Annotated in this window: 36 protein-coding genes and 2 pseudogenes; 23 read left to right on the top strand and 15 right to left on the bottom strand. The window is 72.3% G+C overall.

The annotated features are described in order from the left end of the window. A pseudogene (locus tag DKL51_RS21100) lies at positions 1-3352 on the bottom strand (SCO7613 C-terminal domain-containing membrane protein); the annotation flags it as partial. A 160-nt stretch (positions 3353-3512) separates the two neighbouring features. Then, positions 3513-4940, bottom strand: a complete 1428-nt coding sequence (locus DKL51_RS21105; RefSeq protein ID WP_109964689.1) for a UDP-glucose dehydrogenase family protein — start codon at positions 4938-4940, stop codon at positions 3513-3515. Between the two features lie 242 nt (positions 4941-5182). Between DKL51_RS21105 and DKL51_RS21110 the strand changes: the two genes are divergently transcribed. Further along, positions 5183-6346, top strand: a complete 1164-nt coding sequence (locus DKL51_RS21110; protein ID WP_109943147.1) for an acyl-CoA dehydrogenase family protein — start codon at positions 5183-5185, stop codon at positions 6344-6346. Positions 6347-6401: 55 nt separating this feature from the next. On the opposite strand, the gene DKL51_RS21115 is transcribed toward DKL51_RS21110, so the two are convergent. Next, positions 6402-7061 (bottom strand): hypothetical protein, encoded by a 660-nt coding sequence (locus DKL51_RS21115; protein ID WP_109943148.1) that lies wholly within the window; start codon positions 7059-7061, stop codon positions 6402-6404. A 23-nt stretch (positions 7062-7084) separates the two neighbouring features. On the opposite strand from DKL51_RS21115, the gene DKL51_RS21120 reads away from it, so the two are divergent. Next, positions 7085-7603 carry an acyl-CoA thioesterase gene (locus DKL51_RS21120; protein ID WP_109943149.1) on the top strand — a complete coding sequence of 173 codons (519 nt, stop codon included), beginning with the start codon at positions 7085-7087 and terminating at the stop codon, positions 7601-7603. 150 nt (positions 7604-7753) lie between these two features. Then, entirely contained in the window at positions 7754-9799 is a 2046-nt protein-coding gene (locus DKL51_RS21125; protein WP_109943150.1) for an acetoacetate--CoA ligase, read from the top strand. A gap of 29 nt (positions 9800-9828) precedes the next feature. Here DKL51_RS21125 and DKL51_RS21130 read toward each other — a convergent pair whose 3' ends face one another. Continuing rightward, positions 9829-10518 (bottom strand): TIGR03089 family protein, encoded by a 690-nt coding sequence (locus DKL51_RS21130; protein WP_109943151.1) that lies wholly within the window; start codon positions 10516-10518, stop codon positions 9829-9831. A 148-nt stretch (positions 10519-10666) separates the two neighbouring features. On the opposite strand from DKL51_RS21130, the gene DKL51_RS21135 reads away from it, so the two are divergent. Together DKL51_RS21135 and DKL51_RS21140 are read left to right on the top strand one after the other, a co-directional pair. Beyond that, positions 10667-11812: a glycosyltransferase family 4 protein gene (locus DKL51_RS21135; protein WP_109943152.1), complete on the top strand. Its 1146-nt coding sequence runs from the start codon at positions 10667-10669 to the stop codon at positions 11810-11812. Between the two features lie 64 nt (positions 11813-11876). Beyond that, positions 11877-12968 carry a mannose-1-phosphate guanylyltransferase gene (locus tag DKL51_RS21140; protein ID WP_109943153.1) on the top strand — a complete coding sequence of 364 codons (1092 nt, stop codon included), beginning with the start codon at positions 11877-11879 and terminating at the stop codon, positions 12966-12968. Here the strand turns inward: DKL51_RS21140 and DKL51_RS21145 are convergent. Further along, positions 12959-13564 carry an NUDIX hydrolase gene (locus tag DKL51_RS21145; RefSeq protein ID WP_109943154.1) on the bottom strand — a complete coding sequence of 202 codons (606 nt, stop codon included), beginning with the start codon at positions 13562-13564 and terminating at the stop codon, positions 12959-12961. The two genes, DKL51_RS21140 and DKL51_RS21145, sit on opposite strands and share 10 nt — an antisense overlap. Before the next feature lie 39 nt (positions 13565-13603). Between DKL51_RS21145 and DKL51_RS21150 the strand changes: the two genes are divergently transcribed. Beyond that, positions 13604-14641 (top strand): hypothetical protein, encoded by a 1038-nt coding sequence (locus DKL51_RS21150; protein ID WP_109943155.1) that lies wholly within the window; start codon positions 13604-13606, stop codon positions 14639-14641. Positions 14642-14922: 281 nt separating this feature from the next. Next, positions 14923-15924 carry an ArsR/SmtB family transcription factor gene (locus DKL51_RS21155; protein WP_109943156.1) on the top strand — a complete coding sequence of 334 codons (1002 nt, stop codon included), beginning with the start codon at positions 14923-14925 and terminating at the stop codon, positions 15922-15924. 89 nt (positions 15925-16013) lie between these two features. Here the strand turns inward: DKL51_RS21155 and DKL51_RS21160 are convergent, their stop codons facing one another. After that, complete coding sequence (locus tag DKL51_RS21160) at positions 16014-17102, bottom strand: coenzyme F420-0:L-glutamate ligase (RefSeq protein ID WP_109943157.1); 1089 nt, start codon at positions 17100-17102, stop codon at positions 16014-16016. Then, a complete protein-coding gene (gene cofD, locus DKL51_RS21165; protein ID WP_109943158.1) occupies positions 17099-18046 on the bottom strand; it encodes a 2-phospho-L-lactate transferase in 948 nt (315 codons plus the stop codon). Before cofD ends, DKL51_RS21160 begins: the two co-directional genes overlap by 4 nt. A gap of 100 nt (positions 18047-18146) precedes the next feature. Here cofD and DKL51_RS21170 point away from each other — a divergent pair, with 100 nt between their 5' ends. The 6 genes from DKL51_RS21170 to DKL51_RS21195 all read left to right on the top strand — a co-directional run bounded on the left by DKL51_RS21170 (position 18147) and on the right by DKL51_RS21195 (position 24664). Beyond that, positions 18147-18983 (top strand): hypothetical protein, encoded by an 837-nt coding sequence (locus DKL51_RS21170; protein WP_124812409.1) that lies wholly within the window; start codon positions 18147-18149, stop codon positions 18981-18983. Positions 18984-19106: 123 nt separating this feature from the next. Further along, on the top strand, positions 19107-21617 hold the full coding sequence (locus tag DKL51_RS21175; protein WP_109945487.1) for a bifunctional FO biosynthesis protein CofGH: 2511 nt from the start codon (positions 19107-19109) through the stop codon (positions 21615-21617). A gap of 171 nt (positions 21618-21788) precedes the next feature. Next, positions 21789-22067: a hypothetical protein gene (locus DKL51_RS21180; protein WP_109945488.1), complete on the top strand. Its 279-nt coding sequence runs from the start codon at positions 21789-21791 to the stop codon at positions 22065-22067. Between the two features lie 97 nt (positions 22068-22164). Continuing rightward, positions 22165-23562 carry a DUF4331 domain-containing protein gene (locus DKL51_RS21185; RefSeq protein WP_109945489.1) on the top strand — a complete coding sequence of 466 codons (1398 nt, stop codon included), beginning with the start codon at positions 22165-22167 and terminating at the stop codon, positions 23560-23562. Between the two features lie 10 nt (positions 23563-23572). Next, complete coding sequence (locus DKL51_RS21190) at positions 23573-23911, top strand: phospholipase (protein WP_109945491.1); 339 nt, start codon at positions 23573-23575, stop codon at positions 23909-23911. A 492-nt stretch (positions 23912-24403) separates the two neighbouring features. After that, the gene (locus DKL51_RS21195; RefSeq protein WP_013284161.1) at positions 24404-24664 is read left to right on the top strand and encodes a WhiB family transcriptional regulator; all 261 of its coding nucleotides are present in this window, start codon (positions 24404-24406) and stop codon (positions 24662-24664) included. 122 nt (positions 24665-24786) lie between these two features. On the opposite strand, the gene DKL51_RS21200 is transcribed toward DKL51_RS21195, so the two are convergent. Then, the gene (locus tag DKL51_RS21200; RefSeq protein ID WP_091260118.1) at positions 24787-25236 is read right to left on the bottom strand and encodes a metallopeptidase family protein; all 450 of its coding nucleotides are present in this window, start codon (positions 25234-25236) and stop codon (positions 24787-24789) included. Positions 25237-25390: 154 nt separating this feature from the next. On the opposite strand from DKL51_RS21200, the gene DKL51_RS21205 reads away from it, so the two are divergent. Then, complete coding sequence (locus tag DKL51_RS21205; RefSeq protein ID WP_109945490.1) at positions 25391-25759, top strand: DUF3499 domain-containing protein; 369 nt, start codon at positions 25391-25393, stop codon at positions 25757-25759. Between the two features lie 125 nt (positions 25760-25884). Here DKL51_RS21205 and DKL51_RS21210 read toward each other — a convergent pair whose 3' ends face one another. From DKL51_RS21210 to DKL51_RS21220, 3 genes are read right to left on the bottom strand one after another with little or no spacing between them, the layout of a single operon-like run. After that, positions 25885-27261 (bottom strand): NAD(P)/FAD-dependent oxidoreductase, encoded by a 1377-nt coding sequence (locus DKL51_RS21210; RefSeq protein ID WP_185734869.1) that lies wholly within the window; start codon positions 27259-27261, stop codon positions 25885-25887. Next, entirely contained in the window at positions 27261-27956 is a 696-nt protein-coding gene (locus DKL51_RS21215; RefSeq protein WP_109943019.1) for a pyridoxamine 5'-phosphate oxidase family protein, read from the bottom strand. The genes DKL51_RS21210 and DKL51_RS21215 overlap by 1 nt, the downstream gene beginning before the upstream one ends. Further along, positions 27941-29287, bottom strand: a complete 1347-nt coding sequence (locus DKL51_RS21220) for an aspartate aminotransferase family protein (protein WP_109943018.1) — start codon at positions 29285-29287, stop codon at positions 27941-27943. The genes DKL51_RS21215 and DKL51_RS21220 overlap by 16 nt, the downstream gene beginning before the upstream one ends. Positions 29288-29813: 526 nt before the next feature. Here DKL51_RS21220 and DKL51_RS21230 point away from each other — a divergent pair. Beyond that, positions 29814-30004: pseudogene (locus DKL51_RS21230) on the top strand (DUF397 domain-containing protein). 10 nt (positions 30005-30014) lie between these two features. Here the strand turns inward: DKL51_RS21230 and DKL51_RS21235 are convergent. Continuing rightward, positions 30015-30527, bottom strand: a complete 513-nt coding sequence (locus tag DKL51_RS21235) for an Lrp/AsnC family transcriptional regulator (protein ID WP_109943017.1) — start codon at positions 30525-30527, stop codon at positions 30015-30017. A gap of 211 nt (positions 30528-30738) precedes the next feature. Between DKL51_RS21235 and DKL51_RS21240 the strand changes: the two genes are divergently transcribed. From DKL51_RS21240 to DKL51_RS21275, 8 genes are all read left to right on the top strand, one after another. After that, positions 30739-31923 carry an ABC transporter substrate-binding protein gene (locus DKL51_RS21240; RefSeq protein WP_109943016.1) on the top strand — a complete coding sequence of 395 codons (1185 nt, stop codon included), beginning with the start codon at positions 30739-30741 and terminating at the stop codon, positions 31921-31923. A gap of 5 nt (positions 31924-31928) precedes the next feature. After that, positions 31929-33083, top strand: coding sequence for an ABC transporter ATP-binding protein (locus DKL51_RS21245; protein WP_109943015.1), 1155 nt, complete (start codon positions 31929-31931; stop codon positions 33081-33083). After that, a complete protein-coding gene (locus tag DKL51_RS21250) occupies positions 33080-33991 on the top strand; it encodes an ABC transporter permease (RefSeq protein ID WP_109943014.1) in 912 nt (303 codons plus the stop codon). Before DKL51_RS21245 ends, DKL51_RS21250 begins: the two co-directional genes overlap by 4 nt. Beyond that, positions 33991-34827, top strand: a complete 837-nt coding sequence (locus tag DKL51_RS21255) for an ABC transporter permease (protein ID WP_109943013.1) — start codon at positions 33991-33993, stop codon at positions 34825-34827. Before DKL51_RS21250 ends, DKL51_RS21255 begins: the two co-directional genes overlap by 1 nt. Beyond that, complete coding sequence (locus DKL51_RS21260; protein WP_109943012.1) at positions 34824-36245, top strand: NAD(P)/FAD-dependent oxidoreductase; 1422 nt, start codon at positions 34824-34826, stop codon at positions 36243-36245. Before DKL51_RS21255 ends, DKL51_RS21260 begins: the two co-directional genes overlap by 4 nt. Next, positions 36245-37447 (top strand): saccharopine dehydrogenase family protein, encoded by a 1203-nt coding sequence (locus DKL51_RS21265; RefSeq protein ID WP_109943011.1) that lies wholly within the window; start codon positions 36245-36247, stop codon positions 37445-37447. Before DKL51_RS21260 ends, DKL51_RS21265 begins: the two co-directional genes overlap by 1 nt. After that, entirely contained in the window at positions 37444-38457 is a 1014-nt protein-coding gene (gene speB / locus DKL51_RS21270) for an agmatinase (RefSeq protein WP_124812410.1), read from the top strand. Before DKL51_RS21265 ends, speB begins: the two co-directional genes overlap by 4 nt. Before the next feature lie 86 nt (positions 38458-38543). Then, positions 38544-38855 (top strand): helix-turn-helix domain-containing protein, encoded by a 312-nt coding sequence (locus DKL51_RS21275; RefSeq protein WP_109943009.1) that lies wholly within the window; start codon positions 38544-38546, stop codon positions 38853-38855. Here DKL51_RS21275 and DKL51_RS21280 read toward each other — a convergent pair. Genes DKL51_RS21280 through adh form a run of 3 tightly spaced genes read right to left on the bottom strand, consistent with a single transcriptional unit; the run spans position 38843 to position 40989 of the window. Beyond that, the gene (locus DKL51_RS21280; RefSeq protein ID WP_109943008.1) at positions 38843-39049 is read right to left on the bottom strand and encodes a DUF433 domain-containing protein; all 207 of its coding nucleotides are present in this window, start codon (positions 39047-39049) and stop codon (positions 38843-38845) included. The two genes, DKL51_RS21275 and DKL51_RS21280, sit on opposite strands and share 13 nt — an antisense overlap. 45 nt (positions 39050-39094) lie before the next feature. Further along, a complete protein-coding gene (locus tag DKL51_RS21285) occupies positions 39095-39484 on the bottom strand; it encodes a DUF779 domain-containing protein (RefSeq protein ID WP_109943007.1) in 390 nt (129 codons plus the stop codon). Then, positions 39484-40989 carry an aldehyde dehydrogenase gene (adh, locus tag DKL51_RS21290; protein ID WP_109943006.1) on the bottom strand — a complete coding sequence of 502 codons (1506 nt, stop codon included), beginning with the start codon at positions 40987-40989 and terminating at the stop codon, positions 39484-39486. The genes DKL51_RS21285 and adh overlap by 1 nt, the downstream gene beginning before the upstream one ends. Positions 40990-41134 lie beyond the last annotated feature (145 nt).

The following is a 41134-nucleotide window of genomic DNA, read 5'->3' on the forward strand; positions in this document are numbered from 1 at the left end:
GAGCAGGACCGCCCAGCGCCGGACCGGCTGGGCGGAACCGACCGGCGGGATGGTGGCCGCGCGGACCAGCTCGGCGAGCACGCCGAGCAGCGCGGCCGCGGCCGCGTACACCCCGGCGGGCAGGCCGGTGATGATGGCGGCCACGGCGCTGACCGTCGCGCCGCCCACCACGGCCACGCTCGCGTACGGCAGGTACTGCGGGACGTGTCGGCGGACCAGCGCCACCGTGGCCAGCCCGAGGCTGGACGCGGCCAGCGCGGCGGTGAGCACCACCTGCGGCGAGCGGCCGAACTCGGCGGCCAGGGCGGCCACCGCACCCGGGAGCGCGAGCAGGGCGGCACCCGCCGCCGCGCCGCCGACCTGCACCAGATGCGGGGGCATCCCCTCGGTTTCGATGTCGTCCACGAGCGCCGGGGCGAGCATCCGGGCCAGGGCGGCCACCACGATCCCGATCAGCGCGATGCTGCCGAGCGCCAGCGCGGTGGTCCACGGGCGGACCAGCCCGGCGCCGGCCGCGTGCAGGGCCACCACCCCGGCCACCGTGGCCCGGGACAGGGCCGCCCGGGGGTCGATCGACGACACCGCGGCCATGCCGAAGACCGCGGCGACGGTGGCTCCCACCAGCACCGGCGACCACCAGGGCAGGTCGAAGGCGGCCGGGGTGCCGATGGTGGCGAGCACGACGGCCGCCCCGGCGACGTCGTACTTCCAGGCCGGCGGTAGCAGGATGCCGGCGGCGACGGCCAACAGCGCCAGCGCGACGGGCGCCTGCCAGGTCGACCCGCCGGTCGGCGCGGCCGGCCAGCCGGTGAGGTCACCGGCCCAGATCGGACCGGGAGTGGCGAGTACGCCGACCCCGCCGCGCAGCGCGCTCCAACCGGCGATCAGGCCGATCAGGGTGCCGCCGACCGCGATGCCGAGGATCGGCCCGCGGCGCCACTCCTCCGGCATCGCCCGTGCCGCCACGGCGACCAGCAGCACCAGCGCCGCCGCGACCACGAGCTGCCCGCCGGGAGCCAGCACGGCGGCGATCCGGACCAGAGTCGCGATCAGCGCGGCGGTGGTCGCGGCGGCGGCCAGGTCGGCACCGTCCAGGGTGAGGTCCGGGCGTCGGCCCCGGTCGATGGACGGGGCGAGGAAGAGCAGCAGCGCGGCGACCAGCAGCAGTGCGCCGACCCAGGCATCGGCGGCGGTGGTCCCGGGCGACCCGAACGCGGCGGCGGCGACCCCCACCGCTCCCAGGACCGTCCCGACGGTGTGCGGCATGCTGAGGTGCCGTTGCGCCACCTGAAGGATGGCCGCGTACCCGAGGGTCACGCAGACGCCGAGGAAGCTCGCCGCGAGGATCGGGACGGTGACGTCACGGATGCTGGCCGCGGTCGGGGTCGGGTCGGGGGGCACGGTGGCGGCGACGAACGCGGCGACCGCCCCCGGCAGCGCGAACGCCGCCCCGCCGGCGGCCCAACCGGCGACCACGTCGGCCGGCGACGGGGCGGTCCGGAGCCGCGGGCTGAGCGAGATCAGCGCGCCGGCCAGGAAGAGGGTGACCAGCGCGGCGGAGGTCAGCGCCGGCCGGGCGAGCGCCGCGCCGGCGCCGATCAGGCCCAGTGTGGCCGCGGTGACGGCGTGGACCTGCGCGGTGCGTTCGGTGCCCGCCGAGAGCCCGAGGATCCCGATGCCCACCGCGGTCAGCAGCATCGGCCAGGCGGCGGCCGTCCAGCCCAGCCCGAGGGAGGCCGGCACCGCGAGCGCGGTCAGGGCCGCCCCGACCACCGCGAAGTCCCGGCGGATCTCCGGCGGCAGTGCGATCACGGCCGCGATGGTCAGCAGGAAGGCGCTGGCGGCGAGCTGCCAGCCGGTCGGGCCGACCGCCGCCGCGAGCTCGGTGTGCCACCGGTCCAGGTCCGCCGACCAGGCGGGCAGCGACGCGCGGACCGGGGCGAGCCCGGTGCGCAGCGCACCACCGGCCACCACCAGGCCGCTGACCGTCAGGGCGATCGCCGAGGCGAACTGCGGCCCACGCCGGATTTCCTCCGGTACGGCCCGCACGACCAGTCCGGTGAGGGTGATGACCGCCGCGATGAGCAGCAGCGACCGGCCCGGGTAGGCGACCGAGGCGATCCGGCCCAGCGCACCGATCGCCGCGAGGGTGACGATGCCGGCGCCGACGTCGGGCAGCGGCGGTCGACGCAGCACCAGCGTGCCGGCCAGCCCGACCAGCGAGGCGAGCAGCAGCACGGCGCCCGCGCCGGTGGCGGCCGGAACGGTGTCGGCGCGCAGCAGCGCGGTGGCCGCGTACGCCAGGGCGACGGCGACCGCCGCACCGTGCAGTACCCAGGTCAGCTCGCGCAGCCAGGGCACCGGGCGGACCGGATCGGGCGCCGCGCCGGCGACCCCCGCGTCGACTACCGCGTCGGCCTCCTCCGGGTCCGTCTCCGGGCGCCCCTCGGCGGAACGCTGCCGGGGCGCGGCCGCCGGCGGAGGCGGCGGAGGCAGGTCCCGCCGGACCGGTCGTTCGAGGGCCACCGCTGAGCGGGCCAGCGCGAGGTCGATGACCGCGACCGCGGTGAGCGCCAGCGCCCAGCCCGTCGGACCGGTGACCCGGTCGTACCCGAACAGCGGCAGCACCGGCTGCGCGGCGAGCACCGTGGCGAACCGCGGCGCGCGTAGCCCGGTCCACTGCGCGTACCCGAAGGCGACCGCGGTGGTGACCAGGAAGATGGAGCCGGCGAAGGCCGAGCCGGAGGCGGCGCCGCCGATCCGGTCGACCGCCCAGAGCGCGTACCCGGCCAGCGGCACCAGCAGCAGGCCGACCGCGGCGATGGTCTCCGCGGTCGAGGTGAGCCCGCGCCGGGCCAGCACCGGCGGGGCGAGCAGCATCAGCACCGTCGCGATGAGCAGCACGCCCAGCCGGGCGAGCGCGTCCATCGAACTGGTCGCCACCGCGGCGAAGACCACCGCGGCCACCCCGAGCAGCAGCGCGCCGAGCCCGAGCGGGATGTTCTGCACCTCCCGGGACGACGCCTCCGGCGGGTGCTCCGGGTCGTCGACGTCCAGCCACCGGGCGGCGGCCGGGGCGTCGGCGCAGCACGCGGCGGGGACGAGTGGCCTGCTTAATCCGTTCCTCGCCGGCGTGCGCGAGGATGTCCCGCTGGAAGAGCGCGGCCTGCATCTTCGCGGCGAGCTGCCGCTGCTCGGCGGCGATGGCGGCCTCCCGGGCCTTCATCTCCGCGATGGACCGCTCGATCTCCGCCAAGTGCTCGATCCACTGGGGCTGGTCCGCGCCGCAGTGCGGGCACTGGGCGGCCGGCTTGATCTCCCGGCCGCACGAGGCGCACTTGAAGACTTGCACGACACCCCTCCGTCCGGCCGGCCCGCACTGTGGACCTCCACTGTCGCAGCATGCCCTGACGAAGCGGGGATTTCGACAGTTGCCGGCGGGTTCGGGGCAACAAATGACAGCGGCCGGCCGTGGAGCAGCTCCACGGCCGGCCGTTCGGGGGTCGAAGGGGTCAGGGGCGGCCGAGGCCGCGGTACTCCCAACCCGCCTGGGTCCACAGTGTGGAGTCGAGGCAGTTGCGGCCGTCCACCACCTTGCGGCCGCTGACCAGCTCGCCGAGGGCAACCGGGTCGGCGTTGCGGAACTCCGCCCACTCGGTCAGCACGCAGACCAGGTCGGCGCCGCTGACGGCGTCGTTCATGGTCTCCTCGTACGTCAGCTCGGGCACGGCCCGGCGGGCGTTCTCCATGCCCTGCGGGTCGAACACGTGCACGTCCGCGCCGGCCTTGCCGAGCAGCGCGGCGACCGCCAGCGCCGGGGCGTCCCGGACGTCGTCGGTGTTGGGCTTGAAGGTGGCGCCGAGCACGGCGATCCGGGTGCCGGAGAGGTCCGGGCCGGCCGGGCCGGACCGGCGGCCGAGCAGCTCGGCGGCGAGCTGGACCACCCGGGTGCGGCGGCGCAGGTTGATCAGGTCGACCTCGTGCAGGAAGCGGAGCGCCTCACCGGCGCCGAGCTCCTGGGCGCGGGCCTGGAAGGCGCGGATGTCCTTGGGCAGGCAGGCGCCGCCGAAGCCGAGACCGGCCTGCAGGAAGCGGTTGCCGATCCGCGGGTCGTACCCGATGGAGCGGGCCAGCTGGGTGACGTCGCCGCCGGCGGCCTCGCAGACCTCGGCCATCGCGTTGATGAAGGAGATCTTGGTGGCCAGGAAGGCGTTCGCGGCGACCTTGACCAGCTCGGCGGTGGCGAAGTCGGTGACCACCAGGGGCACCTCGCGGTCCTCCGTGGCAGCCAGGTCGAAGACGCCCTTGTGGGCGGCGTAGAGCATGCCGTTGGCCCACTCGCTCTTGACGCCGACCACGATCCGGTTGGGGCGCAGCACGTCGTCGACGGCGAAGCCCTCCTGGAGGAACTCGGGGCTCCACGCCACCTCGACGCCGAGGTCGGCCGGGGTGTGCTTGCCGACCAGCTGCTCGACCCACTCGGCGGTGCCCACCGGCACGGTGGACTTGCCGACGATCAGGGCCTTGCGGGTCAGGTGCTGGGCCAGGCTGGTCACCGACGCCTCGACGTACGACAGGTCGGCGCCCATGCCGTCGGCCCGCTGCGGGGTGCCCACGCAGATGAAGTGGACGTCACCGAACTCGGCGGTCTCGGCGATGTCGGTGCTGAAGCGCAGCCGGCCGGCGGCCATGTTGCGCCGGAGCAGCTCGTCCAGGCCGGGCTCGTGGATCGGCACCTCGCCGGCGTTCAGCTTGGCGATCTTCTCGGCGTCGACGTCGTAGCCCAGCACCTCGTAGCCGAGCTCGGCGTAGCAGATGGCGTACGTCGCACCGAGGTAGCCGGTGCCGAGGAAGGTCACCCGGGGCCGCGCCGCGCCGGAGGGCGGGGTCACCGCGGCGATGGCCGGCATCGGCTGGGTGTTCGGGTACGGGATCGTCACGCCTGTCTTCTCCGCTCGCACTGGCGGCGCTTCGTTGCGTCGCAATCTGCTGCGGCGCCTGGCCGGGCACCGGTGGGGGACTATTCATGTGGTCGCCGGTCGGCGTCAACGCCTGTCACGCACGAGCCTACGCGGCGGTAAGGAGCACCAGAACCCCGGTCGCTATCCTTCACCCTGCGCGGTCGGCGGTTCATACGGCGCTACGGACCTGCGCATGATAGCGGTGAAGGGGAGGGGCCGACATGGCCGCAGAGCAGTCGTTCGACGTCTACCGGTTGCCCGAGGAGCACGAGGCGATCCGGGAGGCGGTCCGTGAGGTCTGTGCGGCGAAGGTGGCTCCGCACGCCGCCGAGGCGGACGAGACCGGTGAGTTCCCGAAGGCGTCGTACGACGCCCTGCGGGCCGCCGATTTTCACGCCCCGCACATCCCGGTCGAGTACGGGGGTGCCGGGGCAGATGCGCTGGCCACGGCCATCGTGATCGAGGAGGTGGCCCGGGCCTGTGCCTCGTCCTCGCTGATCCCGGCGGTGAACAAGCTGGGCACCATGCCGCTGATCCTGGCCGGGTCGGAGGAGCTCAAGCGGAAGTACCTGACCAGGGTCGCCTCCGGCGACGCGATGTTCTCGTACTGCCTCTCGGAGCCGGAGGCGGGCAGCGACGCCGCCTCGATGACCACGAAGGCGGTCCGGGACGGCGACCACTGGGTGCTCAACGGCGTCAAGCGGTGGATCACCAACGCCGGCGTCTCCGAGTACTACACCGTCTTTGCTGTGACCGATCCCACAGCCCGCTCGCGGGGCATCTCCGCCTTCGTGATCGAGAAGTCGGACGAGGGCGTCAGCTTCGGCGCGCCCGAGAAGAAGCTCGGCATCAAGGGGTCGCCGACCCGCGAGGTCTACTTCGACAACGTCCGGATCCCGGCCGACCGCATGATCGGCGCCGAGGGCACCGGCTTCGCGACCGCGATGAAGACCCTGGACCACACCCGGGTCACCATCGCCGCCCAGGCCGTCGGCATCGCCCAGGGCGCCCTCGACTACGCCAAGGGCTACATCCAGGAGCGCAAGCAGTTCGGCAAGCCGGTGGCCGACTTCCAGGGCATCCAGTTCATGCTCGCCGACATGGGCATGAAGCTGGAGGCGGCCCGGCAGCTCACCTACGCGGCGGCCGGCAAGTCCGAGCGCGGCGACGCGGACCTGACCTACTTCGGCGCCGCGGCGAAGTGCTTCGCCTCGGACGCCGCCATGGAGATCACCACCGACGCGGTGCAGCTGCTCGGCGGGTACGGCTACACCCGCGACTACCCGGTCGAGCGGATGATGCGGGACGCGAAGATCACCCAGATCTACGAGGGCACCAACCAGGTCCAGCGCATCGTCATGGCCCGGCAGCTGCTCAAGGGCTGACCGGACCGACAGCGGTACGGGCGGGCGGGCCGGAGTTCCGGCCCGCCCGCGGCTGTCATCGGGTCTCGGTGCCCTCCGGTCGGGTGGTGGCGCGCGGCGGCGCGGACCACGGCGACTCGCCGCTGGTACGGCGGGGCAGGGGTTCGGTGGGGGTCGGTTCGGGATAGCCGAGGGTGAGCGGGGCGGTGTTCTGCTCGGTCTTCGTGCCGGACGGCGGCCAGTCACTGAGCGAGAAGGTGTTCTCGGTCGGCTGGTCGGCCGAGGTCAGCTCCGCCTCGGCCGCCGGCTTCTCGGGCCACCGCCGCCACCGCTGACCGCTGAAAACCGCCATCAGCAGCAGTACGCCGATCAGGAACAGGCTGCCGTTCTGCACCGGCTGGCGCAGCGGCAGGGGGTCGCCGAACGCCTTCCAGTTCTCGGGGATCCGGTCGAGGACGTTGAACGGCGCGACGAACAGCCCGACGTACGGGCTGATCAGCAGCAGCCCGGCGACGAGCGGACCGAGCGGCGAGAAGCGCAGCGTGCCGAGCAGGCCGAGCAGGATGCCGGCGACGCCGAGGTAGACGGCCGGCTCGATCAGGTTGGGCGTGGTGGCCGAATGGATCTCGACCCAGCGGTTCACGGTCTGGCCAGACCCGTCCTGACCGAGGGTGACGAGCACCCAGGTGAGCGGCGCCACCACCAACCCGACGAGGAAGCTCCAGAGATGTCGCATCCGCGCACCGTACCGTTTTCGGCATGACAGATCACCCCTCCACCGGCCCGCTGGGCAAGCCGACCTCGTACTCCCGGGTCACGCTCAGCCGGATCATGACCGCCGTCGATGTCAATCTGTACGGGACCGTGCACGGTGGGGTACTGATGAAGTTCGTCGACGACGTGGCCGGGGCGGCCGCGGCCCGGCACAGCGGCGGCACGGCGGTCACCGCGTCGATCGACGAGATCGTGTTCTCCGAGCCGGTCCGGGTCGGTGACCTGGTGCACGCGCACGCCCAGGTGAACTGGACCGGCAACACCTCGATGGAGGTCGGGGTGAAGGTGGTCGCCGAGCGCTGGGACTCGGCCGAGGACGAGCCGGTCCGGGTGGCCACCGCGTACCTGGTCTTCGTCGGCGTCGACGTGGGCGGCGCGCCGCGGGCGGTCCGGCCGGTGATCCCGGAGACCCCCGAGGACGAGCGCCGCTACCGGGAGGCGGAGATCCGCCGCGCCCACCGGCTGGCCCGGCGACGGGCGATCCAGGCGCACCGGGCGGGCTGAGGGCGGCCCACATACCTGCTGTTCAGGGCATGTGGGCTGGCCACGCCCCCTCACCGGTACCCGGTGCGGAGAATGGCCCTGCGGGGTAGGGCAAGATGGCGCCACGGCCCATGCACAGTGTCGTGACGGGGCCTCAGGGAGGGTGGAGCAGTGGGTGACGTGCTGTGGACGCCGCCGGCGGACGTGCGTGAGCGGTCCCGGATCGGCGACTACCTGCGCTGGCTGGCCGAGCACCGGGGGCTGGAGTTCGCCGACTACGACGCGCTGTGGCGCTGGTCGGTCACGGACCTCGACGCGTTCTGGCGGTCGATCTGGGACTACTTCGAGGTCGTGGCGCACACGCCGCCGACCGCCACGCTGACCGACCGGGCGATGCCCGGCACGCGCTGGTTCCCCGGCGCCACGCTCAACTATGCGGAGAACGTGCTGCGGATGCCGGGCCGGGGCGACGACGACCCGGTGGTGATCGCCCACGGGCAGACCCGGGCGCCGGTCACGTTGACCGCCGGGCAGCTGCGCGAGCAGGTCCGCCGGGTGGCGGCCGGGCTGCGCCGGCTCGGCGTCGGCCAGGGCGACCGGGTGGCCGCGTACTCGCCGAACATCCCGGAGACGTTCGTCCTGCTGCTCGCCACCAGCAGCCTCGGTGCGATCTTTTCCTCCTGCGCCCCGGAGTTCGGCACCCGCAGCGTCACCGACCGCTGGCAGCAGATCGAGCCGAAGGTGCTGGTCGCTGTCGACGGCTACCGGTACGGCGAGAAGCCGGTCGACCGGCGCGGCGAGGTGGCCGCCATCCGGGCCGCCCTGCCGTCGCTGCAGCACACCGTCGGCATCGCGTACCTCGACCCGGCCGGTACTGACGGCCATAATTCGGCCTCCGCGCTGCTAGGCGGCGCTCCGGACCGAATGAAGGCCGCGCCAGGGGGCGCGATCTCCTGGGATGAGCTGGCCGCCGAGACCGACGAGCCGCTGACCTTCACCCCGGTGCCGTTCGACCACCCGCTCTACGTGCTCTACTCCTCGGGCACCACCGGGCTGCCCAAGCCGATCGTGCACGGCCACGGGGGCATCCTGCTGGAGCACCTGAAGATGCTCGCCCTGCACCACGACCTGGGCCCGGCGGACCGGTTCTTCTGGTTCACCACCACCGGCTGGATGATGTGGAACTTCCTGGTCTCCGGGCCAGCGGTGGGCGCGGCGATCGTGCTCTTCGACGGTAACCCGGGCCACCCGGACCTGGGCGCGCTCTGGCGGATGGCGGCGGAGACCGGCACCACGTACTTCGGCACCTCGGCGCCGTTCCTGCTGGCCTGCCGCAAGGCGGGCGTGGTGCCCAGGGACATCGCGGACCTCTCCGCGTTGCGCGGCGTCGGCTCAACCGGCGCGCCGCTGCCCCCCGAGGGCTTTACCTGGGTGTACGAGAACGTCGGCGACCGCCTCCAGCTCCAGTCCCTCTCCGGCGGCACCGACGTGTGCACCGGCTTCGTCGGCGGCGTGCCGCTGCTGCCGGTGCACGCCGGTGAGATCACCTGCCGGGCGCTGGGCGCCAAGGTGGAGGCCCGCTCCGCCGACGGCACCCCGGTCATCGGGCAGCTCGGCGAGCTGGTGGTCACCGAGCCGATGCCGAGCATGCCGGTGGGCTTCTGGAACGACCCCGAGGGCACCCGTTACCGGGAGGCGTACTTCGAGCTCTACCCGGGCGTGTGGCGACACGGCGACTGGATCACCATCAACGACCGGGGCGGCTGCGTGATCACGGGTCGCTCCGACGCCACCCTGAACCGGGGCGGCGTGCGGCTGGGCACCGCCGAGTTCTACTCCGTGGTGGAGGGGCTGGACGAGGTCGTCGACTCGGTGGTGGTGCACCTGGAGGACGACGAGGGCGGCGCCGGCGAGCTGCTGCTCTTCGTGGTGCTCGCCGAGGGGCTGGAGCTGGACGACGACCTGCGCAAGAAGATCTCTCGCGAGCTGCGGACCTCCCTCTCGCCGCGGCACGTGCCCGACGAGATCCACCAGGTCCGGGCCGTCCCGCGCACCCTGTCGGCGAAGAAGCTGGAGGTGCCGGTGAAGAAGATCCTCACCGGTACGCCGGTGGACAACGCCGCCGCCAAGGGCGCCCTGGCCAACCCGGAGTCCCTCGGCGCGTTCGCCACCTTCGCCCAGCGCCGGGCCCACACCGACGAGTCGACCCCCGCCTGACCGCTACCACCCTCGGCTGGGGCGGGCGGTCAGGCGAGGGTGCGGGTGACCTTCTCGCTCGCCGTGCGGGCGTCGAGACGGGACTTGTCGAGGTTGCCGCAGAGGACGAGGCTGGCGCCGGCGGTGAACGGCGCCAGGAGCCAGTCGACCGGGTCGGGGTGAGCTGCCGCGTCGACCAGGATCCGGTCGCCCGGGGTGAGGCAGAGCTCCGTGGCGCGCTCCGTCGCGCGGGCCAGCAGGTCGGCGTCCGCCTCGCCGCCGGTCGGGTACGGGGTGAAGTGGTCGCCGTGGCCGCGTACCTCGACGACGTAGTCGGCGAAGCCGGGCGGCACCTGCCGCAGCGGGGCGGCGAACGGGGCGAGCGCGAGGACGTACCGCTCGCCGGCCGACCAGGCGTCCGCCTCGCCGACCCGGTCCGCGGTCGCGAAGAGCACGTCCACGTCACCCGGCGTGTCGGTCACCGTCAGCCCCGCTGACCAGCAGCCGAGCAGCACCGCGGCGGTCTGCCAGTGCGGCGGCAGCAGCACGCCGGCCCGGTCGCCGGGGGAGAGGGCCAGCTCGTCGACGAGCAGGTTGGCCGTCTTGGCCACCCAGTTCGCCAGCGTCGCGCCGGAGAGTTCGGTCCGCTCGCCGGTCGCATCGTCGTACCAGGTCAGCAGCGGTCGGGTCGGGTCGGCCGCGATCGCGGCCGCGAAGACCCGGGCAATGTTGTCGGCCATCGGCGCGAACGATACGCCGTTGCCGCCCGTACTCGATGACAAGGACAAGTCGGCGTACCGTCGGGTCGCAGTAAGCGTCGGGACCCCGCTCCGGCGTAGGCTTGCCCACAGTGTTGTTCGCCACAGACCCAGCCTGAGGAGTCGCCCAGTGACCGCCGGTCGCCCGCCCCGCGTGCTCATCGACGCCACGAGTGTCCCCGCCGACCGTGGCGGCGTCGGTAGATACGTCGATGGCCTGCTCGGCGCCCTCGGCAAGGTCTGCGGGTCCGCCGTCGACCTGGTCGTGGTGAGCCTCCGCACCGATCTTGAGCGCTACACCCGGATGCTGCCCGGGGCCGAGGTCATTCCCGCGCCGGCCGCCGTCGCGCACCGTCCCGCCCGGCTCGCCTGGGAGCAGACCGGCCTGCCGCTGCTGGCCCAGCAGGTGAGCGCGGAGGTGCTGCACTCGCCCTTCTACACCTGCCCCCTGCGGGCGGGGTGTCCCGTCACGGTCACCGTGCACGACGCGACCTTCTTCACCGAGCCGGAGCATTACGACAAGTCCCGCCGGACGTTCTTCCGCAGCGCGATCAAGACCTCGCTGCGCCGGGCGGACCGGGTGATCGTGCCGAGCAAGGCCACCCGCGACGAGCTGATCCGGCTCCTCGACGCCGATCCGACCCGGATCGACGTCGCGTACCACGGCGTCGACCACGCGGCCTTCCACGCGCCGAGCGAGGAGGAGAAGGCCCGGGTCCGGGCCCGGCTGGGGCTGGGCAGCAGCAGCTACATCGCGTTCCTCGGGGCCAAGGAGCCGCGCAAGAACGTCCCCAACCTGATCCGCGGCTGGGCCCGCGCGGTGGGCGACCGGACCGACCCGCCGGCCCTGGTCATCGCCGGCGGCCAGGGGCACGACGACGACATCGACCGCGCGGTCGCCGAGGTGCCGTCGCACCTGCGGCTGCTCCGCCCGGGCTACCTGCGCTACGCCGACCTGCCCGGCTTCCTCGGCGGCGCGCTGGTCGCCGCCTACCCGTCGTACGGGGAGGGCTTCGGCCTGCCGATCCTGGAGGCGATGGCGTGCGCCGCGCCGGTGCTGACCACGCCGCGCCTCTCCCTGCCCGAGGTGGGCGGTGACGCGGTGGCCTACACCAGCGAGGACCCGGACCAGATCGCCACGGATCTGGCCGCCCTGCTGGACGACGAGCACCGCCGGCTCTCGCTGGCCAAGGCCGGCTTCGACCGGGCCAAGGAGTTCACCTGGGAGTCCAGCGCCGAGGTGCACGTCGCGGCGTGGAGCCGGGCGCGTTCCTGAGTGTCTGCTACCGGACCCGGGCGAGCCCGGGTCCGGGGCCCGAGGCTTCGGGCATGATGTGCTGATGTTCTACGCCGTCATCCCGGCGGGTGGCAGTGGCACACGGTTGTGGCCGCTGTCCCGTGCGGGCCATCCCAAGTTCCTCCACCCGCTGACCGGTACGCCGGCCTCGCTGCTCCAGGCGACGGTGGACCGACTGGCGCCGCTGACCACACCGGAGCGCACGCTGGTGGTCACCGGGGCCGCGCACGTCGCGGCGGTGGCCCGGCAACTGGCTGGCCTGCCGGAGGAGAACATCCTCGTCGAGCCGTCGCCGCGCGACTCCTGCGCGGCGATCGCGCTGGCCGCCGCGGTGATCGCGCTGCGCGAGCCGGAGGCGGTGATGGGCTCGTTCGCCGCCGATCACCTGATCGGTGACCCGGGCCGTTGGGCGGAGACGGTGCGTCAGGCGATCCGCGGTGCCGAGCAGGGCCTGCTGATGACGGTGGGCATCACGCCGACCCGGCCGGAGACCGGCTACGGCTATCTCGAGACCGGGGAGCCGGTCGGGGACGGCCCACTGCGCCCGGTGATCGAGTTCAAGGAGAAGCCGGCCGCTGAGGTCGCCGAGGGGTACGTCCGCTCCGGACGGCACCTCTGGAACGCGAGCATGTTCGTCTGGCGGGTGGACGCCTTCCTGGCCGAACTGGCCCGGCAGCAGCCGGCGCTGCACGCGGGGGTCACCGCCATCGCGGCCGCCTGGGGCACCCCCGAGCAGGACGATGTCCTCGGCACCGTCTGGCCGACCCTGCCGAAGATCTCCGTCGACTACGCGGTGATGGAGGGTGCGGCGACGGCCGGCCGGGTCGGCACCGTCCCCGGTGACTTCGGCTGGAACGACGTCGGCGACTTCCACACCCTCGGCGAGGTGCTGCCCGCCGACTCGGACGGCAACGTGGTGCTCGGCGCGGACGGGAAGCCGGGTGTGCTGCTGCGGGACAGCAGCAGCCTGGTGGTGGTGCCGCAGTCGGGCCGGCTGGTGGCCGCCCTCGGCGTGCACGACCTGATCGTGGTGGACACCCCGGACGTGGTGCTGGTCTGTCCCCGCGACCGGGCCCAGGACGTCAAGAAGCTGGTCGACGAGCTGAAGGAGCGCGGCGAGGAGAGCTACATCTGATCGCCGGTGCGCCGGGCCAGCGCGGCCAGGGCCGGGGCGACGAGCTGGACGGTGGCGTGGGCCAGCGGCTCCGGCAGCCGGTCCGGTGGGAACCAGCCCAGCGCCTCCGACTCGTCGCTGACCCGCTCCGCCGCGCCGGCGGGGGCGAAGGCTGCGAACCGGACGTCGTAGTGCAGCGAGCCGCCCTGGCAGGTCACCGGGTGGATGTCCACGTCGATCGGCGTGGGATCGACCACCAGGCCGTCGATCCCGGACTCCTCGGTGGCCTCGCGCAGCGCGGCGCCGGCGAGGGTCCGGTCGCCGGCCTCGCAGTGCCCGCCGAGCTGCACCCACTTGCGGAACTTGCCGTGCAGGCAGAGCAGCATTCGCTCGCCGGTGGCGTCGAGCACCAGGGCGCTGGCGGTGACGTGGCCGGCCCGGTGGCTGCGGCTCATCGCCACCGGACCGGCGGCCAGCAGGCGCAGGGTCCGGTCCCGGGCCGCGGCCGCCGCCGGGCTGGTGGGCGCCCAGCCGGTCAGCACGGAGGTGGCGTCGGTGTGCAGGTCCGCGAGGGCGTCGAGGTCGGGCGTCGGGGTGGTGGTCGAGGCGTCGGGCACCTGGCCACTCTACGAGCGTGGCCTCCGTACGCTGGCCCGGTGACCCTGCGACTCGTGGAGTTCGTCGTGGCCGGCAACGAGGCCAGCGACCTGCTGCCGGTCCGCTCGGCGGCGCTGCTGCGTGCATACCGTGCCCGCCGCGGTTTCTGGACGGTCCTCGACGAGGGGCCGGTGGAACGCTGCCTCGCCCTGCTGCTGGAACGCGAGGACGGCGAGTGGGTGGCCCACCACGTGCCCGCCGACGCCGGCGTGGAGAACGGCCGGACCGAGGACGGCGAGGCGCTCGCCCACCACGACGGCTGGGTGTACGTCTTCGGCTCGCACTTCGGCTCCAAGGCGGGTCCGCTGCGTCCCCGGCGGGCGTTCGTGGCCCGGTTCCGCGAGGAAGACGCCGCGTCCGGGACCCTGCCGGTGCACGTGGTGCGCAACCGGTTCCGGCTGCACCGGGCGGTGAACGATGCGCTCGCCGCCGCGCCGCTGACCCCGCTTCCGCCGGGCGACCGGGTCCGGCGCCGGTTCATCGTGGAGACCCTCGCGCGGGGCACTGCGCGGGCGAAGAGCTGGGTGAGCCGGCTCACCGAGGACGACCTGCCGCTCAACGTCGAGGCGGCCGTGTTCACCCCGGCCGGTACGGTGCTGCTCGGCCTCCGCTTCCCGGTGACCGCGGAGGGCGAGCCGATCCTGGTCGAGCTGGCCGGGGTCACGGAGATGTTCGCCGCCGACCCGGGCTGGCCCCGGGCGATCGGGGCGTACGCGCTGACCGGGGTGACCCCGCCGGGCGCGCTGACCGGCTTCCGGGCGATCGGCCCCAGCCCCGACGGCGGGTACGCGGCGGTCGTCGGGTCGATCGACGCGCTGGGGAAGGGGTCGGTGCTGCTGGACGATCACCCGGCGGGCGGTGGGGTGACCTCGCGGCACGTCCGGTTCCGGCTGGAGGTCGCACCGGACTCGCGGGTGGCGGGGAAGGTGGTGGCCGACCTGGCCCCGTTCCACCACGTGGAGGGGTTGGCCGAGCTGGACGGGGGCTGCTTCTACGTCACCGACGAGGACCATCGGGTCGCGCTCTGGGTCGGGTGACACCCGGGTCCAGCCGGTGGGCGACCGGGTGACACCTCTGCGGAGCGTGGCCGCAGACCCTCGTGGTGCCGCCCGGTCGCCGTCTTCTCCCGGCCCCCGCGTCCCACCGGTGCCGGTGGCCCCGTGGACGCCCGGTCCCGACGGGACAAGGCGAAGCATGCCCAACGGGACCCGTCGGCGTAAAGGTTTTTCAGCCCACGCTTAAAGATGGAGATTAGTGCCGGCAGGTACAGTGCAGATGGTCGGTGGGTAGGCCCGCTGCCCGCCCCCGGGAGCGCTCCATGCTGAAGATCCTTTTCTCGAGCGAGGACATCCTGCGGACCAGGGTGGCCCCCGCCCCGGACCCCGTCTGGGAACTGGTCCTCAGCCTGCACCTGCTGCAGGGCCGCAGCCGTGATCCGCTGCTGGACACCTGGCGTCGCACGGTGGCCCGCGGACTGCGCCGGGACACCGCTTCCGACCAACTCCGCCTGCTTTTCGCGCTCAACCCGCCGCAGGGCTACTTCCCGGACTTCCTGACCCCGTACCAGAGCATGGCCGGCTTCGAGGCGGGGCTGGAGGCGGTCCGCAGCACGCGCACCACCATGCTCCGCCGGGACCTGGCCGTGCTGGCCGGCGACAACGCGCTGCCCGCCTCGGCGTCCGCGCTGGCCCGCGGCGAGCCAGACACGCTCCGCCACCTCACCGACTCGATGACGCAGTACCAGACCCAGGCGATCACGCCGTACTGGCCACGGATCCAGGCCGCCGTGGAGGCGGACCGTGCCCGGCGGGCCCGTGCCCTGCTCGACGGCGGGGTAGAGGGGCTGCTGGAGAGCCTCCGGCCGGCGATGCGGTGGAACGCCGGAATGCTCGAGGTCCTCGACTACCCGGACACCCGGGAGCTGCACCTGGACGGCCGCGGCCTGCTGCTGGTGCCGTCGTTCTTCTGTGCCCGCACACCGGTCGCGCTGCTCGACCCGGCCCTGCCCCCGGTGCTGGTCTACCCGGTCGACCGGCTCGGTGGGCTCGCCCCCGAGCCGGGTCGCGGCGCCGGTCCGGCAGACGGCGGCAACCGGGAGGCCCTCGCGGCCCTGCTCGGCCGGACCCGGGCGGCGGTCCTGGAAGCCACCGACAACGGCTGCACCACCGGCGAGGTGGCCCGCCGGCTGCACATCTCGCCGGCGGCGGCGAGCCAGCACACCGCCGTGCTGCGCAACGCCGGGCTGCTGGTCAGCCACCGGGACCGCAACACCGTGCTGCACACCCTGACCCCGCTCGGCCGCGCCATGCTCGACGCCTGACCACGCGCAGAGTCACGGACAGAGTGGCCATTCCACGCGGAACAGCCATTCTTTCCGTGAAGTGTCGCCTGGCTCAGGGGCGGGACGGGTCAGATGGCCAGGGCGGCGCTGGCGGTGCTGCCCGCCGGGGGCGGCAGCAGGGCCGAGGGGATGCCCTCCGCCGCCAGGGCGGTTCGCAGGCGCTGCAGGTCGGCGCCGAAGCGGACCAGGTCCGCCTGGTCGACCGGCGTCGGCGGCGCCCCGAGGACCAGCCCGGTGGCCTGCTCCGGCCAGCCGGGAATGCCGGCCACCATGCCGGCGCGTACCTCGTCGTCGGTGACGTGGGTGAAGACCGTCTCCGGCGCGACCACCTCGGCCACCGCGGCGATCGCCCGCTCGACCGCCGCCGGCTCCGCCGGCGCGGAACCCGGCCCGTCGGTCAGCGTGGCGGCCGCGCGCAGCCCGGCGGCGGTCGCCTCCGCGGTACCCAGCGAGAAGAGGTCCAGCGCGGCGTCCCGGACCAGCGCCCGCGCGCCCTCGCCGTCGTCGGCCCGGGCGACGCCCAGGTAGCCGCGAACCACCGCGACCGGCACCTGGTCGCACTTGCCCTTGATCAGCTCCCCGGCGCCGGCCAGCTCGTCCACCACGGCCATCTGGGTGAGCTGCAGCTCGTTGCCGTACGGGTCGAACTCGCCCCGGTGGTCGCGGATGGCCGGCATCCCGGCCACGCCGAGTGCCACGTCGGTGAGCCCGTTGCGCCAGGGCCGGCCCATCGTGTCGCTGATGATGACGGCCACATCGAGGTCGTAGCGCTCTCGCAGGGCGGCGCGCAGCGTCCGGGCGGACGCGTCCGGATCCTTCGGGAGCAGCACCAGGCGGGTCTTGTCCACGTTCGAGGCGTCGATCCCGGCGGAGGCCATCACGAAGCCGTGGTGGGTCTGCACGATCCGGGTCGCGCCGCGGCTCGCCACCACCCGGACCGTCTCACCGGCGAGCACCTCGTCCCGCGCGGCCAGCCGTTCCGGGCCGTCCGCCGGTACGTCGACCAGCCGGCCCTCCGCCTTGGACACGATCTTGCTGGTCACGACCAGCACGTCGCCGTCGCGCAACCACGGCGCGGCGGTGGCGATCAGTGCCGCCAGGTCGTCGCCCTCGGTCACGTCGCCGATGCCGAGCACCGGCAGGATCTCCAGTCTCACACCAGCTCCAATGCGGCCCGGACCATCGCCGCCGTCGCCGCCTCGTCGGTCATCCGCAGCGGCGCCGTACGCACCGTCACCTCTGGCACCAGCGTCCCCTCGTCCTCCGGCGCCACCAGCCAGCCGTCGAGCAGCCCGCCCGACGACCGTCCGGCGTAGAGCCCGCCGACCCCGGCCGCGCTGCACTCCACGCCGAGCACCGCGAGGCACCGGTCCGCCATGCCCCGGACCGGGGCGCCGCCGATGATCGGGGACACGCCGACCACCGGGGCCGACCCGTCGGCGACCGCGTCGCGCAGCCCCGGCACGGCCAGGATCGGGGCGATGCTCACCACCGGATTGCTCGGGGCGATCAGCACCACGTCGGCGGCGCCGATCGCGTCCAGCACCCCGGGCGCCGGCTTGGCGGTCTCGGCGCCGACGAAGACGAACCGGTGGGTGGGGATGTCGGCCCGGTACCGGACCCACCACTCCTGGAAGTGGATCGCCCGCTGCCCCTGCTCACCGTCGACGACCACATGGGTCTCCAGGCGGTCGTCGGTGGCCGGCAGCAGGGTCAGGCCCGGCTCCCACCGGGTGGCGAGCGCCTGCGTCACCGCGGAGAGCGGGTAGCCGGCGTTCAGCATCGTGGTGCGGACCAGGTGGGTGGCGATGTCCTTGTCGCCCAGGCCGAACCAGGTCGGCTCGGCGCCGTACGCAGCGAGCTCGGACTTGACCGTCCAGGTCTCGCCCACCCGGCCCCAGCCCCGTTCCGGGTCGGCGCCACCGCCCAGCGTGTACATCACGCTGTCCAGGTCGGGGCAGACCTTGAGCCCGTGCAGCAGCAGATCGTCGCCGACGTTGACCACGGCGGTCACCTCGGCACCCACCTCTCGGGCGTACGCCCGGACACCGAGCAGGAACCGGGCGCCCCCGATCCCGCCGGTCAGAACCACGATGCGCATGAGCTCCATCCTTCCGCACGAGCGGCCGTCGGTCGGTCAGCGGCCGGAGAGACTACGCTCACCTCGGCAACTGTCCGCTTTCGTCCCCAAGGGGGAGCTCGTGACCAGCCCCGCCGAGCCCGCGTCCACCGACGCGACGCAGGCCAGCCAGCTGACCAAGCCACTGCGCGAACTGGCCGCGCTCGTCCTGCTCGGCGCGAACGCCGTGCTCCTCTTCGTCGGCCTGATCCGCCTGCTGGTGTCGACGGACGGGTACGGCTCGTTCACCGGCCGGGCGGGGAGTGCGTTCTTCGCCTTCGTCGGGGTCGAGTCGGCCGTGCTGCCGGTGCTGGCCGTCCTGCTCGCCACCCACGTGCAGCCGGTGCTGCCGAAGGCGAAGCTGATCACCCAGGCCGCCCTCGGCGAGTACGCCGCCGGCGCGCTCTTCGGCGCGCTGAGCCTCCTGATCTGGCTGGTCGGCCGGCTCGCCGACGGCGAGGTGCTCGACGCCCTGCTCGGCCTGCTGACCCGGCTCGCCTGGCTGGCGATCTTCGGGGTCGCCGCATTCGTCGTGTTCAAGGTCTGGCGGACCCTGTACTACACCCCGAAGACCCCGAAGCCCGCGCCGCAGCCCGGCATGTACGGCCAGGCCCAGCCGGGCTGGCCACAGCAGCAGGGCGGTCACCCGGCCCAGCCCGGCGGCTACCCGCCCCCCGGTCAGTACGGCCAGCCGAACCCGTCCGGGCCGCCGTTCAACACCGCCCCGCCGTACGGCAACGCCCCGCAGTCGGCCCCGCCGTACGGCGTCCCGCACTCGGCGCCCCCGTTCGGCCAGCCACCGTCGGCCGACCCGACGCAGTCCTTCCCGCGCCAGCCCGGCGAGTACGGCCACCGCGGGTCGTACGAGGGCGAGCGGACCCAGCGCTACCACCGCGACGACCCGCACTACCCGCGCTGACGGCGCATCCCCGGTGTCCGAGAGAGTGGCCTCCCGCAGCGGGGAGGTCACTCTTTCGTGCTGCCGGGTCCCACCAGGCGGCGGTGTGCCGGGCCGGGGTGGGGCAGCGCATAGTCTGGGCGGATGGTTGATCGCACCGAGCCCGTCCCGACCACGGCGAGCGTGCAGCGGGCGCTGCGCCGGGCCGCGACCGGGCGCGCGCTGGACGTCGACGAGGCCGGCGCGCTGCTCAGCGCCCGGGGTGACGCGCTGGCCGAGCTGCTCCGGATCGCCGGCGAGATTCGCGACGCCGGCCTGCGCGAGGCCGGTCGTCCGGGCGTGGTCACCTTCTCCAAGAAGGTCTTCATCCCGCTGACCCGGCTCTGTCGGGATCGCTGTCACTACTGCACCTTCGCCACCGTGCCGCACCGGCTCCCGGCGGCGTTCCTCGACCGCGACGAGGTGCTGGCGATCGCCCGGGAGGGCGCGGCGCAGGGTTGCAAGGAGGCGCTGTTCACCCTGGGTGACCGGCCGGAGGAGCGGTGGCCGGCCGCCCGGCAGTGGCTGGACGAGCGCGGTTACGACTCCACCCTGGACTATCTGCGCGCCTGCGCGGTGGCGGTGCTGGAGGAGACCGGCCTGCTGCCCCACCTCAACCCCGGCGTCCTGTCCTGGTCGGAGCTGCACCGGCTCAAGCCGGTCGCGCCCAGCATGGGGATGATGCTGGAGACCACGGCGACCCGGCTCTGGTCGGAGCCGGGTGGCCCGCACTACGGTTCGCCGGACAAGGAACCCGCGGTCCGGCTCCGGGTGCTCGACGACGCCGGTCGGGTGGGGGTGCCGTTCACCACCGGCATCCTGATCGGCATCGGCGAGACCCGCGCCGAGCGGGTGGACGCGCTCTTCGCGATCCGCCGGGCGAAGCGCGAGTACGGCCACCTCCAGGAGGTGATCGTGCAGAACTTCCGCGCGAAGCCGGACACCGCGATGCGCGGTATGCCCGACGCCGAGCTGCACGACCTGGCCGCCACGGTGGCGGTGGCCCGGGTGCTGCTCGGCCCGAAGGCCCGCATCCAGGCCCCGCCGAACCTCATCGAGGGCGAGTACGACCTGCTGCTGCGGGCCGGCATCGACGACTGGGGCGGCGTCTCGCCGCTGACGCCGGACCATGTCAACCCGGAGCGCCCCTGGCCGCAGCTCGACGAGCTGGCCCGGCACACCGCGCAGGCCGGGTTCACCCTGCGCGAGCGGCTCACCATCTATCCGGAGTACGTCCGGGCCGGTGACCCGTGGCTCGATCCGCGTCTGCTGCCGCACGTCACCGCCCTCGCGGACCCCGAGACCGGGCTCGCGGTCGAGTCGGCCCGTCCGGTCGGGCGGCCCTGGCAGGAGCCGGAGGAGGTCTTCGGCGGGCGTACCGACCTGCACGTCACCATCGACACCACCGGCCGTACCGAGGACCGGCGCGGCGACTTCGACAGCGTCTACGGCGACTGGTCGGAGGTGGCGGGCAAGGTCAGCGCCGGCCCGGCGGCCGGGGTGGGCGACCCCGACCTGCGGGCCGGGCTGCGGCTGGCGGCCGACGACCCGGCGGCCCTGCTGGAGCCCCGGCACACGGACGCCGCGCTGGCCCTCTTCGGCGCGGACGGGCCGGCCCTGGACGAGCTCTGCCGGGTCGCCGACGACGTGCGGCGGGACGTGGTCGGCGACGACGTCACCTACGTGGTCAACCGCAACATCAACTTCAGCAACGTCTGCTACGTCGGCTGCCGGTTCTGCGCCTTCGCCCAGCGGGAGTCCGATGCGGACGCGTTCCGGCTGTCCCTGGAGCAGGTCGCCGACCGCGCCGAGGAGGCGTGGGCGGCGGGCGCCAGCGAGGTCTGCCTCCAGGGCGGGATCGACCCGAAGTTGCCGGTGACCGGCTACGCCGACCTGGTCCGGGCCATCAAGGCGCGGGTGCCGGGGATGCACGTGCACGCCTTCTCGCCGATGGAGATCGTCACCGCCGCCGCGAAGGCCGGCGTGCCGGTGAAGGAGTGGCTGCTCCGGCTCCGCGAGGCCGGGCTGGACACCATCCCGGGCACCGCGGCGGAGATCCTCGACGACGAGGTGCGCTGGGTGCTCACCAAGGGCAAGCTGCCGGCGGCCGCCTGGGTCGAGGTGGTCAGCACCGCCCACGAGCTGGGCATCCGGTCCAGCTCCACGATGATGTACGGCCACGTCGACCACCCGGGCCAGTGGCTGGCCCACTTCCGGGTGCTGGCCGGCGTCCAGGACCGCACGGGCGGCTTCACCGAGTTCGTGGCGCTGCCGTTCGTGCACACCAACGCCCCGATCTACCTGGCCGGGATCGCCCGGCCGGGGCCGACCTGGCGGGAGAACCGGGCGGTGCACGCGATGGCCCGGCTGCTGCTGCACGGCCGGATCGACAACATCCAGTGCTCCTGGGTCAAGCTGGGCGACGAGGGCACCGTGGCGATGCTCCAGGGTGGCTGCAACGACCTGGGCGGCACGCTGATGGAGGAGACCATCTCCCGGATGGCCGGCGCCGACAACGGTTCCGCCCGGACCGAGGAGCAGTTGCGGGCGATCGCCGCGGCGGCGGGCCGACCGGCCCGCAAGCGGACGACCGCGTACGGTCACGCCCGCTCGTAGCGTCGAACCTTTCCGCACCGCCGGCCGTACCAACCGATGCCGGCGGCGGTTGTGGCGAGGACCGCCGCCGGCAGGCCCCCACCGGGGTCTCGGCGGCGTCCGCCGCGGCGGCGCGGGACGCCGGGTCCCGACCACCGCGGGCGCACACGCGCCGGCCCGGAAAGGTTGCCCATGACCAGTGACCAGCGGAAGCGGCCCTGGCCGCGACTGACCCGCCGGCAGACGTTGACCGCAGCGGCGAGCGCCACCCTCGGCGCCGCCGCCCTCACCGTGCCGGGCCTGTCGGCCGCACAGAACACCCCCTCGGCGGGCCGCCGGGACGATCCGATCGTGGTCCACCTCCGCGACGGCGCCTCCGGCACCATGGACGTCTTCGTCGGCACGTCCCGGATCGAGGTACGCGACCGCGCCCTGGCGGACCGGTTGCGGCGCGCCGCCGGTCGACGCTGACCCCCCGCGCCGCCCGGCGGCGCGACTTCCCCCGGCGCGGGCTCTCGGCGCCGGTGCTCCCGCTCGACTCCCGATTTCTGCGAAGGTGTGGTCCGCCATGTCCTCCCACCGTGAAGCCCCGGAGATAGCCAAGGATCCGGTCGCCGACAGCTCCGACCTGTACGCGTTCATCAGTCCCGATCATCCGGACACCGTCACGTTGATCGCCAACTACGTACCGGTGCAGCTCCCCTCCGGCGGCCCGAACTTCTTCGAGTTCGGTGACGACGTGCGGTACGAGATTCATATCGACAACGATGGCGACGGCTATCCCGATGTGACGTACCGGTTTGAATTCACCACCGAGATCACCAATCCGAACAGTTTTCTTTACAACACCGGTCCGATCGAGTCGCTGGAGAGCAGGAACTGGAACCGCGGGCAGTTCTACCGGCTGACCCGGGTGGTGGACGGCAAGGAGCACGTCCTCGCTCAGAAACTGCGCTGCCCACCGTGCAACGTCGGCCCGCTCTCCACCCCGAAATACCAGGACCTGGTCCGGCAGGCGACGTACCGCCTGTCGACGGGGGAGAAGGTCTTCGCGGGGCAGCGGGCGGACGGGTTCTTCGTCGACCTGGGTGCGATCTTCGACCTCGGTACGCTGCGCCCGTTCCAGCAACTCCACGTGGCCGGCAAGAAGATCTTCAAGACCGAGGGGGAGCCGGTCAACGCGTTGGACCGGATGAACGTGCACAGCATCGCCGTCCAGGTGCCGCTGAGCCGGGTACGCCGCAAGGCCAGCCGGTACGGCCAGGGCGACCGCGCCTCGGTGATCGGGGTGTGGACCTCGGCGTCGCGCCAGCAGGTTCGGGTGCTCGGCGACCGGGTGGCCGCGGACACCGCCGTCGGGCCGTTCACCCAGGTGTCCCGGCTCGGCAACCCGTTGGTCAACGAGGTCATCGTGCCGATGTCCAAGAAGGACCTGTGGAACTCACTGCCACCGTCGGAGGACAAGCGGTTCGTCCGCTTCGTCGAGCACCCCGAGCTGGCCGCCCTGCTGCCCGCGCTCTACCCGGGCGTCTTCCCGCGACTGGACGCCCTCAACAAGGCGAAGAAGCCGCGCGCCGACCTGGTGGCGATCATGCTGACCGGCATCCCGGCCGGCCTGATCGACGGCTTCACGAACAGCACCGGGAACGTCCAGGCGGACATGCTCCGGCTGAACACCGCGATCCGGCCGAACCGCAAGCCGAACCGGTTCGGCGTGCTCGGCGGCGACCTGGCCGGCTTCCCCAACGGCCGCCGGGTCGGCGATGACGTGGTCAGCATCGCGTTGCGGGCCATCGCCGGCGTCACCGTGCCGCTGGTGGACAAGGGGTTCACCCCGGACGCCGCGGCGAACGCGGTGACCCCGGGGCTGAGCGCCGCCGACGTGACCGCGCCGTTCCTCGGCGACTTCCCGTTCCTCGGCACGCCGTACGACGGGTTCGGCAACCCGCCCGCGGCGAAGTCCTGAGGGGGTGGCCATGCACCAGCACCACACCTACGGGCCGTCGGAGAGTGGCAGCGTGGTGCTCGACCTGGGTGAGGACTCCGGCGCGCTGATCATCTACACCGGGCCGGAGCTGCACGGCCGGGAGATCGAGATCAGCCGGGCCGACCAGGACGGCCCGCGTACGCACTCGGCGGTGCGGCAGCGCCACGTCCGCGACGGCGTCTTCCACAGTGCCGTCTATCCGCAGCTGGAGGCGGGTCCCTATACCGTCTGGTGGGACGGTCGAACACCGGCCGGGGCGATTTTCGTGACGGGCGGCGCGATCGCCGAATTCGTCTGGCCGCCCAGCGTGCCCCGCGGGGCGGGCTGAGCCGCCGAGCCGCTTCGCCGCCGCGCCCCGCCCATCATGTGGACGGGGCGGCCGCGGCCGTTTGCGCGCTCGACGGGCGGTTGCGGCGGAGTCGGGTTAACCTTTCCCCACCACATGCTGATCTTGGACGGTGCCGCGAAAGCCGCCCGGGTAAGGCCCGCCGGAGCCTCCACCGGGGGGCCTTGGCGGCGTCCGCGCCATGCACGCCACGGCAGAAATCTTCGGCAACTCGCCGGAGAGGGCGTTACTCGTCCGGGGTCTGAATCGATAGGGCAGGTTGCGAGGCTCGGGCGGCTGCGATGGCCGTCGGGAACGTGTCGGGAGGACGACTCCATTATCAAGTTCAGCTTGACGGCGCACGCATTACACGCGTGTAATTTCAATGGGGTTGTCCGAGCCGTACGCAACAAATTGTGACCGGACGGACAAGCACGCCTTTCGCGTGGGGGGTTGCAGCGGCGATGACGCCGGTGCGCGACAAGGAGGCATCTGATGGACGGCCAGCTCGAGGTGGCCGACCTGCTCGGAAACGCGCCGGAGTGGCAGGAGCGAGCGCTCTGCTCGCAGACCGATCCGGAGGCGTTCTTTCCCGAGAAGGGCGGCTCGACCCGCGAGGCGAAGCGCATCTGCTCGCGCTGCGAGGTCAAGACGGAATGCCTCGAATACGCTCTCGGCCACGACGAGCGATTCGGGATCTGGGGTGGGCTCTCCGAGCGGGAGCGGCGCAAGCTCAAGCGGCGGGTCGCCGCCTGAGAGCGGGTGCCGGGCCAGGGCGGTGGGGGCCGCCCGGCTCGGGCCGGAAAGCCCGGCGGCGGGGCCGACCCGGGCGAGCGACGGAAGGGACGGGCGCCGGCGGCGCGACGGGGGTCGCGCCCTCAGGCCAGCTCGTCCGGATCGACGCCGAGCAGGTTAGCCACCTGCTCGATGATCACGTCGTGGACGAGGTCGGCCAGGTCCTCGCGGTCCATCGCCCGGAACTCCAGCGGCCGCCGGTAGAGCACGATCCGGGGCGGCACCTCCTGCCGGCCCGGGCGTCCCGGCAGCAGCCGGGCGAGCGGCACCTCGCCGTCCTCCAGCACGTCCGAGTCGTAGACGTTCAGGTCCGGCGGGACGTCCTCGACCGCGAACTCGACGCCGGCCAACTCCTTGGCGAAGCGTCGTTCCAGCGTCTCCACGGTGTCCAGCACCAGGTCGTCAAAGACCTCCGCCTTGGTCCGCGCCAGCGGCACGGTGGCCGGTACCAGCCGCCCGCGCAGGCCCCGACCGTGGCGGTCGCGGTGGGTGCGCCGGCCTGAGCCGGGGCGGCGGTTCTCCGGGCTCGTCATGAGGAAGAGGGTAGCCCCCACCAGGGGCGGTCCCGTCGCTGCGCCACCGTCGCGGCGTGCCGGCGCGCCGATCGGACGAATTGTGATCACCAAGACGGGCGTGTCGTAGCGGGAAGCGGTGCGGTGGACCCGGTAATGGAGATACCCTGCCGCCGTGAGGTCACCTCGGCGCTGCTCCCGTAACGGCTGCCCCCGGCAAGCGGTCGCCACGTTGACCTATGTCTACAACGAGTCCACCGCGGTCGTGGGGCCACTGGCCGCCTTCGCCGAGCCGCACACGTACGACCTCTGCGAGCCGCACGCCCGTAACCTGACCGCACCGCGGGGCTGGGACGTGGTCCGGCACGAGGGCGAGTTCGAGCCGCCGCCGCCCACCACGGACGACCTGGTCGCGCTGGCCGAGGCGGTCCGGGAGGCCGCTCGCCCGGCGCCCCCGCGTCCCCCGGAGGACGACCAGGACCCCCACCAGCCGCAGCACACCGGCCGCCGCGGCCACCTCCGCGTCATCCCCCCCAACCACTGACCGGGCCACGCCGCGCTGCCCATCAGCGCCCCGCCTACCCGCGTTGATCAGAAGTTGTTGCCATCGACACCGGCGTGTCATGGCAACAACTTCATGATCAACCGGGGCTGAGGGGGCCCGGGGGGTTAGTGGCCGAGGAGGCGGGAGAAGGCGGCAGCGCGGCGGGAGGGGCGGCCGGAGCGGAGTTCCGCGTCGTCGGCGGAGAACATCACCTTGAGGCCGGCGTTGACCGCGAGCCAGCGCAGCGGTTCCGGCTCCCACTTCGGGGAGCGGTGGTTGACCCAGGGCAGCGCGGTCAGGTCGCTCGGCACGCCCCGGATCAGGTCGGCCAGCGTACGGCCGGCGAGGTTGCTGGTGCCCACCCCGTCGCCCACGTAGCCGCCCGCCCAGGCCAGCCCGGTCGTGCGGTCCAGCCCGACGGAGGCGGACCAGTCCCGGGCCACGCCGAGCGGGCCGCCCCAAGTGTGGCTGACCGGCACGTCGGGCCCGAGCACCGGGAAGAGCTCGCCGAGCACCCGGCGCAGCGCGGCGAAGACCTGCGGTTCCCGGTCGTAGCCGGGGGAGACGCGGGAGCCGAAGTGGTAGGGGGCACCCCGCCCGCCGAAGGCGAGCCGGCCGTCGGCGGTGCGCTGGCCGTAGATGATGACGTGCCGGTAGTCGGAGAAGGTCTCCCGCTCGGCCAGCCCGATCCGGGCCCAGGTTTCCGCGGGCAGCGATTCGGTGGCGACCATCAGCGAGTAGACGGGCGCGACGGCGCGGCGCTGCCCGGGCAGCGTGGGCGTGAACCCCTCGGTGGCCCGGACCACCACCGGCGCCCGGACCACCCCGGCCGGGGTCACCGCGGCGCCGGCCCGTACCGCCGTCACCGGGGTGCGTTCGAAGATCCGCACCCCGCGGCGTTCGACCGCCCGGGCCAGCCCGCGGACCAGCCGGGCCGGGTGCACCGCGGCGCAGTGCGGGGTGTACGTCCCACCCCGTACCCCGTCGGCGGCGCAGCGGGCGGTGGCCTCGGCGGCGTCGAGCAGCACCAGGTCCTCGGCGTCGAGCCCGTACTCCCGGGCCTCGGCGACGGCCGCCCGGGCGCGGCCGAGCTGGACCTCGGTGCGGGCCAGCACCACCGTCCCGCCGGGCTGCCAGTCGCAGTCGATCCCCTCGGCGGCGACCACCCGCCCGACCTCGCGGACGGTCTCCTGCATCGCGCGCTGCATCGCGAGGGCCCGGTCCGGGCCGTGCCGACGGGCCAGCGCGGGCAGCGAGGTGGGAAAGAGCGCGGAGCACCAGCCCCCGTTGCGGCCGGAGGCGCCGTACCCGGCGATCTCCTTCTCCAGCACGGTGATCCGCAGCGTCGGGTCGGCGGCCGCGAGATAGTACGCCGTCCACAGCCCGGTGTACCCGGCCCCGACGATCACCACGTCGGCGTCGGCGTCCCCGGGCAACGCGGGGCGGGGGGTCAGCGACCCGTCCACGCTGGACAGCCAGTACGAGAGCTCCTGGTAGCGCATCACAACTCCGGCGGGGGCTGGTCGACCCGCAGCCGCGGGTCGGGCTGCGGGGGGCCGTACGACTCGACGATCGGCACCACGCCGGCCCAGACCGGCCGGTCGAGGTCGTCCTCGGGGTCGTCCGGCGGGCCGGCGCTGATCTTCACCGAGCACTCGTCCAGCGGCAGCGCGAGCACCAGCGTGGCGGCCAGCTCCTTGGCCGACGGCGGTCGGATGACCGCCCAGCGGCCGGGCAGCAGCTGCTCGGAGAGGCGTTCCAGGGCGGCCAGCTTCTCGTCGCCGTGCAGCGCGGTCAGCTCGCCGAGCACCATCGCGCAGCGGTAGTTCATCGAGGACTCGAAGGCGCTGCGGGCCAGCACCAGACCGTCCAGCAGGGTCACGGTGAGGCAGGCGGGCGCGCCGGCGGCCAGGTGCCGGAAGAGGCGGCTGCCGGTGGAGCCGTGCACCAGCACGCGATCATTGTCGCGGGCGTACGCCACCGGCAGTGCGTACGGCTGTGCGCCGTCGGCGATCGCGAGGTGCGCCACCCGACCGGCGTCGAGGACGGCGTGCAGGGCGGCCCGGTCGTGGACGGCGAGGTCGGGGAGGCGGCGTACCCGGGTACGGTCGGTGCCGCCGACGGCGCGGGGCCGGGACTCGTCGCTGCGAGCCCCGGCCCCGTCCGATGCCGACCCGCCGGTCAGAGGCGCGACCATGCCTCGGTCAGTACGCCGCGCAGGATCTGCTCGATCTCGTCGAACTGCTGCTGCTCGGCGATCAGCGGCGGGGCGAGCTGCACGACCGGGTCGCCGCGGTCGTCGGCGCGGCAGTAGAGGCCGGCCTGGAAAAGGGCGGTGGAGAGGAAGCCGCGCAGCAGCCGCTCGGACTCGGCCTCGTCGAAGGTCTCCCGGGTCGCCTTGTCCTTCACCAGCTCGATGCCGTAGAAGTACCCGTCGCCGCGCACGTCGCCGACGATCGGCAGGTCGTGGAGCTTCTCCAGGGTGGACCGGAAGGCGCCCTCGTTGGCCCGGACGTGCCCGATCAGGTCCTCGCGGGCGAAGACCTCCAGGTTGGCCAGGGCCACCGCGCAGGACACCGGGTGGCCGCCGAAGGTCACCCCGTGGGCGAACATGCCGGTCTCGGTCAGGAACGGCTCCATCAGCCGCTCGCTGGCGATCATCGCGCCGAGCGGGGCGTACCCGGAGGTGATGCCCTTTGCGGTGGTGATGATGTCCGGCTGGTAGCCGTACCGGGTGGCGCCGAAGTACTCGCCGAGCCGGCCCCAGGAGCAGATCACCTCGTCGCTCACGAGCAGCACGTCGTACGCGTCGCAGATCTCCCGGACCCGCTCGAAGTAGCCGGGCGGCGGCGGGAAACAGCCGCCGGAGTTCTGTACCGGCTCCAGGAAGACCGCGGCGACGGTGTCCGGCCCCTCGCGTTCGATGGCGCGGCCGATTTCCTCGGCGGCCCAGCGGCCGAACGCCTTGGGGTCGTCGCCGTGCTCCGGGGCCCGGTAGAAGTTGGTGTTCGGCACCTTGATGCCGCCGGGGACCAGCGGCTCGAAGTCGCTCTTGATGCCGGGCAGTCCGGTGATCGACAGGGCGCCCATCGAGGTGCCGTGGTACGCGATGTAGCGACTGACCACCTTGTACTTGTTCGGCTGGCCGGTCCGCTTGAAGTAGGCCCGGGCCAGCTTCCACGCCGCCTCGACGGCCTCCGAGCCGCCGGTGGTGAAGAAGACCCGGTTCAGGTCGCCGGGGGCGAGGGACGCCACCTTCTCGGCCAGCTCGATGGCCTTCGGGTGGGCGTACGACCAGAGCGGGAAGTAGGCCAACTCGCCGGCCTGCTTGGCGGCCGCCTCGGCCAGTTCGGTACGGCCGTGGCCGGCGTTGACGACGAAGAGCCCGGCGAGCCCGTCCAGGTAACGGCGGCCCTGCGAGTCCCAGACGTACGCGCCTTCGCCGCGGACGATGGTCGGTACCTCGCCGGCGGAGTAGCTCGCCATCCGGGTGAAGTGCATCCAGAGGTGGTCGGTGGCGTTGGCCATGTCAGCCCCATCGGGTCTCGGGCCGGTCAGGGGTGACACCGGCCGCTCTGCCCACGGTTATCCCACAGTCTCGACCCGAAAGGCAAGTGGGATCGGTGGCTGACAGAGCTTGATGCAACGAATTCAGCGAATACGTGTGTACACGGCAACGGATTCCGCAACAGCGGGTTGCGGCCCGTCGGGGCCGTCTCCCGGAGTCGGAGCTGCGGCCGGCCGCCGTGCCGAGGGCATGTCCAGGGCCTTTTCCCGGCAGTCCTCGGGCACCTGGGACGCGTGCAAGAGGTCCGACCGCGACACGCCGGTTGAGTGCGGACACCGACACGCAGCGTCGCTACGGTGCCGCCGGAACGTTTCCCGGACGGAGGCTCGGATGGCGAACGAGGCGTTGCGGGTGGCGATGGCGGCCAAGGGGGAGACCGTCGAGTCGCTGGCCGGGAAGGTCTGCGTCGACCCGAAGACGGCGCGTCACCGGTGAGGCCTTTCCCCGCCGCCGGTCGATCGAGCTGATCAGGGAAGTGGCGACGACATGGACATGACCGACGCCCGCTGGCGCACTGCCACCCGCAGCAGCAACAACGGCGGCAACTGCGTCGAGGTGGCCGACAACCTGCCCGGGCGGGTCCACGTCCGGGACAGCAAGAACCGCGAGGGCGGAACCCTGACCTTCGCCCCGCCGCCTGGCGCGCGTTCGTGGAGCTGGCCAAGCGGCCCGCCTGACGGGCGACGGTCAGGCCGTGCCCCAGGTGTAGGTCTGCTTCCGCAGCTTCAGGTAGACGAACGCCTCGGTCGACAGCACGCCCTCGACGGCGCGCAGCCGCTGGAGGATCTCCAGCAGGTGTTCGTCGTTGCGGCAGACCACCTCGGCCAGCAGGTCGAACGAGCCGGCGGTGATGACCACGTAGTCGATCTCGTCGAACTCGGCGAGGCGGTCGGCCACCGTCTCCAGGTCGCCGTTGGTCCGCAGGCCGATCATGGCCTGGCGGGGAAACCCGAGCTGGAGCGGATCCGTCACCGCGACGATCTGCATCACGCCGGCGTCGAGCAGCCGCTGCACCCGCTGCCGGACCGCCGCCTCGGAGAGGCCGACGGCCTTGCCGATGGTCGCGTACGGCCGGCGGCCGTCCTCCTGGAGCTGCTCGATGATCTGCTTGGCCACGCCATCGAGCAGAGCGTGACTGGCCCCTTCACGCACAGTGATTCGGCGCGAGCCGTTCCCGGTGTCCAGGTGCCCGTTGTTCATGTCCGCTCCCCATGTCCGATTCCTTGCCGCCGAGCGTAGTGGCACGACGAAGTGTGGCGTATTTCGTGGCCCGTAGCTAATCCCGCAACGGAATCCCTTGTAAGAGAGGTAACTGCATGTCAGGATCAGTCGTCCATCGCCACTGACCCCTCCCGCCGGCGCGCCGCCCCCGTCCCGCCGCCGACGATGTGATCCCCCTAGGAGTCGTCATATGCGTAGTCCCCTCCGGCCCCTTTCCCGGCGTGGTCTGCTCACCGGGACCCTCGGCTCGGCAGCGTTGCTGGCCACCGCCGGCACCCTTGCCGGCTGTGGCACGAAGGGTGCTCAGCAGACCGAGGCCGCTTGCAAGAGCGACGACCTTTCCGCCACCGAGAAGAAGATCGCCTTCTCGAACTGGCCGCAGTACATCGACGTCGACGAGAAGAACGAGTCCAAGCGGCCGACCCTCGACGACTTCGTCAAGAAGACCGGTATCCAGGTCACCTACACCGAGGACATCAACGACAACAACGAGTTCTTCGGCAAGGTACAGAACCAGCTCAAGGACTGTTCGTCCACCGGGCGGGACATCATGGTCCTCACCGACTGGATGGCGGCCCGGATGATCCGGCTGGGCTGGATCCAGAAGCTCGACAAGTCGAAGATGCCGAACGTCGAGGCCAACGTGCTCCCGTCGCTGCGCAACCGCGCATTCGACCCGGACAACCAGCTCGCCGTCCCGTGGCAGTCCGGCCTGTCCGGCATCGCCTACAACGGCAAGGTCACCAAGGAGGTCCGCACGATCGACGAGCTGCTCACCCGCCCCGACCTCAAGGGCAAGGTGACCGCGCTGTCGGAGATGCGGGACACGATGGGCCTGCTGCTGCAGTCGAACGGCCACGACCCGGCGAACTTCACCGCCGCGCAGTTCGACGACGCGCTGAACAAGCTCAAGAAGGCCGTCGACTCCGGACAGATCCGCAAGTTCACCGGCAACGAGTACTCCACCGAGCTGGCCAAGGGCGACATCGTCGCCTGCATCGCCTGGTCCGGCGACGTGATCCAGCTCGGCTTCGACGACGAGAAGATCAAGTTCGTGACGCCCGAATCCGGCGTGATGCTCTGGTCGGACAACATGATGGTGCCGAACAAGGCCACCCACAAGGCGAACGCCGAAGAGCTGATCAACTACTACTACGACCCGGCGATCGCCGCGCAGCTCGCGGCGTACGTCAACTACATCTGCCCGGTGAAGGGCGCCAAGGAAGCAATGGTCAAGATCGACCCGGAGCTGGCCGAGAACCCGCTGATCTTCCCGGACGACGAGATGCTGTCGAAGTCCAAGGTCTTCATGGCCCTGGACGAGAAGCAGGAGAAGGACTACGAGGCCAAGTTCCAGCAGGTCATCGGAGCGTGAGAACCATGGGACACGAGGCACCGGCCGGCGATCTGCGGCTGGCGAACCTGACCAAGCGCTTCGGCGCCTTCACTGCGGTCGACGACCTCAGCCTGACCATCCCGCAGGGCTCGTTCTTCGCCCTGCTCGGTGCCTCCGGCTGCGGCAAGACCACCACCCTGCGGATGATCGCGGGGCTGGAGGAGCCGACCAGCGGGCAGGTGCTGCTCGGTGACCGGGACATCGCCCGGCTACGGCCCTACAAGCGGCCGGTGAACACCGTGTTCCAGAGTTACGCGCTCTTCCCGCACCTGGACATCAACGAGAACGTGGCCTTCGGGCTGCGCCGGCGGGGCATCCGCAAGGTCGCCGACCAGGTCGACCGGATGCTCTCGCTGGTGCAGCTCGAAGGCTACGGCCGGCGCAAGCCGGCCCAGCTCTCCGGCGGACAGCAGCAGCGGGTCGCGCTGGCCCGGGCACTGATCAACCACCCGCAGGTGCTGCTGCTGGACGAGCCGCTCGGCGCGCTCGACCTCAAGCTGCGCCGGCAGATGCAGATCGAGCTGAAGCGGATCCAGACCGAGGTCGGGATCACGTTCGTACACGTCACCCATGACCAGGAGGAGGCCATGACCATGGCCGACACGGTCGCGGTGATGAACGCCGGGCGAATCGAGCAGCTCGGCGCGCCCGCCGACCTCTACGAGTTCCCGGCCACCGCGTTCGTGGCGAACTTCCTCGGCCAGTCCAACCTGCTCGCCGGCGAGGCCGCCGGGACCAGCGGAAACGATGTGCTGGTCGCCGCGCACGGCGCGCGCTTCTCGGTGCCCGCGGCCCGGTCGCGCGTCAACCGGGGACCCGTCTTCCTCGGGGTACGCCCCGAGAAGCTGCACCTGGTCGAAAGCCCCGCCCAGGTGCCCGCCGGGCACCAGCACATCGGCGGCGTGGTCACCGACGCGTCCTACGTCGGGGTCAGCACCCAGTACCTGGTGCGTACCGCCTGGGGCAGCGAGCTGTCGGCGTTCGCGGCGAACAGCGGCGCCGGCCGCGTGCTCCCGGTCGGTGCGCCGGTGGTGGCGTACTGGGACCCCCGGCACGCCTTCCTGCTAGGCCGGGAGGCCGGCGAGGACGACCAGACCACCCCGCTGCTCGACGAGCCGCCGGTGGGTGTGGCGTCATGACCGCGCTGGCTCACGTACCGACCGGGTCGGGGCAGTCGGCGCCGCCGCCGGCGTCCCGGCGCGGACGGTACCGGCTGCTGCCATACCTGCTGCTCCTGCCGGGCACGGCCTGGCTGTTCCTCTTCTTCGCGCTGCCGCTGCTCCAGCTCGCCGCCGCCAGCCTTTACGACCCGAGCGGCTCGCTCTCCACCGGGTACGCGATGACCTGGGCGTTCAGCAACTACTGGGACGCGTTCCAGGCGTACTGGCCGCACTTCGTCCGGTCGTTCGTCTACTCGGCCATCGCGCTGGTGCTGGCCCTGCTGATGGGCTACCCCCTGGCGTACGGCATCGCGCAGAAGGCCGGCCGGTGGAAGAACCTCTTGCTGGTCTGCGTGGTCGCCCCGATGTTCACCAGCTTCCTGGTCCGCACCCTGGCCTGGAAGACCATCCTGTCCGACAACGGCTGGCTGGTCGGGCTGCTGCGGGACGTGCACCTGCTCGGGCCGGACGGCCGGCTGCTCGCCACCCCGGTCGCGGTGGTGCTCGGCCTGACGTACAACTTCCTGCCCTTCCTGGTGCTGCCGCTGTACGCGAGCCTGGAGCGGCTGGACTACCGGTTGCTGGAGGCGGCGAGCGACCTCTACGCCAGCCCGCTGCGGGCGTTCCGGCGGGTCACCCTGCCGCTGTCAATGCCGGGCATGATCGCCGGCACGCTGCTCTTCTTCATCCCGGCGACCGGTGACTACATCAACGCCGAGCTGCTCGGCACCCCGAACGAATACATGATCGGCAACGTCATCGACTCGGCTTTCCTGGTCCGGCTGGACTATCCGCAGGGCGCGGCCCTGTCGTTCCTGCTGATGGCGGCGATCCTGGCGATCGTCTTCGTCTACCTGCGCAAGGCCGGCACGGAGGAGGTGTTGTGATGCGGCGCTGGCTCGCCGACCGGTGGGTGATGGGCGTTGCCCTGCTCGTCCTCGGTTACCTCTCGCTGCCGATCCTGGTGGTCGCCGGCCTCTCCTTCAACCGCCCGTCCAGCCGGCTGTCCTACGACTTCAACGAGTTCACGCTGGACAACTGGCGGCACCCCTGCGCCACGTCGGCCATGTGCGACGCGGTGGTGCGCAGCATGGAGATCGGCCTGATCGCCACGGTGGTCTCCACCATCCTCGGCACGCTCATGGCGTTCGCCCTGGTCCGGCACGGCTTCCGCGGCCGGTCCGGGATCAACGGGCTGATCTTCCTGCCGATGGCCACCCCGGAACTGGTGATGGGCACCTCGCTGCTCGCCCTCTTCGTCGCGGCCGGCGTGCCGCAAGGCTTCTGGACCATCGTCATCGCGCACGTCATGTTCTGCGTGTCGTTCGTCGTGGTGACCGTGAAGGCGCGGCTGGCCGGCATGGACCGCCGGCTGGAGGAGGCCGCGATGGACCTCTACGCCAGCGAGTGGCAGACCTTCCGCCGGATCACCCTGCCGCTGGTGCTGCCCGGCATCGTCGCCGCCGCCCTGCTTGCCTTCTCGCTCAGCTTCGACGACTTCATCATCACGAACTTCAATGCCGGCACCACGGTCACCTTCCCGATGTACGTCTGGGGTGCCGCACAGCGCGGCATCCCGCCACAGGTGAACGTCATCGGAACGGCGATGTTCGTGATCGCGCTGCTGCTGGTCGGCGCCGGCTCGTTGCGCGGGCGACGGGCCCGCCGCGCCAACCTGGCGGCCCCCGTCGCCGGCGGCGGACAGGCCAAGCCCGCGTCATGATCCTCCCGCATACCGGCCGGGCGCTGGCCGACGCCGCGCCCGTGCCGTACTGGCTCGACCGTCCGGAACGCCCCGACCCGCTGCCGCCGCTGACCGGCGCCGACAGCACCGACCTGCTGGTCATCGGCGGCGGGTACGCCGGGCTCTGGACCGCCCTGCTGGCGAAGCAGGCCGACCCGGACCGGGACGTGCTGCTGGTCGAGGCCGGCACGTGCGGCTGGGCGGCGTCCGGGCGCAACGGCGGCTTCTGCGCCGCCTCGCTCACCCACGGCCTGGCCAACGGGGTCGACCGGTTCCCCGGCGAGATCGACGAGCTGGAACGGCTCGGCCGGGAGAACCTGGACGCCATCGCCGCCACCGTCGCCGAACACCGCATCGACTGCGACTTCGAACGCACCGGCGAGCTGTCCGTGGCGGTCGAGCCGTACCAGCTCGCCGGGCTCGCCGAGGACGCCGAACTGGCCCGCCGGTACGGCCACGACGTCGACCTGCTCGACCGCGACGAGGTACGCGCCGAGGTGGACTCGCCGACGTACCTCGGCGGGATGTGGGACCGGGACCGGGTGGCCATGCTCGACCCGGCAAAGCTGGCCTGGGGGCTACGCCGCGCCTGCCTCGACCTGGGGGTGCGGATCCACGAGCACACCCGGGTGACCGGCCTGCGCCGGGACGACGGCGGGCTGCGGGCGAGCACCGCCGGTGGCGACGAGGTCGCCCCGGGGAGCGTGCGGGCGCGGCAGGTGGCCCTGGCCACCAACGCGTTCCCGCCGCTGCTGCGCCGGCTGCGCGCCTGGCTGGTCCCGGTCTACGACTACGCCCTGATGACCGAGCCGCTGACGCCTGCCCAGCGGGACGCCATCGGCTGGCGCAACCGCCAGGGGCTCGCGGACACCGGCAACCAGTTCCACTACTACCGGATCACCGCCGACGGCCAGATCCTCTTCGGCGGCTACGACGCGATCTACCACTACGGCAACCGGACGGCCCCCGAGCTGGAACAGCGGGCCGCCACCTTCACCGCCCTCGCGGAACACTTCTTCACCACGTTCCCGCAGCTCGCCGATGTGCGGTTCAGCCACCGCTGGGGCGGGGTGATCGACACCTGCACCCGGTTCTGCCCGTTCTTCGGCACTGCCTATGACGGGCGGCTCGCGTACACCGCCGGGTTCACCGGGCTCGGGGTCGGGGCGACCCGGTTCGGCGCCCGGGTGATGCTCGACCTGCTCGCCGGGGAGGACACCCCGCTCACCCGGCTCGACCTGGTGCGCAGCAAGCCGTTGCCGTTCCCGCCGGAGCCGTTCCGGGCCACCGGCATCAATCTCACCCGCTGGTCGCTCGCCCGCGCGGACGCCCGCGAGGGCCGGCGCAACCTCTGGCTCCGTACGCTCGATCGTCTTGGTTTGGGGTTCGATTCCTGATGCGCATCCTGCTCGTCGGTGCCGGCGGCGTCGGCTCGGCCGCCGTCGCCATCGCTGCCCGCCGCTCCTTCTTCGAAACCATGGTCGTCGCCGACTACGACCTCGGCCGCGCGTCGCGGGCGATCGCCGACCACGACGCCCGGTTCGTCGCCGCCCACGTCGACGCATCCTCCGCCGACGCGGTGGCGGCGCTCTGCCGGGAGCACCGGATCACCCACGTGCTGAACGCGGTCGACCCGCGGTTCGTCATGCCGATCTTCGACGGCGCGTTCGCGGCCGGCGCGGACTACCTCGATATGGCGATGTCCCTGTCCCACCCGCACCCGACCCGGCCGCACTCGGAGACCGGGGTCAAGCTCGGCGACGACCAGTTCGCGGTCTCCGACCAGTGGTCCGCCGCCGGCCGGCTGGCGCTCTGCGGCATCGGGATCGAGCCGGGCCTCTCCGACGTGTTCGCCCGCTACGCCGCCGACGAACTGTTCGCCGAAATCGATGAGATCGGGGTCCGCGACGGCGCGAACCTCACCGTCGACGGCTACGACTTCGCGCCGTCCTTTTCCATCTGGACCACCATCGAGGAGTGCCTCAACCCGCCGGTGATCTGGGAGGCCGACCGCGGCTGGTACACCACCCCGCCGTTCTCCGAGCCGGAGGTCTTCCACTTCCCGGAGGGGATCGGCCCGGTCGAGTGCGTCAACGTGGAACACGAGGAGGTGCTGCTGATCCCGCGCTGGGTCAAGGCGAAGCGGGTCACCTTCAAGTACGGCCTCGGCGACGAGTTCATCGAGGTGCTCAAGACCCTGCACAAGCTCGGCCTCGACTCGACCTCACCGATCACCGTGCGCGGCATGCAGGTCTCGCCGCGGGACGTGGTCGCCGCCTGCCTGCCCGACCCGGCCACGCTCGGCGACCGGATGCACGGCAAGACCTGCGCCGGGACGTACGTCACCGGCACCGGGCCCGACGGCCGGCCCCGGAAGGTCTACCTCTACCACGTCGTCGACAACGAGTGGTCGATGAAGGAGTACGGCCATCAGGCGGTGGTCTGGCAGACCGCGATCAACCCCGTCGTCGCCCTGGAGCTGCTCGCCACCGGAGCCTGGTCCAGTGCGGGGGTGATCGGTCCGGAGGCGCTGCCCCCGGTGCCCTTCCTCGACCTGCTGACCAGCTACGGATCGCCGTGGGGGATGGAGGAGCGGTGAACCGCTACGGCCCGATGTTCGGCCCCGACATCACCTTTCTCGGGGTCGACCGCTGCTCCCTGGACGAGCCGGGGACGTTCGCCGACGCCGACGTGGTCATCGTCGGCGCGCCGTTCGACGGCGGCACCTCGTACCGGCCCGGCACCCGGTTCGGCCCGTCGGCCATCCGCCAGGCCTGCTACCTGCCGCACGACGGCTCCCGACCGTCCCTCGCGCTCCGCGTCGACGGCCTCCAGGACCTTCGGGTGTACGACGCCGGTGACGTTGAGATGTTCTCCGGCGACATCGAGCGGTCCCTCTCGTCCTTGGAGACGGCGGTCTATGCCGTCGCTTCCGCCGGGGCGATCCCCATCGTGCTCGGCGGGGACCACTCGATCGCCCTCCCCGACGCCACCGGGGTGGCCCGGCAGCACGGACTCGGCCGGGTGTCGCTGGTGCACTTCGACGCGCACGCCGACACCGGGGACATCGAGTTCGGCTCCCTGCACGGGCACGGCCAGCCGATGCGCCGGCTCATCGAGTCCGGAGCGGTACGCGGCGACCGCTTCCTCCAGATCGGCCTGCGCGGGTACTGGCCCGGACCCGAGACGCTGTCCTGGATGGCCGACCAGCGGATGCGGTCGTACGAAATGACCGAGGTCGTCGCCCGGGGGCTGGACGAGTGCCTGTCGGAAGCGTTCGAGATCGCGACCGACGAGTGCGAGGGTGTCTTCCTCTCCGTCGACGTCGACGTGGTCGACCCCGGGATGGCCCCCGGCACCGGCACCCCCGAGCCGGGCGGGCTCACCTCCCGCCAACTCCTCGACGCGGTCCGCCGCTGCTGCTACGAGCTGCCCGTGGTCGGGGTGGACGTGGTCGAGGTGGCCCCGCCGTACGACCACGCCGACATCACCGCCTACCTCGGCAACCGGGTGGTCCTGGAGGCCCTGTCGGCCATCGCCCGCCGCCGCCGCGACGCCGCCGGCGGTCAGCCCTGGGATCCTCGCCAACCCCTCCTCGACGCCCGCTGACCCGGTCTACTCGCCCCGATGGTTTAGTTCGGGCTATAGTTCTTCAAGGCTTGGCTCGACAATGAGCGCGAGCGAAGGGGGGAGTCGTGACGGAATTCCACGACTGGGACGACGTGCGTGCGGAGCTTGGCGGTGATGACGCCGCCTACGAGAGGGAGCGGGCCCGCACCGAGGCTTGGGTGAGCGCCTACCACCTGGCGGAGGAGCGTAAGCGGCTGGGGCTGACGCAGCGGCAGGTTGCCGACCTCATGGGCGTCACGCCAGGCCGGGTCAGCCAGATCGAAAACGGCGACCTCGATGTCAACGAGGTGGCGACGCTGAGCCGGTACGCGAACGCTCTCGGCGCCAGGCTGCGGATCATTTTCGATTACGGCAACGACCTTCGTCAGATCGCCTGATTGCCAGGGACTGCCAGGCCCACGGCGGCGGTGATGTCTTCACGCTCCAGGTACGGGTAGTCGGCTAGTACATCGTCGATGCTGCGTCCGGCGGCGAGCTGGCCGAGAACGGCGGTGGCGGTGACCCGGGTGTCCCGGAGGCATGGCAGCCCACCCATCCGACCCGGGTCGACGGTGATCCGCTCGATAGCCATGGCTGGATTCTACGGGCTGACCGAGGGATCACCGCCGTACCCGCGTCATGCCAGGTGGGAGCGGATGAGGAAGCGGACTCCCTCCGGGGCTTCCAGGGAGAAGCCGCTGCCTCGGCCTGGGACCACGTCGACCGTGAGCCTGGTGTGCTGCCACAGCTGCCACTGCGACTTCGACATCCAGAACTCGACGGGCTCGGGGACGCCGTCCACCTCCAGCGACGCCAGAAGGACGTCGGACGAGCCGGTGCGGAACTCGCCGGCGGGGTAGCACATCGGGGCGCTGCCGTCGCAGCAGCCACCGGACTGGTGGAACATCAGCGGCCCGTGCCGCCCCCGCAGCGACCGGATCAGTTCGGCCGCCGCGGGGGTGAGCGAGACGGGCGGCGCCGTGGCGCCCGGCGAACCGGGCGCCACCGCGTCGGGACCGGCGGCCATCAGAAGAAGCCGAGCTTCTTGGTGGAGTAGCTGACCAGGAGGTTCTTGGTCTGCTGGTAGTGCTCCAGCATCATCTTGTGGTTCTCCCGGCCGATGCCGGACTGCTTGTACCCGCCGAACGCCGCGTGCGCCGGGTACGCGTGGTAGCAGTTGGTCCAGACCCGCCCGGCCTGGATGGAGCGTCCCGCCCGGTACGCGGTGTTCGTGTCCCGGGTCCACACGCCGGCGCCCAGCCCGTAGAGCGTGTCGTTGGCGATCTTCACGGCGTCGTCCAGGTCGGCGAAGGAGGTCACCGAGACCACCGGGCCGAAGATCTCCTCCTGGAAGATCCGCATGGAGTTGTCGCCCTCGAAGATCGTCGGCTGCACGTAGTACCCGCCGGAAAGCTCGCCGCCCAGGTCAGCCCGTGAACCGCCGGTGAGCACCCGGGCGCCCTCCTGCCGGCCGATGTCCAGGTAGGACAGGATCTTCTCCAACTGGTCGTTGGAGGCCTGCGCCCCGATCATCGTGTCGGTGTCGAGCGGGTGGCCCTGCTTCACCGCCTTGGTCCGCTCGACGGCCGCGGCCAGGAAGTCCCGGTAGTGGCCCTGCTGGATCAGCGCCCGGGACGGGCAGGTGCAGACCTCGCCCTGGTTGAGGGCGAACATGGTGAAGCCCTCCAGCGCCTTGTCCAGGAAGTCGTCGGAGGCGGCGCTGACGTCGTCGAAGAAGATGTTCGGGCTCTTGCCGCCCAGTTCCAGCGTGACCGGCTTGATGTTCTCGCTGGCGTACTGCATGATCAGCCGCCCGGTGGTGGTCTCTCCGGTGAACGCCACCTTCGCCACTCGGGGCGAGGACGCAAGCGGCTTGCCGGCCTCGACACCGAAGCCGTTGACCACGTTCACCACGCCCGGCGGCAGCAGGTCGGCGACCAGCGACAGCAGGTAGTGGATGGACGCCGGGGTCTGTTCGGCAGGCTTGAGCACCACCGCGTTGCCGGCGGCGAGCGCCGGGGCGAGCTTCCACGTGGCCATGAGGATGGGGAAGTTCCACGGGATGATCTGCCCGACCACGCCGAGCGGCTCGTGGAAGTGGTACGCCACCGTGTCGTCGTCGATCTCGCCGAGCGAGCCCTCCTGCGCTCGGATCGCCCCGGCGAAGTAGCGGAAGTGGTCGATCGCCAGCGGGATGTCGGCGGCCAGGGCTTCGCGTACCGGCTTGCCGTTCTCCCAGGTCTCGGCGATGGCCAGGGACTCCAGGTTCTCCTGCATCCGATCGGCGATCTTGTTGAGGATCAGCGCCCGCTCGGCGACCGAGGTGCGTCCCCAGGCGTCGGCGGCGCCGTGCGCGGCGTCGAGGGCCTTCTCGACGTCCTCGGCGGTGCCCCGGGCCACCTCACAGAAGGTCTGGCCGGTGACCGGGGTGGGGTTCTCGAAGTACTGGCCGCCGTGCGGCTTGACGTACTCGCCGCCGATGAAGTGGTCGTAGCGGGACTGCCAGTGGGTGGGGGCGTCGTAGCGCGTCATGGGTACCTCCGCCGTCCGTAGGGGTGGACGGCGGGGACGTTAGTTTCCGCGACGTTGCAGGAACGTTGCGCGCGGAAGGTCGTACTCCTGGGCGAGCTGGCGGATGCGCGCCGCGGCGAGGGGCCGGCGGGGCGCGCCCGGCGGC

It is taken from the genome of Micromonospora globispora, from assembly GCF_003857015.1.
In the GTDB taxonomy this organism is placed as follows: Bacteria; Actinomycetota; Actinomycetes; order Mycobacteriales; family Micromonosporaceae; genus Micromonospora; species Micromonospora globispora.

Coding starts and splice junctions, on each gene's coding strand:
- DKL51_RS21110 (WP_109943147.1), top strand. CDS start 5,183: ATGGCCGCAGAGCAGTCGTTCGACGTCTACCGGTTGCCCGAGGAGCAC.
- DKL51_RS21115 (WP_109943148.1), bottom strand. CDS start 7,061: ATGCGACATCTCTGGAGCTTCCTCGTCGGGTTGGTGGTGGCGCCGCTC.
- DKL51_RS21120 (WP_109943149.1), top strand. CDS start 7,085: ATGACAGATCACCCCTCCACCGGCCCGCTGGGCAAGCCGACCTCGTAC.
- DKL51_RS21130 (WP_109943151.1), bottom strand. CDS start 10,518: ATGGCCGACAACATTGCCCGGGTCTTCGCGGCCGCGATCGCGGCCGAC.
- DKL51_RS21140 (WP_109943153.1), top strand. CDS start 11,877: ATGTTCTACGCCGTCATCCCGGCGGGTGGCAGTGGCACACGGTTGTGG.
- DKL51_RS21155 (WP_109943156.1), top strand. CDS start 14,923: ATGCTGAAGATCCTTTTCTCGAGCGAGGACATCCTGCGGACCAGGGTG.
- cofD (WP_109943158.1), bottom strand. CDS start 18,046: ATGCGCATCGTGGTTCTGACCGGCGGGATCGGGGGCGCCCGGTTCCTG.
- DKL51_RS21175 (WP_109945487.1), top strand. CDS start 19,107: ATGGTTGATCGCACCGAGCCCGTCCCGACCACGGCGAGCGTGCAGCGG.
- DKL51_RS21180 (WP_109945488.1), top strand. CDS start 21,789: ATGACCAGTGACCAGCGGAAGCGGCCCTGGCCGCGACTGACCCGCCGG.
- DKL51_RS21185 (WP_109945489.1), top strand. CDS start 22,165: ATGTCCTCCCACCGTGAAGCCCCGGAGATAGCCAAGGATCCGGTCGCC.
- DKL51_RS21190 (WP_109945491.1), top strand. CDS start 23,573: ATGCACCAGCACCACACCTACGGGCCGTCGGAGAGTGGCAGCGTGGTG.
- DKL51_RS21195 (WP_013284161.1), top strand. CDS start 24,404: ATGGACGGCCAGCTCGAGGTGGCCGACCTGCTCGGAAACGCGCCGGAG.
- DKL51_RS21200 (WP_091260118.1), bottom strand. CDS start 25,236: ATGACGAGCCCGGAGAACCGCCGCCCCGGCTCAGGCCGGCGCACCCAC.
- DKL51_RS21210 (WP_185734869.1), bottom strand. CDS start 27,261: ATGCGCTACCAGGAGCTCTCGTACTGGCTGTCCAGCGTGGACGGGTCG.
- DKL51_RS21215 (WP_109943019.1), bottom strand. CDS start 27,956: ATGGTCGCGCCTCTGACCGGCGGGTCGGCATCGGACGGGGCCGGGGCT.
- DKL51_RS21220 (WP_109943018.1), bottom strand. CDS start 29,287: ATGGCCAACGCCACCGACCACCTCTGGATGCACTTCACCCGGATGGCG.
- DKL51_RS21235 (WP_109943017.1), bottom strand. CDS start 30,527: ATGAACAACGGGCACCTGGACACCGGGAACGGCTCGCGCCGAATCACT.
- DKL51_RS21240 (WP_109943016.1), top strand. CDS start 30,739: ATGCGTAGTCCCCTCCGGCCCCTTTCCCGGCGTGGTCTGCTCACCGGG.
- DKL51_RS21245 (WP_109943015.1), top strand. CDS start 31,929: ATGGGACACGAGGCACCGGCCGGCGATCTGCGGCTGGCGAACCTGACC.
- DKL51_RS21250 (WP_109943014.1), top strand. CDS start 33,080: ATGACCGCGCTGGCTCACGTACCGACCGGGTCGGGGCAGTCGGCGCCG.
- DKL51_RS21255 (WP_109943013.1), top strand. CDS start 33,991: ATGCGGCGCTGGCTCGCCGACCGGTGGGTGATGGGCGTTGCCCTGCTC.
- DKL51_RS21260 (WP_109943012.1), top strand. CDS start 34,824: ATGATCCTCCCGCATACCGGCCGGGCGCTGGCCGACGCCGCGCCCGTG.
- DKL51_RS21265 (WP_109943011.1), top strand. CDS start 36,245: ATGCGCATCCTGCTCGTCGGTGCCGGCGGCGTCGGCTCGGCCGCCGTC.
- DKL51_RS21280 (WP_109943008.1), bottom strand. CDS start 39,049: ATGGCTATCGAGCGGATCACCGTCGACCCGGGTCGGATGGGTGGGCTG.
- DKL51_RS21285 (WP_109943007.1), bottom strand. CDS start 39,484: ATGGCCGCCGGTCCCGACGCGGTGGCGCCCGGTTCGCCGGGCGCCACG.
- adh (WP_109943006.1), bottom strand. CDS start 40,989: ATGACGCGCTACGACGCCCCCACCCACTGGCAGTCCCGCTACGACCAC.